This is a genomic window from Bradyrhizobium sp. WSM3983 (assembly GCF_000473045.1).
GTDB lineage: Bacteria > Pseudomonadota > Alphaproteobacteria > Rhizobiales > Xanthobacteraceae > Bradyrhizobium.
Genome location: NZ_AXAY01000047.1, coordinates 1 through 47,642 on the forward strand (window position 1 = coordinate 1; position 47,642 = coordinate 47,642).

At 63.8% G+C, this 47,642-nt stretch carries 45 protein-coding genes; 25 read left to right on the plus strand and 20 right to left on the minus strand.

From position 1 onward, the window contains the following. Positions 1 to 375: 375 nt before the first annotated feature. Positions 376 to 1,365 carry a zinc-dependent alcohol dehydrogenase family protein gene (locus YUA_RS0138185; RefSeq protein WP_027535370.1) on the minus strand — a complete coding sequence of 330 codons (990 nt, stop codon included), beginning with the start codon at positions 1,363 to 1,365 and terminating at the stop codon, positions 376 to 378. Between the two features lie 103 nt (positions 1,366 to 1,468). On the opposite strand from YUA_RS0138185, the gene YUA_RS0138190 reads away from it, so the two are divergent. Together YUA_RS0138190 and rnd are read left to right on the plus strand one after the other, a co-directional pair. Beyond that, positions 1,469 to 2,368 (plus strand): LysR family transcriptional regulator, encoded by a 900-nt coding sequence (locus tag YUA_RS0138190; protein ID WP_027535371.1) that lies wholly within the window; start codon positions 1,469 to 1,471, stop codon positions 2,366 to 2,368. 353 nt (positions 2,369 to 2,721) lie between these two features. Beyond that, entirely contained in the window at positions 2,722 to 3,891 is a 1,170-nt protein-coding gene (gene rnd / locus YUA_RS0138200) for a ribonuclease D (RefSeq protein WP_027535372.1), read from the plus strand. A 159-nt stretch (positions 3,892 to 4,050) separates the two neighbouring features. Here rnd and YUA_RS0138205 read toward each other — a convergent pair whose 3' ends face one another. The 5 genes from YUA_RS0138205 to YUA_RS0138225 all read right to left on the minus strand — a co-directional run bounded on the left by YUA_RS0138205 (position 4,051) and on the right by YUA_RS0138225 (position 7,616). Then, positions 4,051 to 5,433: an aspartate aminotransferase family protein gene (locus YUA_RS0138205; protein WP_027535373.1), complete on the minus strand. Its 1,383-nt coding sequence runs from the start codon at positions 5,431 to 5,433 to the stop codon at positions 4,051 to 4,053. A gap of 168 nt (positions 5,434 to 5,601) precedes the next feature. Next, positions 5,602 to 5,781 carry a hypothetical protein gene (locus YUA_RS50655; protein WP_156947574.1) on the minus strand — a complete coding sequence of 60 codons (180 nt, stop codon included), beginning with the start codon at positions 5,779 to 5,781 and terminating at the stop codon, positions 5,602 to 5,604. 21 nt (positions 5,782 to 5,802) lie between these two features. Then, positions 5,803 to 6,366, minus strand: a complete 564-nt coding sequence (locus YUA_RS0138215) for an isochorismatase family protein (protein ID WP_027535374.1) — start codon at positions 6,364 to 6,366, stop codon at positions 5,803 to 5,805. A 25-nt stretch (positions 6,367 to 6,391) separates the two neighbouring features. Then, positions 6,392 to 7,012: a GNAT family N-acetyltransferase gene (locus tag YUA_RS0138220; RefSeq protein ID WP_027535375.1), complete on the minus strand. Its 621-nt coding sequence runs from the start codon at positions 7,010 to 7,012 to the stop codon at positions 6,392 to 6,394. Continuing rightward, positions 6,999 to 7,616 (minus strand): hypothetical protein, encoded by a 618-nt coding sequence (locus tag YUA_RS0138225; RefSeq protein ID WP_027535376.1) that lies wholly within the window; start codon positions 7,614 to 7,616, stop codon positions 6,999 to 7,001. The genes YUA_RS0138220 and YUA_RS0138225 overlap by 14 nt, the downstream gene beginning before the upstream one ends. A gap of 71 nt (positions 7,617 to 7,687) precedes the next feature. On the opposite strand from YUA_RS0138225, the gene YUA_RS0138230 reads away from it, so the two are divergent. Then, positions 7,688 to 8,728, plus strand: a complete 1,041-nt coding sequence (locus tag YUA_RS0138230) for a LysR family transcriptional regulator (RefSeq protein WP_027535377.1) — start codon at positions 7,688 to 7,690, stop codon at positions 8,726 to 8,728. A 7-nt stretch (positions 8,729 to 8,735) separates the two neighbouring features. Here the strand turns inward: YUA_RS0138230 and YUA_RS0138235 are convergent, their stop codons facing one another. Further along, the gene (locus tag YUA_RS0138235; RefSeq protein ID WP_027535378.1) at positions 8,736 to 9,902 is read right to left on the minus strand and encodes an autotransporter outer membrane beta-barrel domain-containing protein; all 1,167 of its coding nucleotides are present in this window, start codon (positions 9,900 to 9,902) and stop codon (positions 8,736 to 8,738) included. Between the two features lie 377 nt (positions 9,903 to 10,279). Here YUA_RS0138235 and YUA_RS0138240 point away from each other — a divergent pair, with 377 nt between their 5' ends. From YUA_RS0138240 to YUA_RS0138250, 3 genes are all read left to right on the plus strand, one after another. Beyond that, complete coding sequence (locus tag YUA_RS0138240; RefSeq protein WP_007591938.1) at positions 10,280 to 10,486, plus strand: cold-shock protein; 207 nt, start codon at positions 10,280 to 10,282, stop codon at positions 10,484 to 10,486. A gap of 136 nt (positions 10,487 to 10,622) precedes the next feature. After that, positions 10,623 to 10,925: a hypothetical protein gene (locus YUA_RS0138245; protein ID WP_156947576.1), complete on the plus strand. Its 303-nt coding sequence runs from the start codon at positions 10,623 to 10,625 to the stop codon at positions 10,923 to 10,925. Beyond that, positions 10,922 to 11,338 carry a type II toxin-antitoxin system VapC family toxin gene (locus tag YUA_RS0138250; protein ID WP_027535380.1) on the plus strand — a complete coding sequence of 139 codons (417 nt, stop codon included), beginning with the start codon at positions 10,922 to 10,924 and terminating at the stop codon, positions 11,336 to 11,338. Before YUA_RS0138245 ends, YUA_RS0138250 begins: the two co-directional genes overlap by 4 nt. On the opposite strand, the gene YUA_RS49335 is transcribed toward YUA_RS0138250, so the two are convergent. Genes YUA_RS49335 through purM form a run of 3 tightly spaced genes read right to left on the minus strand, consistent with a single transcriptional unit; the run spans position 11,327 to position 13,388 of the window. Then, the gene (locus tag YUA_RS49335) at positions 11,327 to 11,659 is read right to left on the minus strand and encodes a YrhB domain-containing protein (RefSeq protein WP_084293133.1); all 333 of its coding nucleotides are present in this window, start codon (positions 11,657 to 11,659) and stop codon (positions 11,327 to 11,329) included. The two genes, YUA_RS0138250 and YUA_RS49335, sit on opposite strands and share 12 nt — an antisense overlap. Continuing rightward, entirely contained in the window at positions 11,659 to 12,315 is a 657-nt protein-coding gene (gene purN, locus YUA_RS0138255; RefSeq protein WP_027535381.1) for a phosphoribosylglycinamide formyltransferase, read from the minus strand. The genes YUA_RS49335 and purN overlap by 1 nt, the downstream gene beginning before the upstream one ends. After that, complete coding sequence (gene purM / locus YUA_RS0138260; protein WP_027535382.1) at positions 12,315 to 13,388, minus strand: phosphoribosylformylglycinamidine cyclo-ligase; 1,074 nt, start codon at positions 13,386 to 13,388, stop codon at positions 12,315 to 12,317. The genes purN and purM overlap by 1 nt, the downstream gene beginning before the upstream one ends. Positions 13,389 to 13,541: 153 nt before the next feature. Between purM and YUA_RS0138265 the strand changes: the two genes are divergently transcribed. The 4 genes from YUA_RS0138265 to ppx all read left to right on the plus strand — a co-directional run bounded on the left by YUA_RS0138265 (position 13,542) and on the right by ppx (position 18,695). Then, positions 13,542 to 14,084 (plus strand): CDP-alcohol phosphatidyltransferase family protein, encoded by a 543-nt coding sequence (locus YUA_RS0138265; protein ID WP_027535383.1) that lies wholly within the window; start codon positions 13,542 to 13,544, stop codon positions 14,082 to 14,084. A 93-nt stretch (positions 14,085 to 14,177) separates the two neighbouring features. Next, positions 14,178 to 14,855 (plus strand): DnaA ATPase domain-containing protein, encoded by a 678-nt coding sequence (locus YUA_RS0138270; protein WP_027535384.1) that lies wholly within the window; start codon positions 14,178 to 14,180, stop codon positions 14,853 to 14,855. 132 nt (positions 14,856 to 14,987) lie between these two features. Beyond that, entirely contained in the window at positions 14,988 to 17,177 is a 2,190-nt protein-coding gene (locus tag YUA_RS0138275) for an RNA degradosome polyphosphate kinase (protein ID WP_027535385.1), read from the plus strand. 15 nt (positions 17,178 to 17,192) lie between these two features. Further along, positions 17,193 to 18,695: an exopolyphosphatase gene (gene ppx / locus YUA_RS0138280; protein WP_027535386.1), complete on the plus strand. Its 1,503-nt coding sequence runs from the start codon at positions 17,193 to 17,195 to the stop codon at positions 18,693 to 18,695. A 50-nt stretch (positions 18,696 to 18,745) separates the two neighbouring features. Here ppx and YUA_RS0138285 read toward each other — a convergent pair whose 3' ends face one another. Beyond that, positions 18,746 to 19,606: a TerC family protein gene (locus YUA_RS0138285; protein WP_027535387.1), complete on the minus strand. Its 861-nt coding sequence runs from the start codon at positions 19,604 to 19,606 to the stop codon at positions 18,746 to 18,748. Between the two features lie 44 nt (positions 19,607 to 19,650). Then, on the minus strand, positions 19,651 to 20,073 hold the full coding sequence (gene ndk, locus YUA_RS0138290) for a nucleoside-diphosphate kinase (protein WP_027535388.1): 423 nt from the start codon (positions 20,071 to 20,073) through the stop codon (positions 19,651 to 19,653). 309 nt (positions 20,074 to 20,382) lie between these two features. Here ndk and YUA_RS0138295 point away from each other — a divergent pair, with 309 nt between their 5' ends. From YUA_RS0138295 to YUA_RS0138305, 3 genes are all read left to right on the plus strand, one after another. Continuing rightward, a complete protein-coding gene (locus YUA_RS0138295) occupies positions 20,383 to 20,643 on the plus strand; it encodes a hypothetical protein (protein WP_027535389.1) in 261 nt (86 codons plus the stop codon). Positions 20,644 to 20,869: 226 nt separating this feature from the next. Then, a complete protein-coding gene (locus YUA_RS51370; protein WP_198029578.1) occupies positions 20,870 to 21,043 on the plus strand; it encodes a hypothetical protein in 174 nt (57 codons plus the stop codon). Positions 21,044 to 21,089: 46 nt separating this feature from the next. After that, positions 21,090 to 22,952: an ABC-F family ATP-binding cassette domain-containing protein gene (locus YUA_RS0138305; protein WP_027535390.1), complete on the plus strand. Its 1,863-nt coding sequence runs from the start codon at positions 21,090 to 21,092 to the stop codon at positions 22,950 to 22,952. Here YUA_RS0138305 and YUA_RS0138310 read toward each other — a convergent pair. The 3 genes from YUA_RS0138310 to YUA_RS0138320 are packed head-to-tail and all read right to left on the minus strand — an operon-like array spanning position 22,949 to position 29,398. Continuing rightward, positions 22,949 to 24,400: an HlyD family type I secretion periplasmic adaptor subunit gene (locus YUA_RS0138310; protein ID WP_027535391.1), complete on the minus strand. Its 1,452-nt coding sequence runs from the start codon at positions 24,398 to 24,400 to the stop codon at positions 22,949 to 22,951. The genes YUA_RS0138305 and YUA_RS0138310 overlap by 4 nt on opposite strands. Continuing rightward, positions 24,387 to 26,519, minus strand: coding sequence for a type I secretion system permease/ATPase (locus tag YUA_RS0138315; RefSeq protein WP_027535392.1), 2,133 nt, complete (start codon positions 26,517 to 26,519; stop codon positions 24,387 to 24,389). The genes YUA_RS0138310 and YUA_RS0138315 overlap by 14 nt, the downstream gene beginning before the upstream one ends. A 29-nt stretch (positions 26,520 to 26,548) precedes the next feature. Then, positions 26,549 to 29,398: a calcium-binding protein gene (locus YUA_RS0138320; protein ID WP_027535393.1), complete on the minus strand. Its 2,850-nt coding sequence runs from the start codon at positions 29,396 to 29,398 to the stop codon at positions 26,549 to 26,551. A 275-nt stretch (positions 29,399 to 29,673) separates the two neighbouring features. Here YUA_RS0138320 and YUA_RS0138325 point away from each other — a divergent pair, with 275 nt between their 5' ends. After that, positions 29,674 to 30,462 carry a class I SAM-dependent methyltransferase gene (locus YUA_RS0138325; protein ID WP_027535394.1) on the plus strand — a complete coding sequence of 263 codons (789 nt, stop codon included), beginning with the start codon at positions 29,674 to 29,676 and terminating at the stop codon, positions 30,460 to 30,462. 73 nt (positions 30,463 to 30,535) lie between these two features. Here the strand turns inward: YUA_RS0138325 and YUA_RS0138330 are convergent, their stop codons facing one another. The 3 genes from YUA_RS0138330 to YUA_RS0138340 all read right to left on the minus strand — a co-directional run bounded on the left by YUA_RS0138330 (position 30,536) and on the right by YUA_RS0138340 (position 33,154). Beyond that, positions 30,536 to 31,030 (minus strand): hypothetical protein, encoded by a 495-nt coding sequence (locus YUA_RS0138330; protein ID WP_027535395.1) that lies wholly within the window; start codon positions 31,028 to 31,030, stop codon positions 30,536 to 30,538. Positions 31,031 to 31,197: 167 nt separating this feature from the next. Further along, entirely contained in the window at positions 31,198 to 31,650 is a 453-nt protein-coding gene (locus tag YUA_RS0138335) for a DNA polymerase III subunit chi (RefSeq protein ID WP_027535396.1), read from the minus strand. A gap of 4 nt (positions 31,651 to 31,654) precedes the next feature. Beyond that, positions 31,655 to 33,154, minus strand: coding sequence for a leucyl aminopeptidase (locus YUA_RS0138340; protein WP_027535397.1), 1,500 nt, complete (start codon positions 33,152 to 33,154; stop codon positions 31,655 to 31,657). 339 nt (positions 33,155 to 33,493) lie between these two features. Between YUA_RS0138340 and lptF the strand changes: the two genes are divergently transcribed. The 11 genes from lptF (at position 33,494) to YUA_RS46370 (ending at position 44,391) form a co-directional block, all read left to right on the plus strand. Beyond that, complete coding sequence (lptF, locus tag YUA_RS0138345; protein ID WP_027535398.1) at positions 33,494 to 34,663, plus strand: LPS export ABC transporter permease LptF; 1,170 nt, start codon at positions 33,494 to 33,496, stop codon at positions 34,661 to 34,663. Further along, complete coding sequence (lptG, locus tag YUA_RS0138350; protein WP_027535399.1) at positions 34,660 to 35,757, plus strand: LPS export ABC transporter permease LptG; 1,098 nt, start codon at positions 34,660 to 34,662, stop codon at positions 35,755 to 35,757. The genes lptF and lptG overlap by 4 nt, the downstream gene beginning before the upstream one ends. Then, a complete protein-coding gene (locus YUA_RS0138355; protein ID WP_027535400.1) occupies positions 35,757 to 38,246 on the plus strand; it encodes an LPS-assembly protein LptD in 2,490 nt (829 codons plus the stop codon). Before lptG ends, YUA_RS0138355 begins: the two co-directional genes overlap by 1 nt. Positions 38,247 to 38,315: 69 nt before the next feature. Then, a complete protein-coding gene (locus tag YUA_RS0138360; RefSeq protein WP_027535401.1) occupies positions 38,316 to 39,248 on the plus strand; it encodes a SurA N-terminal domain-containing protein in 933 nt (310 codons plus the stop codon). Next, positions 39,248 to 40,258, plus strand: coding sequence for a 4-hydroxythreonine-4-phosphate dehydrogenase PdxA (pdxA, locus tag YUA_RS0138365; protein ID WP_035972834.1), 1,011 nt, complete (start codon positions 39,248 to 39,250; stop codon positions 40,256 to 40,258). The genes YUA_RS0138360 and pdxA overlap by 1 nt, the downstream gene beginning before the upstream one ends. Then, complete coding sequence (gene rsmA / locus YUA_RS0138370) at positions 40,258 to 41,112, plus strand: 16S rRNA (adenine(1518)-N(6)/adenine(1519)-N(6))-dimethyltransferase RsmA (protein WP_027535403.1); 855 nt, start codon at positions 40,258 to 40,260, stop codon at positions 41,110 to 41,112. Before pdxA ends, rsmA begins: the two co-directional genes overlap by 1 nt. A 25-nt stretch (positions 41,113 to 41,137) precedes the next feature. After that, positions 41,138 to 42,196: an alcohol dehydrogenase gene (locus YUA_RS0138375; RefSeq protein ID WP_027535404.1), complete on the plus strand. Its 1,059-nt coding sequence runs from the start codon at positions 41,138 to 41,140 to the stop codon at positions 42,194 to 42,196. Between the two features lie 298 nt (positions 42,197 to 42,494). Then, positions 42,495 to 42,731 (plus strand): hypothetical protein, encoded by a 237-nt coding sequence (locus YUA_RS0138380; RefSeq protein ID WP_027535405.1) that lies wholly within the window; start codon positions 42,495 to 42,497, stop codon positions 42,729 to 42,731. 502 nt (positions 42,732 to 43,233) lie between these two features. After that, positions 43,234 to 43,524 (plus strand): hypothetical protein, encoded by a 291-nt coding sequence (locus tag YUA_RS0138390; RefSeq protein ID WP_027535406.1) that lies wholly within the window; start codon positions 43,234 to 43,236, stop codon positions 43,522 to 43,524. 138 nt (positions 43,525 to 43,662) lie between these two features. Then, positions 43,663 to 43,854 (plus strand): hypothetical protein, encoded by a 192-nt coding sequence (locus YUA_RS0138395; protein ID WP_027535407.1) that lies wholly within the window; start codon positions 43,663 to 43,665, stop codon positions 43,852 to 43,854. Between the two features lie 273 nt (positions 43,855 to 44,127). Further along, positions 44,128 to 44,391, plus strand: coding sequence for a hypothetical protein (locus YUA_RS46370; RefSeq protein WP_051383614.1), 264 nt, complete (start codon positions 44,128 to 44,130; stop codon positions 44,389 to 44,391). Here YUA_RS46370 and YUA_RS0138410 read toward each other — a convergent pair. Both YUA_RS0138410 and YUA_RS0138415 read right to left on the minus strand, forming a co-directional pair. Beyond that, on the minus strand, positions 44,383 to 45,879 hold the full coding sequence (locus YUA_RS0138410; RefSeq protein WP_027535408.1) for a DUF535 family protein: 1,497 nt from the start codon (positions 45,877 to 45,879) through the stop codon (positions 44,383 to 44,385). The genes YUA_RS46370 and YUA_RS0138410 overlap by 9 nt on opposite strands. A gap of 108 nt (positions 45,880 to 45,987) precedes the next feature. Beyond that, a complete protein-coding gene (locus YUA_RS0138415; protein ID WP_027535409.1) occupies positions 45,988 to 46,728 on the minus strand; it encodes a trans-aconitate 2-methyltransferase in 741 nt (246 codons plus the stop codon). Positions 46,729 to 47,642: the final 914 nt, after the last annotated feature.

The window sequence follows — 47,642 nt, forward strand, 5'->3', positions numbered from 1 at the left end:
TCGCAGCCTATGGCTTTCTGATCGCCGAGCAGGCGACGATTCCCCCCTCAGGACCACGTTCCGCCCCGTCAGTCCCGGTACCTCGCTTACCCGACGATTATCGACCGAGAGGCTCCGCCCACGCGGCCTGAACGCCACGTCCCGAACTCGATCGCAACCATGCGCGCCCGATTGATCCGCATGCTCATTAAAACCTTGCCGCGATGTCCATGCTGTGGCATCGGCGCAGCATCCAATGGACGACGACGCCCATGACGCAGTAAGATTAGCCCGCGGCTGCGCAAAGCGCAGTCCGCGGGCGTAATCCACCTCTTCTGCTTCCGCGGATATGGACAGTGGTGGGTTACGCCTTCGGCCAACCCACCCTACGGCTCTTCAAATCGTCACCACGATTTTCCCGAACTGCGTATTCGACTCGAGGAAACGATGCGCCTCGACGATGTCCTCGAACCGAAACGTTCGGGCGATGATCGGCTTCAACGTGCCGTCCGCCAGCCCATCGAGGATGAAAGCCTTGGCCTTCGAAAGGCGCGCGGGATCGCGGATGATCTCGTGCACGAGATAGCCGCGCAAGACCAGGCTCTTGGTCAGCACGTTGAACAGCGGGAACGGCGTCGGCTCGGGACTCAGGCCGCCATATTCGATCAAAATGCCGCCCGGCGACATCGCCGCGGTCAGCGGCTCGAACGCGGGGCCGCCCACCGCGTCGAAGACCACACGTACACTGTTTGAACCGGCGATCTCCTCCAGCCGCGCTCGGATGTCCTCTTCGGTCGACGCGATGACGTGCGGTGCGCCGACATCGCACAACGCTCGTCGCTTGGCCGATGTCCGCGTCACGGCGACCGGGATAGCGCCGATCCGGTTCGCTATCTGAATGGCCGCAAGCCCGACGCTGCTCGATGCCGCCGTGATGGCGATGACGTCCCCTCGCCTGAGCCCGGCGATGTCGACCAGCGCGCCGTAGGCCGTGAGATACTGCATCCACATCGCAGCCGCCGTCTCGAAATCCAGCTCGGGCGGATGCTTGACGACGAGCCCGGCGGGAAACGTCGCGAGCTCGGCATAGGCCGGCCATCGCACCATCGACAGCGGCGGCACGATGCTGACGGCGTCACCCGGCGCGAAGCCGGGAACATCCTCTCCGACAGTCTCGACGATGCCCGCCGCCTCCAGCCCAAGGCCCGACGGAAAGCTCGCGGTCTCGATATAGGTCCCCGTCCGCAGCAGGGCTTCGGCACGATTGAGGCCGAGCGCCTTGACCCTGATCTGCACCTCGCCCTGTGCGGGTGGCGCGGCGTCGACGGTCTCGATGTGCAGCACTTCGGGACCGCCATGCTGATGAAAGCGAACGATTCGGGCCATTGAATCCACTCCAAAACAATTGAACTGAATGGAGCTATGCCGCGCCCGCGGAAGCGGATAAATCGCCTCAAGAAGCGAACAGTCGAAACCAGGAGTTTCAATGATGGACCGCCTGACCAGCATGGCCGTGTTCGTCAGGGCCGTCGATCTCGGCTCGTTCGCGGCCGCAGCCGACGCCTTCGAGATATCAGGGCCGATGGTCGGCAAGCATGTGCGCTTCCTCGAAGACCGCCTTGGCGTCCGCCTGCTCAACCGCACCACGCGCCGCCAGAGCCTGACTGACGCTGGGCAAGCCTATTACGAGCGCTGTCGTGCCGTGCTCCGCGAAGCCGAGGCCGCCGACGCCGTCGTCGCCGACGAACTCTCCGAGCCGCGCGGCAGGCTGCGCGTGACCATGCCAGCCCTGCTCGGACGGCACTGCATCGCTCCCTTGCTGATGAAGCTCGCGCGAAAGTACCCGCATCTCGAGCTCGACCTCGCCTTCGGCGACCCGATCGCTGACATCATCGAGGCCGGCTATGATCTCGCGATCCGGACCGGCGATCTCGACGACCAATCCGGCCTGATCACGCGGCGCATCGCGAGCCAGCGCATGGTGGTGTGCGGCGCACGGTCGTATCTGCGCGCCAATGGCAAGCCGAAGACGCTCGACAATCTCGCCGCGCACCAGGCGATCATCTACCGCCGCTCCGGGCGCGTCCGGCCTTGGCTGTTTCCGCGAGCGGACCAGCCTCCACGCGAGGTCATGCCGGTAGGCAGGCTGAGACTCGATGATCTCGAGGCCATTGCCGACGCCGCCGCGCAGGGCATGGGTCTGGCATGGCTGCCCTATTGGCTGGTCCGCGAGCGCCTCAGCACTGGAGCGCTGGTCGGCCTGTTCGGCGGACAGGGCGAATTTCTCTACGACTGCCACGCGCTGTGGCCGCGTTCACCCCGCATGCCGCCAAAGGTCCGCGCCGCCGTGGATATTCTGGCGGCAGCCCTGCCGAAGCTCATGACGTGACAGTCGCCCCCGCTCCATTAACCCCCCGTCCACCATCCGGCCCGCCCGGACGCCGGTAACCATTGGAATTAACAGACCCTCAACGTACCCCCGACAAATCTATCAATGTTTCTGGAGATTTCGCCGTGGATCTGTTGGTTTTCGAGTTCCTGGGATTGGCGCTGGTTGCCATGTGCCTGGTCGTGGTGGCACTGCCCTGCGCCCGCAAATCTTCGCACCCGATCCGTTACGAATAGGAATTTCGGCCCAGGGAAGCGATTCCGGTCCAAATGCAAGGCTCGAATTCGCTTAGAGCCCCTTGACATCACAGCGCTTTCGGCAGAACGGCTGATACCAAGTGTCATGGGCCGTTCATGGATTTGATTACCACCACCGCTGACCTCGCGGCTGCCTGCAGCCGGCTGGCCAAGCACCCCGTCATTACCGTCGATACCGAGTTCCTGCGCGAAACCACCTATTACCCGCTGTTGTGCGTGGTGCAGATGGCCAGCCCCGAGGAAGCGGTCGTCATCGACACCCTGGCCGAGGGCATCGACCTCAAGCCGTTCTTCGAGCTGATGGCCAACGAGAGCGTGCTGAAGGTTTTCCACGCCGCGCGCCAGGACATCGAGATCATCTGGCACCAGGCCAACATCATTCCGCATCCGGTGTTCGACACCCAGGTCGCGGCGATGGTGCTCGGCTATGGCGACAGCATCGCCTATGACGCCCTGGTCGAGAAGGTCACCGGCCATCGCCCGGACAAGACCCATCGCTTCACCGACTGGTCGCGTCGGCCGCTGACGAAGGAGCAGATGCATTACGCGGTCTCCGACGTCACGCATCTGCGCGACGTGTTTGCAGCACTCGACGCCGATCTGAAAAAGCGCCGCCGCAGCGAATGGGTCTCCATCGAGATGGAGGTCCTGACCTCGCCCAAGACCTACGACTTCCACCCCGAGCGCGCCTGGGAGCGGCTGAAGACGCGGGTGCGCAAGCCGAAGGACCTCGCGGTGCTGATGGAGGTTGCGGCCTGGCGTGAGCAGGAAGCGCAGAGCCGTGACGTGCCGCGCGGCCGCGTGCTGCGCGATGAGGCCGTCAGCGACATCGCGACCCACGCCCCGAATACGATCGAGAAACTCGCCCATCTGCGCTCGGTGCCGAAGGGTTTTGAGAAGTCCAAATGGGGCGCGGATATCGTCGCCGCCGTCGCGCGCGGGCTGGCGCGGGATCACTCGACGCTGCCGAAGCTCGAGAAGCCGCGCAACAACAACAATGGCGCCGCGACCGTCGAGCTGCTGAAGGTGCTGCTACGCATGACCGCCGAGCGCCATGCGGTGGCGAGCAAGGTGATCGCCACCGTCGACGATCTCGAGGAGATCGCGGCCGACGACGAGGCCGACGTGCCAGCGCTCCGCGGCTGGCGCCGCGAGCTGTTCGGCGACAACGCGCTGAAGCTGAAGCGCGGCGAGCTGGCGCTTGCGATCGAGAAGGGTCGCGTGATCGGGGTGACGCGGGCGGAATCGGTTAAACCGTCATCCTGAGGTGCGAGGCGTGCGGTGCAAAGCACCGCACGGGGAGCCTCGAAGGATGAGCGGCCCCGCTGCGGCCAGTCGGGCCGTCGCCCTTCGAGGCTCGCCGAAGAGGCGAGCACCTCAGGGTGACGGGGTTAGACTGACGCCCCCGACGAAGCGAGAGAACCTCTACGCCTGCGGCAGCTTCGCCACTTCGCTCTTCATGTCATCGAGCACCCCTGATATCGCAGCGATCAGCTCGTCGATCTGGGCCTTGGTGACGATCAGCGGCGGGCAGATGGCGATGGCGTCGAGCATGTTGCGCGAGATCACGCCGCGCTCCTGCAGCATGCGGCTCGCCATGCCGCCGACGGCGCCGGGCGTCGCCGCTGCGGTCTTGCGGCCCTTGTCGAGCACGAGCTCGATCGCTGCAATCATGCCGACGCCGCGGACCTCGCCGACCAGCGGATGGCTGGTGAGCTCGCGCAGCTTGCCCTGCATGTAGCCACCGAGCTCGGCGGCATGCGCGACCAGGCCACGCTCCTCGATGATCTTGAGGTTTTCCAGCGCAATCGCCGAGCCGACCGGATGGCCGCCCGCGGTGAAGCCGTGGCCAAGCACGCCGATCTTGTTGCTCTCGTCCGCGATCGGCTCGAACATGCGGTCGTTCATGATGATCGCCGACAGCGGGAAGTAGCTCGAGGTGATCTGCTTGGAGACCACAATCGCGTCCGGCTTGATACCATAGGTCTCGCAGCCGAACATCTTGCCGGTGCGGCCGAAACCGCAGATCACCTCGTCGGCGATCAGCAGGATGTCGTACTTGTTCAGGACCTTCTGGATCTTGTCCCAATAGGTCGCCGGCGGCACGACGACGCCGCCCGCTCCCATCACCGGCTCGCCGAAGAACGCCGCGATCGTGTCAGGCCCTTCCTTCTGGATCAGCGCGTCGAGCTCCTCGGCCCGGCGCGTCGCGAACGCCTCCTCGCTCTCGCCCGGTGCGCCGTCCTTGTAGAAATGCGGCGAGCCCGTGTGCAGGATGTTCGGCAGCGGCAGGTCGAACGAGCGGTGATTGTTGGGCAGGCCCGTGAGGCTCGCCGACGCGATGGTGACGCCGTGATAGGCGCGCATGCGGCTGATGATCTTCTTGCGCTGCGGCTGGCCGAGCGCGTTGGAGCGGTAGGCGATCAGCTTGAGGACGGTGTCGTTCGCCTCGGAGCCGGAATTGGTGAAGAACACCTTGCTCATCGGCACCGGTGCGAGCGCGACCAGCTTCTCGGCGAGGTCGATCGAGGGCCCGTGCGATTTGGCCGAGAAGGTGTGATAGAACGGCAGCGCCTGCATCTGCTTGTGCGCGGCCTCGACCAGCCGCTTCTCGTTGAAGCCGAGCCCGACGCTCCACAGGCCCGCCATCGCCTCGAAATAGCGCTTGCCCGATGCGTCGAAAACGTAGGGTCCCTCGCCGCGCTCGATCACCAGCGGACCGGCCTGCTGATGGGCGCGCGCGTTGGTGTAGGCGTGGAGCTGGTAGGCCACATCCCGGGCTTCTTGCGAATTGGGCAGCATGGACATTGCAGGGATCCCTTGCGTCATCTCGTGGCCGGCGCGGCCAGCATCGCTCGATTATCGAGTTCCTTGTATCAAGTTACTTGGCTATTGCGATGACGCAGAACTTGCAACGCCAATTCGTCGGCAGCAAGCGCTCAGCAGCGATGCACAAAGCCGCACACACGACAGCGCTCAGGCCGCGCCATCGTCATTCCCCTCGTCGTCGGCTGCGGCTTCCCTCACCTCGACCAGCGCCATCGACAGCAGATAGACGGTCGTGGACAGACCAATCCGGCGCGCCGCCTCGACGGCACGCGACAGGTCGCTCGCCAGCTCCTTGAGCTCGTCCGCCCGAGACAATGTCCCACCCATCCATCCGCCGATCGCGTCTGTCTAGACTGCGACGGCGCCGCTGGTCCTGATCAGTTCGGCGCTGGACTGGAGTGTAGCAAAGCTGGCGATGACATTCACCACCGACTGCTTATAGGCGTCCGCCTCGCCTGTTCCCGGCTGCCTACAGGCCACCGCGTCGGCGACCACCTGATAGCGGTCGCTGCGGTGAAATCCCTCGACGACAGTGGCCAGGATGGTCTCGTCGAGGGAAAAACCTGTCACCACGCAGCGCAGATTGCGGATGCTGGACATGTAGTCCACGAAACGCGACGAGCTGTAGGCCGACGGCAACGGGTGCTCGAACGTCATCTCACCCGGACGCGGCTTCGCCTCGGCGATCCAATCGGTCAGGCTGGATGACGGATTGAACCACGCCGCCTGCGCGATGCGCTTCAGATGCATCACCGGCCAGAGGTTGCCGCGCCACAGTGTCAGCAATTCCAGGCAGCGCAAAGTCGCTGCGTCGCCATCGAGAATGAGGTGGCGACGCCCAGGGGTCAGATATTCGACCTGGAGATCCGCGCAGACCAGGACCAGCGGATCGTCGTGAACGGAGACCGGCATCATCTTGCGCAGAGCTGCACCAGTTTCAGTTGTCGGCGAGCGCGAGGTCCCGCAGCGGCGATGTCACCGCGCGCCCCGCCGAGGCATCGAGCACGCCCGGACGATCCCAATCGCCTTCGGGCCGAATGATCACGTAGGGATCGCTGTCCAGCGTGATGGCGTCCGGCCCCGGCTCGATCTCCAGCAGCATTTCCGTGTAGGAGAAATCCGAGAAGGTGATCTTGCGATTGTGGCCGAGCGGCTTGGCGCCGAAATGAGCCCAGAAACCCACCAGCCGGTCCTGGGCCTGGCCGTAGATCTTGCGGAACCCCTTGCGCTTCACATAGTCGACGCTGGCCTGCACCAGCTTGAACGAGATGCGCGAGCGCCGATATTGGTGACGCACGGCTAGCCGCTCAACCTTGGCGAAGTCGCCGAAGAAGCGCACCCGCAAACAGCCTGCCGGCTCGTTGCCGATGTAGCCGATGAAATGTGCGGCAACCATGTCATTGCCGTCGAACTCCTCATCAAAGGGGCAATCCTGCTCGGCGAGATAGACCGCGGAGCGAATGGCCGTGACCAGCATGAGGTCGCTCGGATCGCGCGCAAGGCGAACGGTGATGGCGCGGGAGTCGGGCTTGGCGAGAGGAATCCTAGTGCCGTGCATCTGAAAAACTCCTTGCTTGGATGATCGCGCCCGGCATGAGCATCGGCTGCCGATGCCAGGGGCGCTCGTAACACCAGAGATCGGGCTGGAAGCTGGCAATGGGCGCGAAGCCCGTTGCCTTCATGATTTCGCGTCCGGCCACGGTTGACGGCTGCGCATAGCAGTCCGCGCCGCGAAACCTTATCTGACGGAGATGAGCCGCGGCCTTGCCGAGACCGGCGATGCCGCGGCCGGTCGCCGCAATCGCCCAGATGTAGATCGCCGAAACATCCTCCTTCGCCGCGGCGAGATGGTGCGTGTCGGGCGCGGTCAGGCAGATATCGTCGAGCAGCAATGCATCATGTCCGCGATCGCTGAGAAACAGGAAGGCCATGCCGCCGAGCAGATTGCCGTTCCGACTGAACGTCAGGATGCTCTGGGGATCGAGGGCGAAATATTTCGCAAGCTCCATCGCCCCGATCTGCACGCCCGGCACCAGCCGATGCGCCATTTCCGAAAGCACTGCGATTTCCTCAAATTGCGCGCAACGGACATCCACGTCGGGGCTCAGCGGCAAGGCATCGAAATCATGCCTTGCGGCAAACGAGCCCCTTTCAATACTCATGTCGTCCCTCTATCGTTCATGGGTTTTGTACGCCGCTATGAGGAGAAGCTTAGCGGCTGGAGATCAGGAGTATGCAGCAAGTATTGCACCGGGGTGCTGCAATGATGCAGCACCATGAAGAGGCGCTAAATGCGTCCTGGGACGATTTGAAACTTTTTTTAGCGTGCGCAAAATTTAAAAGTTTCCGAAATGCAGCCGAAGAGCTCGGGCTCACCTCGACCACATTGATGCGCCGGATCGACCGGCTCGAAGAGAGCATCGGCTGCAAGCTTTTCCTGCGCGACCAGAGCGGGCTCACGCTCAGCGACGAAGGCACCGCGATGATTGCCGACGTCGCGCATATGGAGCGTCACGCCTTCAACGTCTTCCGCCGCGCCTCGCGATCATCCAGCGATACGTCGGGCACGGTGCGCGTCGCGGTGACGGAGGGCCCCGGCAATTTCTGGATCCTGCCGCGGCTGATCGACTTCCAGAAGACCTATCGCAAGATCACCGTCGACCTGCGTTGTGCGATGGAGCAGGCCGACGTCGCGCGGCTGGAGTCGGACATTGCGATCCAGCTCGAGCCGCCGACCAATCCCGATCTCATCGTCGCCAAGCTCGGCCGGCTGCACATCTATCCCTTCGTCTCCAGGGACTATGCGGACCTCTACGGCGTGCCGGCGACGCTCGCCGAATTGCCGAGCCACCGCATCATCAAGCAGAGTGCGCCGCAGGTCGACGACGGCGCCTATGCCCGCGTGCTCGGGTTGAAATCGCTGGAAGGCATCGTCGGGATCAAGACCAATTCTTCCGTCGGCGTGCTCTATGCGGTCGAACGCGGCGCCGGCATCGGCTTCCTGCCGACGGTGTCGATCGCGCTCGGTGCGCCCATCGTCGCCGTCGACCTCGGCGTCAGCCACCACGCCGACCTCTGGCTGACCTATCACAAGGAGTTCCGCGCCTCCGAGCGGCACAAGATCGTGGTCGACTGGCTGAAGAAGATCTTCGATCCCAAAACCCATCCCTGCTTCCGCGACGAGTTCATCCATCCGAACGCGCTGGTGCCGATGATGACGGCCGCACGCGATGGCTTTGGATTGTCTGGATACGTTGCAGCGACGCCGAAGTAAGCGCGTCCTACCACCGATATTCGAAGCCGACCGCGCCCTGGTGCGACCTCAGTTCGTTGCGGAACTTGCCGTCGTAATTGACGTAGAGCCGCGCGGTGTTGGTCAGGCTGAGTGACGCCGAGGCGCCGGCGTCCATGCCGTAACGGCTCTCGCCGATGCCGGGGACGATGATGTTCTGGGTGCCGAGGCTGACCTGGACCGAGCCCAAATCCTGATAGAAATTGTCGACGAACTTGCCGTAGGCCGAGAGGTCCAGGATCTTCTGGTCGAAGATGAAGTAGCGCCCGATCTCGGCGCCGATCATGACGCGCGCGCGAGAGAGCGCGCTCGAGCCGACGCTGAGCGGATCTAGCCCGCCGGCCTCCTGGAACGCTGCGCCGGTGGCCCGCACATATTCGAGCGCACCCTTGGGCACGATGCGCATCTGGTCCTTGGTCCAGTAATAGCTGATCTCGGTCAGCGCGCCGTCGACCGTGGCGCGGTAGCCCGCCGTCGCAAAGCCAAAGCCGGTGTCCCGGCTGGAATGGACCTTGCCGAAACCGTGCACCACCGCAAAGGCCCAGGTCCACGGTCCCTTGTCGACGGAGCCGTTGAAGCCGATCTGGGTCAGGTCGAGCGTCGCCGACTGCAGCGCGAGCGGGACGTCGATGTCGGTATGACTCTGGTCGACGGAGAAGCCGAGATTGACGCCCGGCGCGATCCGCGCACCGAAGCCGGCGACGCCGCCGAACGTCTTGCGCTTGTCGCCGACGAAATCGCCCTGCGGATCGGTGCGGACCGAAACGCCGTAGCCTTCGTACCAGGTGCGGTAGCGCGGATCCTCGGTGCTCACCGAGGCCCCGCCACCGCCGGGGTTGGCGCGGGACGCCCGGTTGACGCCGCCGGAGGCCTGGTTACCGAGGCGCGACAAAAATCCCGAGCCGAGATTGAGCGTGCTGTTGCCGGCCGACTGGTCGTAATTTGTATCGGTAGCTGTCGGGACCGGCACCGGGGTCGGCGACGGCGTGGGCGTGGGCGTCGGAGACGCAGTCGGCGTCGGAGACTGCGCAAAGCCTGATGTCGCCGGCATCATCACGATGACTGCAAAGACCACGGCGATCGCCGTCACAATCCGGCGGACACGGTCCAGCCCGATCGTCTGCCGTGGCCCGAAGGGCTGCAAGGCGCAGCGCATGACGACAATTCCCAAAGCAAAAGGCGGCTCGCAAAAATGCAACACCAACGGCGAGCAGGTGGGGCGATTTGTGCTGAACTGCCACGACGGGTCAACCGTTTGCCGGGCGATCGCGGAGGCTATTGCCCTCGGTTGTGGTTCCGCTGCCACAGGTCGCAAATAGCGGATTGCGATACCCGCCACGGCCTTGAAATCCGCGTACGGCTTGCTAACGCGCGATTTTCATGTTGCAATATCGGACACAATCGGAATTGGCGCTCGGCTGTGCGTTTCGCGACATTGAGACTCAAGACTCGAACAGACTTCCGGAAGCCCGTTTGTGGCGTGGCACGCGAAAAGCGGCCGCGTCTTTTTTGTATCTAGCGGAGGAGACTACGATGCCACAAAAGGGCACCGTCAAATGGTTCAACCCGACCAAGGGCTATGGGTTCATCAAGCCGAACGGCAGCGATAAGGACGTGTTCGTCCACATCTCGGCCGTCGAACGGGCCGGACTCTCGACCTTGAATGAGAACCAGGTGGTTGAATACGACCTCGTGGAGAACCGCGGCAAAGCGTCCGCGGAGAACCTCAAGGTCTCCTGATTTCTCTCAAAGCCAAAGCGCGAGAGATCATGACGTTGCCCCCGGCTCTGCCGGGGGATTTTGTTTGTGCGCCATCTCTCCATTGTAACCTCTGAATTTCCGGTTATATTGCCGGACATTCGGATGGAGGTGAGCCGTGGCAACCAAATCCCAGCGAAAGGCAACCCGAAGCCATCGGCGCCGCGCTGCGGCGCGGGGTCTTGTGCGGGTGGAAGTCCAGGCCGCAAAGAAGGACGCAAGCCTTATCCGTGCTTTGGCCGAAACCCTGCGCGACAAACCAGCGAGAGCCGCGGCACTTCGATCGACACTTGCCAGCGCCCTCCTCAATCCCGGCATCAGGACGGCGTTTGACGTCTTTGGTTCCGAGCTTCCGGACGAAGCCTTCGACGGGGTGTTCGATCAGCCACCGCGCGACAGCTGGCGAGAGGTCGACTTGTGAAGTTTCTGATCGATACGAACGTCATTTCAGAAATTCGCAAGCGCGAACGCGCCGACGCCAATGTCATTCGATGGGTTAACCAGACCTCAGCGGAAGACATCGGGACCAGTGTCCTGGTTCTAGCCGAAATTCGTCGGGGCATCGAACTGAAAAGGCGAAACGATCCGCTCCAGGCGAAGTCTCTCGACCGATGGTTTTCGCAGATGAGGATCCGGCTTGCCGATCGGGTTCTCCCAATCGATGAGACCGTCGCCGAGACCTGGGCTCTCCTTGGAATTCCCAATCCGCTGCCGCTCATTGACAGCCTTCTCGCAGCCACGGCCAAGGTGCATCGCCTGACATTGGTGACGCGCAACATTGTCGATATCGCAGCGACGGGCGTATCGTTGCTCGATCCGTTTTCAACGCAGTAAGAGTTCGAGGGAGCCTTGTTTTGCAAGGAGTTCGCGAGGTCTAGATCGAGGACTTTCGAAATCGCGCAAGCGCGTCTTCCCAGGGAGTAGCGTCGGAAGATGATGAACACACCCGGCCCGATCGACAAGTATGGGACCGTTTCCGGCAAGTCGGGAACCAGAGTTGCCGGTTTCGATATATTCTCGGGTATTGTAGAACAATACCCACCCTTCTGTGACCTCAAGCGTCTGCTCGGAAACAAGCGCAAGATCATTGCCGCAGGCAATGCCGACTTTCATCACTTCGGCTTCGGCAAGTGCCATAGCCTGGTCGGGCGACATCAGGTGATGACCACAGGCGCGACCAGAAAATTCTCCGACGCCGAGCTGCCCGCCGTCTTGCAGACATCGCCTTCGATCCGGACCTTGCCGGTCGCAAGCAGGCTCAGTGCCGCAGGATAGATGCGGTGCTCGACTTCGAGGATGCGCTCCGACAGCGTCTCGGCCGTGTCGTGATCGCTGACGGGGACCGCGCCCTGCATCACGATCGGGCCCGCGTCGGTCTCGGGGATCACGAAGTGCACCGTCGCGCCAGACAGTTTGACGCCGGCGCGCAAAGCCTGGCCGTGCGGGTCGAGGCCCGGGAACGACGGCAATAGCGAGGGATGGATGTTGAGCATCCGCCCGTACCACGCCTTGGTGAACTCGGCGGTGAACAGGCGCATGAAACCGCCGAGGCAAATCAGCTCGATGCCGTGCTGGTCGAGCGCGGCCTGCAGCACCGCCTCGAAGCCGGCGCGATTCTTGCCGAACGGCCTGCTCTCGATCACCAGCGTTTTCACGCCCGCCGCCTTGGCCCGTTCGAGGCCGGGCGCGTCGGCCTTGTTCGAGATCACGAGGGAGATCTCGGCCGGAAAATCCGCCACAGCGGCTGCCTTGATCAGCGCGGACATGTTGGAGCCGCGGCCGGAGATCAGGATGGCGACGCGGCGCTTCATCATAGCGCCAGGTCGAGATGGCCGTTATAGACGACGCGATGCTCGCCCTCGGCCGGGATCACGGTGCCGAGCTGCGCCACGGCCTCGCCGGCATCGGTGAAGACCCGCACGACCTCGTCAACCTTCTCAGGCTCGACGATCGCAATCATGCCGATGCCGCAGTTGAAGGTCCTGAGCATTTCGAGCTCGGCGATGCCGGCTTGCGCCGCCAGCCATTTGAACACCGGCAGCACCGGCAGGCGCGCCAGATCGATGCCGACGCCGAGATGGCTCGGCAGCACGCGCGGAATGTTGTCGGTGAAACCGCCGCCGGTGATGTGGGCGAGGCCCTTCACCGCAGCCGTCTCGCGGATCGCGCGCAGGCAGGATTTGACATAGAGCCGCGTCGGCGTCAGGAGCGCGCCGCCAAGCGTCATCACGGGCGCGAACGGCGCCTGCGCCTCGAAGCCGAGACCGGACTGTTCCACGATCTTGCGCACCAGCGAGAAGCCGTTGGAGTGCACGCCCGAGGAGGCGAGGCCGATCACGACGTCGTCCGCGGCGATATCCTTGCGCGGCAACAACGTGCCGCGCTCTGCGGCGCCGACGGCAAAGCCGCCGAGGTCATAATCGCCATCCTTGTAGAGGCCGGGCATTTCGGCGGTCTCGCCGCCGATCAGGGCGCAGCCGGATTCGCGGCAGCCTTCGGCAACGCCGGCGACGATCGAAGCGGTGGCCTCGGGGTCGAGCTTGCCGCAGGCGAAATAGTCGAGGAAGAACAGCGGCTCGGCGCCCTGAACCACGAGGTCGTTGACGCTCATGGCGACGAGGTCGATGCCAATCCCGCCATGCAGGCCGGTCTCGATCGCGATCTTGACCTTGGTGCCGACGCCGTCGGTGGCCGCGACCAGGACGGGGTCGTTGAAACCGGCCGCCTTGAGGTCGAACAGGCCGCCGAATCCGCCGATCTCGGCGTCGGCGCCGGGCCGTGCGGTGGCGCGCACCATCGGCTTGATCAGGTCGACGAGGCGGTTGCCCGCGTCGATATCGACGCCTGAATCGGCGTAAGTGAGGCCGTTTTTGCGGTCGGTCATGCCCGATTTCCAGTGGGTTTGCGGCTGGTTACGTCGAATTCCGGGGACGCGCAATGGCAAGCGTGGCGCCCCGCCCTATACTATGTAGATATCAACCGGTTCAGCCTCCAAGGGGCCGGATTCGAGGTCAGGCCGGGTGCCGGGAAGCGCCGCGTGAGTATTCCGAACATCATTACACTGGGCCGCATCGTGCTGGTCCCGATCATCGTCTGGGCCATCGTGTCGAGCCAAATGGAGGTGGCATTTGCCGTCTTCCTGATCGCGGGCATCAGCGACGCCGTGGACGGTTTCCTCGCCAAGCGCTTCAACATGACGAGCGAACTCGGCGCCTTGCTCGATCCGCTGGCCGACAAGGCGCTGCTGGTGTCGATCTACCTGTCCCTCGGGATTTGGGGCGACATCCCGCGCTGGATCGTGATCCTGGTGGTGTCGCGCGACATCATGATCGTCACCGCGGTGATCGTGTCCTGGCTGTTCGACAAGCCGGTCGAGATGAGGCCCTCGAAGGTATCCAAGCTCAACACCGCGGCCCAGGTCGCGTACGCGGCACTGGTGCTGGCCGCCCTCGCCTTCGGCTTCAAACCGGGGCCCTATGATATAATCCTGATGGGCCTCGTCACGGTGTTCACGCTGTCTTCCATTTCGCTCTATCTCGTCGAGTGGCTGCGGCACATGAGCACGATCGAGGCCAAATGAGCCGGGAGGCGGCCCCGCAAAAGGCCAACTCCGATCGAATAAGGTCGAATCTCTTCAGACAAAGCCGGCGCGCCGGCACGGAGCAAAGCAAGCGTGGCAGGCCGCGTTCATCCCCGACAATTGGCGTTTTCGCTTCCGCACGCGGAGAGCCTCAGCCGGGACAATTTTCTCGAGGGCCCCGCCAATGCCGCCGGCCTTGCTCTGATCGACGGCTGGCCGGAATGGCCGAACCGGGTCATGTGGCTCGCAGGTCCCGAAGGCTCAGGCAAGAGCCACCTCGCCGCGATCTGGGCTGAGGAGGCCGGCGCCCGCTCGACCACAGCCAATGCGCTGACCGCAGCCAGCGTCCCCGGAGCGCTCGCGACAGGCGCGCTGGTGGTCGAGGATCTCAAGGCCAGGAAATTTGACGAGCGCGCTCTCTTCCATCTGATGAACCTCGCCCGCGAGGACGGCGCCTACGTGCTGTTCACCGGACGCGAGGCGCCGGCGGCGGTCGAGGTCGAGCTCCGCGACCTCCGCTCCCGGCTCCGGACGATTCCGGTGATTTCGCTGGCGCCTCCGGACGACCAGCTGTTCCGCGGCCTGATCATCAAGTTCTGCGCCGACCGCCAGCTCTCCGTGGACGAAAGCGTGGTGAGCTACCTCGCGACCCGGCTGGAGCGGTCGTCGGCCGCGGCCCGCCGCGCGGTGGAACTGCTCGACGGCGAGGCCCTGCGGCTCGGTCGCCCCGTCACCAGGGTGCTCGCCGCAGAACTGCTTCGGGACGCCTGACCGCCAGCCGCCGCTTGACGCGGTGCCGCGGCGGAACATCAATGTCATCGAAACGTCATCGCACTAACACATGCTCCGGCCGGTTTTGCGCATAAGTCGCAAATTGGGGCGAACTGGATGGACCGACTTCTCATGGATTCCGCGCAAGCTGTTGAAACGAAAGAGAAAGCAACGGAAGCCGAGGGCCTGCCGGCGATCGCCACAAGCCCGGAGCGATTCATCAATCGCGAGCTCTCCTGGCTGCACTTCAACCGCCGCGTCCTGGAGGAATCGGTCAATCCCAGCCACCCCGTGCTGGAGCGGGTGCGATTCCTGTCGATTTCGGCGAATAACCTCGATGAATTCTTCATGGTTCGCGTCGCCGGCATCAAGGCGCAGGTGCGCGAGGGCATTGCCGAGCGCGCCCCCGATGGCCTCACGCCATCCGAGCAGCTCGCGCTGATCAACCGCACCGTCTCGCAGCTCGCCGGCGATCAGCATGCGATCTGGGCCGGTTTGCGCGGCACGCTCGCCGGCGTCGGCATCGTGCTGGTCGACGGCAAGGACGTCACCAAGGCGGAGCGGACCTGGCTCGAGGACTATTTCCTCAACAACGTGTTCCCGCTGCTGACGCCGCTGGCGATCGACCCGGCCCACCCCTTCCCGTTCATCCCGAGCCTCGGCTTCACCATCGCACTCCAGCTCACGCGCGAAGCCGACGGCAAGCCAATGAACGCGCTGATCCGCATGCCCGGCAAGATCGACCGCTTCATCCGCCTGCCGGCCGAGGGCAAGGTCCGCCTGATCTCGCTGGAGCAGGCGACGAGCCTGTTCATCAACCGCCTGTTCCCCGGCTACAGTCTCCACGGCCAGGGAGCCTTCCGCATCATCCGCGACTCCGAGCTCGAAATCGAAGAAGAGGCCGAAGATCTCGTCCGCCTGTTCGAGACCGCGCTGAAGCGCCGCCGCCGCGGATCGGTGATCCGGCTTGAGATCGACGCCAAGATGCCGGAGGAGCTGCGCAGCTTCGTGCAGCACGCGCTATCGGCAGCCGACGACGAGGTGTTCCTGGTCGACGGCGTGCTCGCCATGAACGAGCTGTCGCAGCTCACCCGTCTCGACCGGCCCGACCTCGAATTCACTCCTTACGTGCCGCGCCATCCCGAGCGCGTACGCGAGCATGGCGGCGACATCTTCGCCGCCATTCGTCAGAAGGACCTGATCGTCCATCACCCCTACGAATCCTTCGACGTGGTGGTGCAGTTCCTGCAACAGGCCGCGCGCGATCCTGACGTCGTCGCGATCAAGCAGACGCTCTACCGCACCTCCAACAACTCACCGATCGTGCGTGCGCTGGCGGAAGCGGCCGAAGCCGGCAAATCCGTCACCGCGCTGATCGAATTGAAGGCGCGCTTCGACGAGGAGGCCAACATCCGCTGGGCACGCGACCTCGAACGCGCGGGCGTGCAGGTCGTCTACGGCTTCCTCGAACTGAAGACGCACGCGAAACTCTCGATGGTGGTGCGCCGCGAGGGCGGCAGTCTCACCACTTACGTCCATACCGGCACCGGCAACTATCATCCGGTCACCGCGCGTATTTATACGGACCTCTCCTACTTCACCTCGGATCCGACCATCGGCCGCGACGCCGCGCGCGTGTTCAACTTCATCACGGGCTACGCCGCACCGAGCGATCTGGAAAAGATGGCGGTGTCGCCGCTGACCCTGCGCAAGCGCATCATCGAACACATCCAGGGCGAGACCGAACACGCGCGTCACGGCAAGCCCGGCGCGGTCTGGATGAAGATGAATGCGCTGGTCGACCCCGATATCATCGACGCGCTCTATGAGGCGTCACAGGCTGGTGTCCAGGTCGAGCTCGTGGTGCGCGGTATCTGCTGCCTGCGTCCCGGCATTCCCGGCCTGTCCGAGAACATCCGCGTCAAGTCGATCATCGGACGCTTCCTGGAACACGGCCGAATCTACTGCTTCGGCATGGGCCAGGGCCTGCCGAGCGCGAAAGCGGCTGTGTATATCTCGTCCGCCGATATGATGCCGCGCAACCTCGACCGCCGCGTCGAGGTGCTGTGCCCGCTGCAAAATCCCACGGTGCATCAGCAGGTTCTCGAACAGATCATGGTCGCGAACCTGAAGGACAATGAGCAGAGCTGGCAATTGTTGCCGGACGGGTCCTCAACGCGTATGAAGACCGCGAAAGGCGAGGAGCCTTTCAACGTGCACAACTACTTCATGACAAATCCGAGTCTGTCTGGCCGTGGAAAGTCGCTCAAGGAATCCTCGCCGCGCCGTCTCACGCGCCGGAACGAACGCCATCAGTCCTGACCGGAGAACTTTGTCGTGAAACGGCCGCGCAAGCGTGGCGCTAGCGTCGCGGTCATCGACATCGGCTCCAACTCTGTTCGTCTCGTCGTCTACGAGGGACTGACACGGAGCCTGATTCCGATCTTCAACGAGAAGACGCTATGCGGCCTCGGACGCGAGGTGCAGAGCACGGGCCTGCTTGCACCCGATGCCGTCGACAAGGCGCTGACCTCGCTCAGGCGCTTCCGCGCGTTGTGCCGCGTAATGCAGGTCGGCCGCGTGTTCGCGATCGCGACCGCCGCCTGCCGCGACGCTTCCAACGGCCCCGACTTCATCGCGAAAGCCGAGCGCATCTGCGCCGTGAAGATCGAGATCCTGTCGGGACCGCGCGAAGCGAAGCTGTCGGCGCTCGGCGTGATCTCGGGCATTCATCATCCCGACGGCATCGTCGGCGATCTCGGCGGCGGTTCTCTCGAACTGATCGACGTTCGCAGGAACAGCGTGCGCAGCGGGGTGACGCTGCCGCTTGGTGGCCTCGCGCTGCAGGACCTCGCCCACAAATCGCTCAAGCGCGCCGACCGCATCGTACGCGAGGCAATCGACGAGGTGCCGCAGCTTGCCGCCGGTCGCGGCCGCACCTTCTACGCCGTCGGCGGCACCTGGCGCGCGCTCGCGCGCATCCACATCATCCAGAGCGGCTATCCGCTCCAGGTGATGCACGGTTATTCCATTTCTGCTGCTGAAGCGCTCGATTTTTCACGCCGGCTGCGGCGCCTCGCCGCCGTCGACATGCTCGCCGACATCGAGGTCGTCGCGGATGCGCGGCGCCCTCTCCTCACCTACGCAGCGCTGGTGCTCGAGCACATTATCCGGGTCGCAAAACCCAAGACGATCGTGTTCTCGACGTTCGGCGTGCGCGAGGGCCTGCTGCACGAGAAGCTGCCCGACTCCGAGCGCAACAAGGACGGGCTGATCTGCGCCGCCGAAGAGCTGAACCAGCTCTTGTCACGCTCGGCTAAGCACGCCCGCGAACTGATTGCCTGGACCGATCGTCTGGCGCGTGTGGTGAAGCTGCGCGAGACCGAGGAAGACCGCCGCCTCCGTCACACCGCCTGTCTGCTTTCCGACATCGGCTGGCGTGTCCACCCCGACCATCGCGGCGAGCAGACGCTGAGCCTCGTGGTCAACGCCAATTTCGGCGCGATCGACCATCGTGAGCGCGCCTTCGTCGGCCTGTCGGTGTTCTATCGCTATGCCGGCTTGAGCCAAGAGAACCAGCCGCCGCTGACCGTGCAGGAACTGCTGACGCCGGCGCAGCTCGAACGCGCCCGCCTCCTTGGCGCGGCGTTCCGTGTCGCGCATCTGATCTCGGCGGCGCGCCCGGGCGTGCTGCCGGCCACGCATTTCCGCAGCCAGACGCGCAATCTGATGCTGGTGTTCGAGCACAGGCTCGGCGATCTCGTCGCCGACCGCGTCGGCAGCCGTTTCAAGCAGCTCGCCCGCCTGATCGGGCGATCCGGTTCGATCGTTCGGCGTTAGTTCACCTCTCCCCAGCGGGGAGAGGTGAAGCACCTCTTCCTCGCAGGAGATTATTCCGCCGAGACCTTGGCATGCTGTTCGGGGGCCTCGAGCGCGGCCTGGCTCAGGCTGCGCCGGCGCCAGATCGAGCCGACCAGCAGCACGACGACGACACCAAGCGCGGCGCAGAGATATTCGGCGCCTCCGCCGCCATGGGCGAATTGTGGCGGGATGTGCAAGCTGCCGAGCATCCTGTCCAGCGAGGCGCCGAGCGGACCTTCGGATAGCGTGTGCAGCTTCGGCGCGATGCCGGGATCGGTCGCGATCACCTCGCCCGCGATCCAGCCGAGCAGCGCCGCACCGGCCCAGACCAGGATCGGCAGTTTCGAGAGCAGCGCCATGATCAGCGCCGCACCAGCGACGATCAGGGGCACGCTGATGGCAAGGCCGAGCACCAGCAGCGGCACGCTGCCGTTGGCGGCCGCGGCAACCGCAATGACGTTGTCGAGGCTCATGACGATGTCGGCGACGACGACGATCTGCACCGCCTGCCACAGATGCGAGGCCGACTCGACGCCGTCCTCGTCCTCGTTTTCCGGCACCAGCAGCTTGGCCGCGATCACGATCAGCGCGAGCCCGCCGACCAGCTTGAGGTACGGCAGCGCCATCAGGCTCGCGACGATGCCGGTAAAGATGATCCGCAGCAGCACCGCCGCGCCCGCGCCGAGCACCATGCCCCACAGCCGGTGCCGCGGCTTGAGGCCGCGGCAGGCGAGCGCGATCACCAGCGCGTTGTCGCCGGACAAAAGGATGTTGATCCAGATGATCTTGCCGACCGCAATCCAGAAGGTCGGCTCGGCCATCTCATTGCGGAACTGGGTGAAGAATGCCCCGATCGTGGCGGGATCGAAGATCTGCCAGAGCCAGTTCACAATCAGTCCTTTCGCCCCGTCGACTTAACTTATCGGCTGACAGCTCAGCCGACGATCTCGTTGCCCGAGAAGAACTGCGCGATCTCGATCGCGGCGGTCTCCGGGGCGTCCGAGCCGTGGGCGGAGTTCTCGCCGATCGACTTTGCGTAGAGCTTGCGGATGGTGCCGTCGGCCGCCTTGGACGGATCGGTCGCGCCCATGGCGTCGCGGTACTTGGCGATCGCGCCCTCGGCTTCCAGCACCTGGACCACGACCGGGCCGGAGGTCATGAACTCGACGAGCTCGCCGAAGAACGGGCGGGCCTTGTGGACGGCGTAGAACGTCTCGGCCTGTTCCTTGGTCATGCGGATGCGCTTCTGCGCGACGATGCGCAGGCCCGCCTTCTCGATCACGGCGTTCACGGCGCCGGTCAGGTTACGCGCGGTCGCGTCGGGCTTGATGATCGAGAAAGTGCGTTCGATGGCCATGATCTTGTCCTTGAAGAGAAAAAGGTGGTTCGGAGTTGCGGGGCTTATATCGGCGCCTTCGCGATCCGGCAAGCGACCGCCGGAACGGCCTCACGGGCGCTTCGCCGCAGGTCAGGAGCCGGATTCCAACATGGATTACAACGATTTCACGCAGATGAACTCAATCTGAAGGCTCTGTCAGGGTTTGGTTCAGCCTCGCTGGCCTAACGTCAGGTCCATCGAGACCAAAGCCTTCCCCTGAGGTGGAGCGTTTCGGCGGCCTTTCCATCGACGCGATTGCCCCGCGCCGGCAGTTTTGAGGAGATCACCATGTTGAGGAAACTTTCGCTCGCTGCAGTCGCCGCGGTCGCGCTGGGCGCCGCGCTGGCCCCCACCTCCGCCTCCGCTCACTGGCATGGCGGTGGCTGGGGCTGGCACGGCGGTGGCGGCTGGCATCACGGCGGCTGGGGCTGGGGCAGACCGCGATTCTACGCCGCCCCCGTCTCCTATGGTTATGGCGGCTGCTATGTGCGCCGGCTGGTCCCGACCCCTTGGGGACCCCGCTGGCGGCTGATCAACCGCTGCTACTGAGCCCGGCAGCACCTTCCTAAATAACCTTCCAGAGGTACCGTTCCCCCTGCGGTACCTTCCAAGAGAGGCCCCGGCGTTCCCCCCCGCCGGGGCCTTGCCTTTGAGCAGATACGGCGAATTCATACAATCTTTACTAGAATGTCGGGCATCCCCAACTCCGGACGAAACATTTTGGGGACCAATGACTTGGTACCGTGTCGTTACTTCAAAAACACGGAACCCCGCGATGGCTGGCCCTTTTGCCAATGACAGCGAACAGATCGACCGGCGCACCTGCCGCTCGATTTGCGATGCCGTGGGCGAACGGCTTCAGCAGAGCCTTCGTCCCGAACCCCGGCTCCCGACGCATCTCGAGCAGCTGATGGACGAGTTGAGGAAGCGCGAGCGCGAGTCCCACTAACGAAAAATCGGGTTGCGTTTGATCTCGCCTGCGGTGACAAGGCCGCATGCTCTCCATCACCGACCTCTCCATCCGCCTCGCCGGACGCCTTCTGATCGACAGCAGCTCCGTGCAGATCACGCCCGGCTCGCGCGTCGGCATGGTCGGACGCAATGGCACTGGCAAATCGACGCTGTTCAAGGTGATCCGCGGCGAGCTTGCGGCCGAGCACGGCTCGGTGACGCTGCCGCCGCGCTGGCGGGTTGGCAGCCTGGCGCAGGAAGCGCCGAACGGTCCCGAAAGCCTGATCTCGGTCGTGCTCAAGGCCGATCTCGAGCGCGACGCGCTGCTTCACGAAGCCGAGAGCGCCACCGACCCGCACCGGATCGCCGAGATCCAGACCCGGCTCGTCGACATCGACGCGCATTCGGCCCCGAGCCGCGCCGCTGCGATCCTGTCCGGCCTCGGTTTTTCCGCCGCCGACCAGCTGCGTCCCTGTGCCGAATTCTCCGGCGGCTGGCGCATGCGCGTCGCGCTGGCAGCGACGCTGTTCGCGGCGCCCGATCTGTTGCTCCTCGACGAGCCAACCAACTATCTCGACCTCGAAGGCACGCTATGGCTCGAGGACCATCTCGCGCATTATCCGCGCACGGTGATCGTAATCAGCCACGACCGCGATCTCCTTGAAAGCTCGGTGGACCAGATCCTGCATCTGGAGCGCGGCAAGCTCACGCTCTACAAGGGTGCCTATTCCTCCTTCGAGGAGCAGCGCGCCGCGCGTGAGCTACTCGACGCCAAGCAGGTCAAGCGCCAGGAAGCCGAACGCGCGCACCTGCAAGCCTTCGTCGACCGCTTCAAGGCCAAGGCCTCCAAGGCGCGGCAGGCCCAATCACGCGTCAAGATGCTGGAACGGCTGAAGCCGATCCGGGCGCTGGTGACGGAGGACGTGCGCGAGATCACGTTCCCGGCGCCGGAAAAAATTCTGTCGCCGCCGATCATCGCCGTCGACAACGCCTCCGTCGGCTACGATCCGGCAACGCCGGTGCTCAGCCGCGTGACGCTGCGCATCGACAATGATGACCGCATTGCTCTGCTGGGCGCCAACGGCAACGGCAAGTCGACACTCGTCAAACTGCTCGCTGCGCGTCTCGCCCCGTTCTCCGGCAAGGTGACGCGCGCGGACAAGCTGTCGATCGCCTATTTCGCGCAACATCAGCTTGACGAACTGAACGAGGACGCCTCGGCCTACGACCATATCCGCAAGCTGATGGGCGATGCGCCCGAGGCGAAAGTGCGGGCACGCGCCGGCGCGATCGGCTTCTCCGGCAAGGCGGCCGATACCAAGGCGGGCAAACTCTCGGGCGGCGAGAAGGCGCGGCTGCTGTTGGGGCTTGCCACCTTCTTCGGCCCCAACATGATCATCCTGGACGAGCCGACCAACCATCTCGACATCGACAGCCGCGCAGCCCTGGCAGAGGCGATCAACGAATTTCCCGGCGCGATCATCATGGTCTCGCACGACCGCTATCTGATCGAGGCCTGCGCCGACCAGCTCTGGATCGTCGCCGACCGCACCGTGACCAATTACGACGGCGACCTCGACGAGTACCGCCGTCTGGTGCTGTCCTCGCGCAACGGCGAGCCCGCGCCGCGCGAACGCAGCGCCGCGAGCGAGAAGCCGCAGCGCCCGAAATCGGACAATCGCGGCTCGCTGAAGAAGCGCATCGCGGAAGCCGAATCCGAGATCGCCCGCGTCACCGACATCATTGCCAAGATCGACACCGCTCTCGCCCTGCCCGACATTTTCACACGCGACCCCAAGCAGGCCGCGCAACTGTCGAAGGCGCGTGCCAATGCGGCCGACGCGCTGGCCCGCGCGGAAGAGCAGTGGCTCGAGGCAAGCGCGCAGTTCGACGAGGCGGCGACCTAGCGTTCCCGCATGATGTCGTGCCGGTAGCGCTGCAGCGGCGATAGCAGATAACTCAAAATGGTGCGCGAGCCGGTCCTGATCTCCACCGTTACCGCCATTCCCGGCGACAGGTTGACGAGGCGGTCGTCGACCTGCATTTGCGTGCGATCGAGCGAGATACGTGCGCTGTAGCTGAGCTCCTGCCCGTTGGGCTCGCTACTATCGTGCTGCGTACCTGGCGCGCGGTCGCCTCGCTCCGGCGGACGGTCGCGAATGATGGCATCCTGCGAGACGCTCACAACCTGGCCTTCCAGCAGGCCGTAGCGGGTGAAGTTGAAGGTGTCGATTTTGATCGCGGCGCCCTGCCCGGCCTCGACAAAGCCGATGTCGCGGTTGGAGATCATCGCCTCGATCTCGAGCCGTGTGTCTGATGGCACGATCACGAGCAGCGACTGCGCCGGTGTGACCACGCCGCCGACGGTGTGGACCGCGAGCTGCTGGACAACGCCGTCAACCGGTGACGTCAGCTGCTGAAGCCTCGTCCGCTGCTGCGCCTTGATCAGATCGCGCGCGAGGCCGTTGGCTTTCTGCTCGCTCTTGGCGAGCTCGTCGGAGAGACTCTTCCTGTACTCGGCCACCGCCTGGATGCGGGTCTCCCGGATCGCGGCGACGGCCGAATCGGCTTCCTTCAGGCGGCTGCGCTGGACACCGAGCTCCTCCTGCTGCTCGATCTGGAGCTGGAGCGTCTCGTAATAGGTCAGCTTCGAGCCGATTTCCTTCTCCATCAGCGTCCTGCGGATATCGACGCGCTGCTCGGTCACGGGGAGCAATGCATCCAGCTTGTGGATCGTCGCCGCGATGGTCTGATGCTCGGCCTCCTTCTGCGCCTCCTGGCGTTCAAGGGACGCGAGCTTGGCGCGGTGCTCGCCGACCTGGCTGGTCAGAAGCTGCCGTTGCGTCGCGACCAGCACGGGATCGGCGTCCACGGGTGGCACGAGATCGGCGGAGCCATTTTCGCCGGCGACCAGCGCGGCGCGAATGCGCGCGCTATTGAGCCGTTCGGCCACGAGATCGTCCTGCAGGTGATCGCGCTCCGCGGCATTCACGGTCGGATCGAGCTCGATCAGCACATCGCCCGATTTGACCGCCTGTCCGTCCTGCACATGGATGGCGCGCACCACGCCGGTCTCGAACGGCTGCACCACCTTGCTTCGGCCGCTCGACACCACCTTGCCGGTCGCGGACGCCACGATGTCGATCGTGCCCCATGCCGACCATGCGAGCGCCGCGCAGACAAGGGCCATCAGCGCAAACGCGATGGTGCGGCCGATCGGCGACGGCGGGCTTTCCGTGATCTCCAGTGCCGCCGGCAGGAATGCGATTTCCTCGGCACTCCGGTTCTTCGTATTCCGGAAGGGAACGACGGTTGGCGCCGGCTTCCGTGCCGGCGCGGTGCTAGCCGACCTCATAGATTCCTCCCTGAAGCCGATGCAGCGCCGCATAGCGGCCGCCGTTCCTGATCAAGGCGTCATGCGTGCCGTCCTCGACCAGACGTCCCCGTTCCAGCGTGAAGATGCGATCGGCGCCGCGGACGGTGGAGAGACGATGCGCAATGATTAGCACCGTGCGGCCCTTCGCAATCTCCTTCATGTTGTCATGGATGATCCGCTCGCTTTCGTAGTCGAGCGCGCTGGTGGCTTCGTCGAAGATCAGGATGCGCGGATTGGTCACGAGCGCGCGGGCGATCGCGACCCGCTGGCGCTGCCCGCCCGAGAGCGTCGAGCCACGCTCGCCGACCACCGTGTCGTAGCCCTCGGGCAGCTCCAGAATGAAATCATGCGCGCCCGCAAGCCTGGCCGCCTCCATGACGCGGTCCATCGACAGGGTCGGATCGGCGAGCGCGATGTTGTCGCGCACCGAACGGTTGAACAGCATGTTCTCCTGCAGCACGATTCCGATCTGCCGCCGCAGCCAGGCCGGGTCGGTCATCACGAGATCCATGCCGTCGATCAGCACGCGGCCGCCCTGCGGCACGTAGAGCCGCTGCACCAGTTTTGCGAAGGTGCTCTTGCCCGAACCCGACGAGCCGACGATGCCGACGGTCTGACCTGCCGGAATATCGAACGAGACGTCCTGCAAAATCTCCGGCCCGTCCAGCCGATAGCGGAAGGCGACGTGCTCGAAGCGGACGTTGCCCTTGAGCGACGGCAGCCCCGCGCGGCCAGCAGAGTAAGCCGGCTCTGCGGCGCTGTTGAGGATGTCGCCAAGCCGGGCGATCGAGAGCCGGGCCTGATGAAAATCCTGCCAGACCTGCGCCAATCGGAGCACTGGCGCCGAGACGCGCCCTGCAAAGATGTTGAACGCGACGAGCTCGCCGACAGTCAGGGCGTCCCCGATCACGAGCCGCGCGCCGACATAGAGGATGGCGGCGGTGACGATCTTGCTGACGAACTGCACCAGCTGGCTCGCGGTGTTGCCGAGGCTGGTGACGCCAAAGCTCGCCGAGACATAGCCGGCGAGCTGCTCTTCCCAGCGGCGTTGCATTTGCGGCTCGACCGCCATCGCCTTCAACGTCTCGATGCCGCTGACGCTCTCGACCAGAAACGCCTGGTTCTCGGCGCCGCGGCGGAATTTCTCCTCCAGCCTGCGGCGAAACAGCGGCGTCGCCACTGCCGAGATCGCGATGTAGAGCGGGAACGATCCGAGCACGATGCAAGTCATCAGCGGCGAATAGGCGAACATCACCGCCAAAAACACCGAGGTGAAGACCAGGTCGATCAGAAGCGTCAGCGACGAGCTGGTGATGAAATTGCGGATGTTCTCGAGCTCGCGGACCCGGGCCACGGAATCGCCGACGCGCCGGGCCTGAAACCAGGCCATCGGCAGCGCCAGCAGATGATGGAACAGGCGTGCCCCCAGCTCGACGTCGATGCGGTTGGTTGTGTGCGAAAACAGGTAGTTGCGCAGGATTCCGAGCAACGTGTCGAACAGCGAGACGACGACGAGGCCAATCACGAGCACGTCGAGCGTCGACAGCGAGCGGTGAACCAGCACCTTGTCGATCACGACCTGGAAGAACAGCGGCGACACCAGCGCAAAGAGCTGGAGGAAGAACGAGGCAGCCAGCACTTCGCCGAACAAGCGCCGGTATTTGCCGATTGCACCGATGAACCAGGTGATATCGAATTGGCGTCCGAGGTCGGATAGCCCGGCGCGCCGGGTCATCAGGATCAATCCGCCGTCCCAGATCGCGCACAGCTCGTCGCGCTCCATGAACACTGGCCGCTGCGCCACCGGCGACTGCACCAGCACCTTGTCGGAAGAGGCCTTTGCGATGACCATGAAGCTGCCGTCACGCAGCATCGCGATCGCCGGCAGCGGGCACTCCGACAGACGGCTCCACTGCGTTCGATAGGTTCGTGCTTTCAGGCCGAGAGATCTGGCGCAGCGGATGATGTCCGCTGCGCCAAAGTTTGCCGTTCCCGTCCGGTGCCTGAGCTGATCGCGGTCGGCCGCCACGCCTTGCAGGTGAAGCAAGGTCAGGAGCGCGTCGAGCCCCGTATCGGGCGACACCGCATTCGTCGTCATGAGCATTCTCCAGGCCGGAGCAGCTTGTGTCAGGCGTGCTGCGGCGGAGCGAGCGTCTGGGTCTGCGCCGTGTGCGGATCGGCCAACGGCATCGCGCCATGGCCGTCGCCTGCGGGCGCGAAGCTCGCCGCCATGGCCTGGTTGAGCAGCATCGCAGCCGCCATCGCTGCTCCATCCTGGATGAGGACGTTGTTGCCGGTGCCGCCATCGAGGACATCCTGGCCACCGCCGCCGATCAGCACGTCGTCACCTGCGCCGCCCGTCAACGTATCGCTGCCGGAGCCGCCGATGAGGACGTCGTCGCCGTTGCCGCCGTTGGCGACGAGCTGGATGCCGCCATGCAGGCCCGAAGCCGTGATGACATCGTCGCCATCGAGGCCGTTGATGACGATCCTGTCGCCTGCGCCGGCATTGGTGATGTTGATGTCCTGGCCAAGCCCGGACACCGTGATGATGCCGTCGTGCTCGGTCACCGTGATGACGTCGCTGCCGCCGGCGCCGTTGATGGTCACGGTATCAGCGGCGCCGTCATTGGCGCCGAGGTCAAGATTGACCTGGTTCACGCCGGTGCCGGAGAGGTCATTGACGGTGATGTTGTCGGCGCCGCCGAGGGCCTTGAAGTCGATATGCTCGACCCCGTTCAGGTCCATCGCGATGGCGGCGACGTCGCGGGTGAACAGCACCCGGCCGCCATTGGCCGAGATGTTGATGTTCTCGTTGATGTTGGCACCGTTGAACGCCAGCGTATCGGTGCCCTTGCCGCCTTCGACGGTGTCGCTGCCGTCGCCGGGGTTCCAGACGAAGGTGTCGTCACCGGCGCCGAGATTGGCGACATCGTTGCCGCGTCCGCCGTTGACGACGTCGTTGCCGGCGCTGCCGGTGATGGAGTCGTTGCCGTCACCGCCGTTGATGTTGAGGCTGACGAGCAGGCCGGCCTTGATCGCGGATGCATCGATGACATCGTTACCGGCTTGGCCGTTGACGGCGAGCACATCGCCGGCGTCGGCATGCGCGATCGTGACCTGCGCGGCCAAGCCGTTGACCACGATCGATCCGCCTGAGGTGACGACCTTGATGTTGTCGTCACCTGCAGTGCCGTTCACCGTCACGCGGTCCGCTGCGCCGTCGCCCTCCTGGCTGCCCGGGCCGGCGCTGAGGTCGATGGCGACCTGCGTGACGCCGGTGCCGGTCAGATCGTTGACGGTGATATTGTCGGCGCCGCCGGCCGCAGCGATCTGGACGTGCTCGATGCCGTTGAGGTCCATGGTGATGGCGCCGACGTCGCGGGCCAGAAGCGCACGGCTTCCGTTTGCCGAGATCGACATGTTCTCGGCCACATTCGCGCCGTTGAACACCAGCGTATCCGTTCCCGTGCCGCCTTCGACAGTGTCGCTGCCGTCGCCGGGATTCCAGATGAAGGTGTCATCGCCGGCGCCGAGAAACGCCACGTCGTTGCCGCGGCCGCCGGTGACCTTGTCGTTGCCGTCACCGCCGATCAGGGTGTCGGCACCCTGGCTGCCGGTGATGGTGTCATTCCCTGCACCGCCGTCGATGGTCAGTCCGATCACCGCAGCGAGGGCCGATGCATCGATGACGTCATTGCCGCCAAGCGCCTGGATGACCAGCCGGTCGTTGGCGGCCTCCGCATTTGCGATTGTCACGACTTCCGGCAGGCCGGTCACCGTGACCGTGGTGCCCTCGGCCGTGACCTGGATTTTCTGATTGCCGCCCGTCGCGTTGACGGTCACCGTATCGGCCGCGCCGTCGCCTTGCGTTCCGCCGGGAACGGCTCCGAGATCGACAAGAACCTGCTTGACGCCCGTGCCGCTGAGATCGCCGACGGTGATGTTGTCCGCACCGCCGCGCGCATCGAACTCGATCTGCTCGATGCTGTCGAGGTCCATGGTAATGTTGGCGACATCGCGGGTGAAGCGCACCCTGCCGCCATTGGCCGAGATGTTGATGGTCTCGTTGATGTTGGCACCGTTGAACAAAAGCTTGTCGTTGCCCGATCCGCCTTCCACGGTGTCGCTGCCGTCGCCGGGATTCCAGATGAAGGTGTCGTCACCCGATCCAAGCTGGGCGACGTCGTTGCCGCGGCCACCATTGACGATGTCGTTGCCGGAGCCTCCAATGATGGTGTCGTTGCCGTCGCCGCCGGTGATCGTGTCGTTGCCGGCGCCACCATCGAGCGTCAGTGAGATCAGGCTGCCGAGACCGTTGCCCGCGGTGATGACGTCATCGCCGTCGCCGGCGTGCAGCACGAGATTCTCCGTCGTGCCGATATCGAGCGAAAATGGCGCGACGCCCGTCCCGTCGAACCGCACGCGCGTGCCATTCGCGGTGATGGTGAATGTCTCGGAGGCATTGCTTCCGTTGATTTGCGCCGTGTCGTTGCCGTCGCCGCCCTCGAACAGGTTGGTGCCACCGCCGGGGTTCCAGATCATGAGGTCGTTGCCGGCTTCGCCGAAGAGCTGGTTGTCGCCGCTGCCGCCATCCAGCGTGTCGTTACCAGTTCCGCCGAACAGCAGATCATTGCCGCCACCGCCCTTGATCACATCGTCGCCGGCCTGACCGAACAGCAAGTCGGCACCCGAGCCACCTGTGATCCTGTCATTGCCGTCGCCGCCAAAAATGTGCACCGCGGGCATCGGGCCGTTGCATTCGTCGACGGTGATCGTGTCGTCCCCGCTCTGACCGAAGATGTCGATCTCGTTGGTGTTGGCGACAGTGGGATCGCCGCCGAGCGGCTTCACGTGCCCGTTATTGATCAGAATGCGGCCGGACTTGTCGCGACCGATCACGACGCTGTTATTGGCGCTGTCGCCGAAAATCGTGAGCTGCCCCGTAACCGGGGAAAAAACAGAAGTAATAGACATCCAAATTATCCTTCGATCGATCTAGCCCCTCCTCTCGATGCGTAGCAGCCGCCAGCATGACATTCTTGAAGCGTTGCTTGAGACGCGCATGATTATTCTGGAGATTTCCTCCAGATTTGCGGCGGATGTGATGGATCGCACATTGCGAGGCGCGGCGGGTTGGCTTCTGACGGGCGTACCGGCTGAACCAAATTGCCGGTGTGGTCTTGATGCATTTGGTAATATGCTCGGCGGCCAAGGGATTCTAAACAAGCAATATTTGAGGAAGATTTCAGATGTCATCACCCGAACCAATCAAGTTCACCGACGGCGCAGCTTACGAGCGCTTCATGGCACCCTGGAGCCGATCGGCCGGGACTCTGTTCCTCGACTGGCTGGCGCCACGCCCTGGACTGACCTGGGCGGATGTCGGTGCGGGCAACGGCGCGTTCACCGAGCTCCTTCTTGCGAAGTCAGCCCCTTCGTCCGTATGCGCGATCGATCCCTCCGATGCGCAGATTGCGACTGCGCGCCAAAAAATATCGGCAAAGCAGGTCGAGCTTTCGATTGGCGATGCGATGGCGCTTCCCTACGACGCCAACCGCTTCGACGTCGCGGTGATGGCGCTGGTGCTGTTTTTCGTCCCCGACCCTCGCAAAGGCGCCTCGGAAATGGTCCGCGTTACCAAGCCCGGCGGCATGGTCGCATCCTACACCTGGGACATCCTGCGCGGCGGCACGCCCACCCAGCCCCTTTGGGAAGAGATGGACGCTATGGGCAAACCGGCTGCGCGCCCGCCGAGTGCGGACGTCTCGCGTTTCGAGGCGCTGAAGGCGCTTTGGGCAGAGCTCGGTCTCCGCGACGTCGAAACCCGCGAGTTGGTCGTCGATCGAACATTTGCTGACTTCGACGACTACTGGCTCTCCATGGTCGTCAGCAGCCCGAGCGGCGTGCTGGGAAAGCTGTCAGACGCGGAGAGCGCGGAGCTGAAGCGCCGATTACAGGCGCGACTGCCGGCGAGCGCGACCGGTGAGATCACCGTTCATGCCTCGGCCACCGCGATCAAGGGGCGCAGGGCCGCTTGATGGTCGGGACGAACATGCGCGGCTGATCGCGTTGACAGCCGCAACTGGCTTCAGGTCGGAAGGCGACGATATATTACGTCGCCGCCTTCTTCTTCGCCTTCGGCTTCACCGGCTTCGCAACAACCGGCGGCTCGGGATTGCCCTCGATCGCGGACAGGCGTCCGGAGGTGAAGGTGTAGATGCCCGCGCGCGGACCCGTGGTCCAGGTGACCACAGCGACACGACGGCCGGCGGCATCGCTGGAGAGATTGACGGTCGAGGGCGCGCCAATGCCGCGCACCACGTCGCATTCTGTGTGGCCGAGCGCGACCGTGCCGCCCATCGGCGCCGTGGTCGAGGCATTGGCGTCGGCAGGTCCAGGCGGCGGCGCCATGCCGGGGCAAGCGCCGTCGGCGCTGACGAGATCCTCAGCGCCAACCGGCTTGTCGGGGGTCAGCGGCGGCGATTCGATCGAGATGTTCTTGATGAACAGGCGACTCGGCTTGTTGAACCATTCGGCGTCTTTAGCAGACGCCAGCAGATCGGTCCCGCCCGAGCAGCCCGCGATCAGCGGCGCGACAGCGGCCAACGCAACTATGAGCGACTTTGGAAGCTTTTGATGTCGCACGATAAACTAAATTCCCCCACGTCAAGGAGCAGCCCTAAGCGATTGTTCCAACACCACTTTACGGCACGAAGGTGGCCGAAACCAGTTTGGCTACGAAACACCAAATTATCATTAATTACGAACGGCCGCTAATTCCGTCGCTGCCACCGACCCCGTTCGTCCGCCTGCCAATAGGTGACCTCAAATCCGCGCGTCTTGCAATCCGTCCAGATGCTGCGGGCCGCCGCAAGCGCGTCCGGATCGTCGCCATTGAACAGCAGCACCATGCGCTCATAGCCCTCCGTATCCTGCGGCAACGCGGCATTGTCGACCAGGAAGCGGACGTTGGCGCCGTTCGGATTGCCCTCCTCGATCGCCAGCACGATCGGCTGCTCGGCCACATCGTTCACCCGCCATGTCGCGTGCGGCAGGAAGGAATCGTCGCGATAGGTCCATAGATGCGCGTCAAGTGCATCGGCGCGCTCCGGCGAGGTCGACTGCACCACGACGCGCCAGCCGCGCTCGAGCGATTTCTCGAGAAGTGGCGGCAAGACGTTCTCAACCGTCATGTTTTGCAGATGGTAGAACAGTACTTCGGTCATCTTGTCATTTGCGCTCGTAATGATCCGCCACCAGGCGATCGAGCAGCCTGACACCGTAGCCCGAACCCCAGCTCTGGTTGATGTCGGTCTTCGGCGCCCCCATCGCCGTGCCGGCGATGTCGAGATGCGCCCAGGGCGTCCCGTCGACGAAGCGGTGGAGGAACTGCGCTGCGGTGATCGAGCCGCCGTGACGGCCGCCGGTGTTCTTCATGTCGGCGAACTGGGAATCGATCAGCTTGTCGTATTCGGGGCCGAGCGGCAGGCGCCAGACTTTCTCGCCGCTCTCGATGCCGGCCGCGAGCAGGCGCTCGGCGAGTTCGTCATTGTTGGAGAACATGCCGGCATGATCGGTGCCGAGCGCGACCACGATCGCGCCGGTCAGCGTCGCCAGATCCACCATGAATTTCGGCTTGGTCTTCTTGGCCACGTACCAGAGCACGTCGGCCAGCACCAAACGGCCTTCCGCGTCGGTGTTGATGATCTCAATGGTCTGGCCCGACATCGAGGTGACGATGTCGCCCGGCCGCTGCGCGTTGCCGTCGGGCATGTTCTCGACGAGGCCGATGGCGCCGACCACGTTGGCCTTGGCTTTACGCGCCGCGAGCGCGTGCATCAGGCCGACGACGCAGGCAGCCCCACCCATGTCGCCCTTCATATCCTCCATGCTGCCGGCCGGCTTGATCGAAATGCCGCCGGTGTCGAAGCAGACGCCCTTGCCGACGAAGGCGACCGGCGCCTCGCCCTTCTTGCCGCCGTCCCAGCGCATGATCACGGTGCGGCTCGGCCGCGCCGAACCCTGGCCGACGCCGAGCAGCGCGCCCATGCCGAGCTTCTGCATCGCCTTGACGTCGAGCACCTCGATCTTGACGCCGAGCTTGCGCAGCAGGCCTGCACGGCGCGCGAACTCCTCGGGGAACAGCACGTTCGGCGGCTCGTTGACGAGATCGCGCGCGATGTTGACGCCGTCAACGACCGCGCCGGCCGACGCAAAGGCCTTCTTCGCCCCGGCCGCATCGCCGACCGCGAGCGAGATGTCGGCGCGCAGGGCGCCCTCCTCGTCGTCCTTCTTTCTGGTCTTGTAGCGGTCGAACTTGTAGGCGCGCAGCCGCAGGCCTGAGGCGATCGCAACCGCCTGCTCGCTGGTCATGGCGCCATCAGCCAGTTCCGCCATGATGGTCATGGCCGCGGACCCCGCTTTGAGCTTGCTGGCCGCCATGCCGCCGAATTTGAGGAAGTCGTTGCCCTTCAGGCTTGACGCCTTGCCGGTCCCGATCACGATCAGGCGCTCGGCCTTCAGACCCTCGGGCGCCAGGATGTCCAGGGCGGCGCCGCTTTTACCTTTGAATGAGGCGGCAACCGCCGCCCGCTTCACGAGTTCGCTCGCCCCGCCGAGCGCCTTCGCCGTCGCCGGACCGAGCTTCAGGGCGTCGTCACAGAACACGACCAGGATGCCACGGGCGGCGGGCGCCAACGGGACGAAGCCGACCTTAATGGCATCAGACATGGGTAACTCCTCGAAAACATGGGGCTCTTGCCGATCCATGGGCCCGGCCGGAAGCCGAATCTGAACGGCGATTCACTTGTCTCGCCGCACTATGGGCGAGAAGCACGGTCGATGCCAAGCACCGCCCGTGGCAGTCATGCCACAACGAGGGAAATATTAACCATATATTGACGGTGCCACGGGGCAGCCATTTTGTTGACGGATCAAAGGGATGGTAGTGAGAACGTAAGCTGCAGGAAGAGGTGACTGGCCGACCTTGGGGATCCCTGTCAGGGGATTGGTCGGACAGAAGGAATTCCGGTGCGCATTGGGGCTTTGGTGGGATTCGTGCGGTAGCGCATGGGGTCAATCGACAGGTATATTTTCCGCACGACGCTGGCGTCGTTTGCGCTCGTCCTGGTCAGCCTCACCGGCGTGATCTGGATAACGCAGGCGTTGCGCGGCATCGACCTGATGACGAGCCAGGGTCAGACCATCATGACCTTCCTCGGCATCACCAGCCTCGTCATTCCGGCGCTGGTGCTGATCATCTCGCCGATCGCGCTGATGATCGCGATCTCGCACACGCTGAACAAGCTCGCGACCGATTCCGAGATCATCGTGATGAATGCCGCCGGCTTCTCGCCGTTCCGGCTGTTCTATCCGTTCTTTTACGCCACCTGCGTGGTGGCGCTGCTGGTCGCCTTCATCGCCGCCTATCTCGCTCCCGACGGCATGAGGCGGATCAAGCAGTGGGACGCCGAGATCACCGCCGACGTGCTCACCAACATCCTGCAGCCGGGCCGCTTCGCCCAGCTCGACAAGAATCTCACGATCCGGATTCGCGAGCGTCTGCCCGGTGGCATCCTCGCCGGCATCTTCATCGACGACCGTCGCGATCCGAACGAGCGCGTCTCGATCGTCGCGGAGCACGGCGAGGTCGTGAAGAACGAGAACGGATCGTTCCTGGTGCTCAAGGACGGCAATCTGCAGCGCTTCGAGGCCGGCAAGCGCGACCCTGCGCTGGTGGCGTTCGGCCGCTACGGCTTCGACATGTCGAAGTTCGGCAACCAGGGCCACGACGTCACCCTCGGCATCCGCGAACGCTATCTGTGGGAGCTGTTCTCGCCGTCCGAGGACGATCCGGTCTACAAGCAGATTCCCGGGCAGTTCCGCGCGGCCCTGCACGACAGCCTGCTCGCGCCGATCTATCCCTTCGCGTTTGCCGTGCTGACCTTCGCTTTCCTCGGCGCGCCGCGCACCACTCGCCAGAGCCGCAACTTCTCGATCGGCGGCTCGGTGCTCGCCGTGTTCGGCCTGCGCATGGCGGGATTTGCCTGCTCGGTGATGGCCGTGAAGTCGCCCGGTCCGGCGCTGGTCCAGTACGCGATGGTCTTGGGTGCAATCGGCATCGGGCTGTGGATGATCATCGGCGGCATCGTGGTCGAGCCGCCGGCCGGCCTGATGGAGGCCATCAACAGATCGAACGCGCGTATCGCGCGGCTGTTCGGACGGCCGGCCGCCGCATGAGCATGCTCACCAACACGCTCGGGCGCTATTTCGCCGGCCGCTTCGTGGTCGCCGCACTCGGCGTGTTCGCGGGCATCTTCCTGCTGCTGGTGCTGGTCGATTACATCGAGATGGTGCGCAAGACCTCAGGGCTTGCGTCGGCGTCAGCGATCATGGTGGCTGAGACCTCGCTGTTCCGGGTGCCGCAATTGCTGGAGAAGCTGACGCCGTTCTGCATGCTGATCGGCGCCATGACCTGCTATCTCGCCCTCTCCCGCCGGCTCGAGCTCGTGGTGGCGCGCGCCGCCGGCATCTCGGCCTGGCAGTTCATCTCGCCGGCACTCGGCAGCGCGCTCCTGATCGGCGTGATCGCGACCGTCGCCTACAATCCGATGTCGGCGAATCTGCGCGAGCTCTCCAAGCGCATGGAAGCCGAGCTGTTCGGCTCGGCGCCCGGCGGCGGCATCCAGGACGCCTCGGGCTTCTGGCTCAACCAGGTGACCAGCGACGGCCAGACCATCATCAATGCGGCGCGCAGCGAGCAGCAGGGCGTCCGCCTGACGGGGCTCACGCTGTTCCGGTTTGACACAGAGCAGCATTTCAGGGAGCGGGTCGAGGCGCGCGAGGCGACGCTCGAGGCCAGCCATTGGCTGTTCAAGGGCGTGCGTCGCTTCGCGCTCGATGCCCCGCCGGTCGATCAGGCCAGCCTGGAGATTCCGACGACGTTGACCGAAGCGCAGGTCCGCAACAGCTTTTCCACACCCGAGACTGTGTCCTTTTGGCAACTACCGAGCTACATCCGCTCATCGGAGAGCTCGGGGTTCGCGACAGCCGGATATCGACTCCAGTATCACAAGCTGCTGGCACAGCCGTTTTTGCTCGCCGCCATGGTGATGCTCGCGGCTTCCGTGTCGCTGCGCTTCTTCCGGATGGGCGGCGTACAGAAGATGGTTTTGAGTGGCGTGGGCGCAGGCTTTCTGCTCTACGTTCTGTCGAAAGTGACTGAAGACTTGAGCAAGGCTGAGTTGATGCATCCGATCGCTGCGGCGTGGTTGCCCGCAGTGGTGGGCGGCCTCACCGGCTTTTTGGCCTTGCTGTATCAGGAGGACGGATAGTGACGGCCGTCCGCCGAGGACACGTATCTGGTTTGGCGTTGCGCACCCCCGTGCGTGCGAACGGATACGGCTTGTCTGTCCGCAGGCTCCTGCTCGCTTTGATCGCGACTGTATCGCTCGCCGGCATGATCGATCTTGCCGCGGTGTCGCCGGCCGCCGCCCAGAGCTACACCTACAATCCGCGGCCACCACGCCCGACGCCGCCGAAGGCGGCCAATGACGGGCAGATGCTGGTGCAGGCGACCGAGGTCGATTACGATTACAACAATTCGCGCGTCTCCGCGGTCGGCAACGTCCAGCTGTTCTACAACGGCACCAGCGTCGAGGCCGACCGGGTCATCTACGACCAGAAGACCAAGCGGCTGCATGCCGAAGGCAACATCCGCATGACGGATGCCGACGGCAAGATCACCTATGCCGAGATACTCGATCTCTCCGACGACTACCGCGACGGTTTCGTCGATTCGCTGCGCGTGGACACCGCCGACCAGACCCGCATGGCCGCAACCCGCGCCGACCGCTCAAGCGGCAACTACACGGTGTTCGAGAACGGCGTCTACACAGCCTGCGCGCCGTGTAAGGACGATCCGAAGAAGCCGCCGCTCTGGCAGGTCAAGGGTGCCCGCATCATCCACGACCAGCAGGAGAAGATGCTGTATTTCGAGACGGCGCAGCTCGAATTCTTTGGCGTGCCGATCGCCTACATGCCCTATTTCTCGACGCCCGACCCGACCGTGAAGCGCAAGACCGGCTTCCTGATGCCGGGCTTCACCTCGAACACGCCGTTCGGCTACGGCGTCGAAATTCCGTTCTACTGGGCGATCGCACCTGACATGGATGCGACCTTCAGCCCACGCATCACCTCCAAGCAGGGGGTGCTGTTCCAGGCCGAGTTCCGCCAGCGCCTGATGGACGGCGCCTACCAGGTCCGCGTCTACGGCATCGATCAGCTCGATCCGGGCGCGCTTGCCGGCCAGCCAGGCGACCGCCAGTTCCGCGGCGCCGTCGACACCAAGGGTCAGTTCGCGCTGAACGACAAATGGGTCTGGGGCTGGGACGGTGTCGTCATGTCCGACTACTACTTCTTCTCGGACTATCGGTTGTCGCAGTACCGCGATCCGCTGGGGTCGTTCCTGTACCTGCCGACCGATGCGCTCTCGCAGCTCTATCTGACCGGCGTCGGCAATCGCAGCTTCTTCGACGCGCGCACGATGTACTGGCTGAGCTACTCGGGCAACCAGCAGCAGGTGCCCGTCGTCTATCCTGTGATCGACTACTCGAACGTGATCAACTATCCGATCTTCGGCGGCGAGGTCTCCTACAAGACCAATTTCGTCAACCTGACCCGCAACGACGCGGCGTTCGATCCGATCACGACGGCGGCCAACACCAGCGGCCTGTGCACGACGACCTCGGCCGATCCGCTCGCGCGCACGCCGTCGCAGTGCCTGCTGCGCGGCTTTCCCGGCACCTACACCCGCCTGACGGCGGAAGCGCAGTGGCGCAAGTCCTTCACCGATCCGCTCGGCGAGATCTGGACGCCGTTCGCCATCCTGCGTGCCGACGCGATCAACTCCGACGTCTCCAACCAGCCGGGCGTATCGAACTACCTGCCCGTCGGCAACACCCAGGCGTTCCGCCTGATGCCGACCGTCGGCCTCGAATACCGCTATCCCTTCATCAACGTTCAGCCTTGGGGCTCGACCACCATCGAGCCAATCGCGCAGATCATCATCCGCCCGAACGAGACCTATGCCGGCAAACTCCCGAACGAGGATGCACAGAGCATGGTGTTCGACGCCTCCAACCTGTTCAGCGTCGACAAGTTCTCCGGCTACGACCGCGTCGAGGGCGGCGGCCGCGCCAATGTCGGCGTGCAGTCCACTACGCAGTTCGACAAGGGCGGCGCCGTCAAGGTGCTGTTCGGCCAGTCCTACCAGCTGTTCGGCATGAACTCCTACGCGGTGCAGGACTCCATCAATACCGGCCTCGATTCCGGCCTCGACAAGCCGCGTTCGGATTACGTGGCGAGCGCCGCCTATTCGCCGAACAGTACCTATACGTTCAGCGTTCGCTCCCGCATGGACGAGCAGACCTGGAACGTGCAGCGCTTCGAGGCGGAAGGCCGCGCCAACTTCAATCGCTGGTCGGTCAGCGTGCTGTACGGCAATTACGCGGCCCAGCCGGAACTCGGCTACCTGACCCGCCGCGAGGGCATCCTGACCTCAGGCTCGATCAAGGTCGCGACCAATTGGGTGGTGACGGGCTCGGCGCGCTGGGACCTCGAGGCCAACAAGATCAACCAATATGTGCTCGGCGCGGGCTATGTCGACGATTGCTTTGTGCTCGGCGTGAACTACGTAACTTCGTATAGTTATTCTGCGGGCTCGACGCCGCCCGTGCTGAACCACGCGTTCATGTTCCAGATCGGTCTGCGCACGCTGGCGACCACGTCGACGACCAGCAGTTCCGGCGGCGGCCTCCAGTGATCGGTCTGAAGGTGCCGGCCGCCTGTTCCCGATCGCAGGTTCATCGCGGCTGACATGCGAGCGACAACCATGAAAATCCGATTGCCTGTCTTCCGTCTTCCCCTCCTCGTGCTGGCCTCCGTACTGGTCTTAGCCGGCGCACCTGCGCGTGCGCAGAACATCGTCGTGATGGTCAACGGTGATCCCATCACCGATTTCGACATCGAGCAGCGCTCCAAGCTCGACACGCTGACGACGCAGAAGACCCCGAGCCGGCAGGACGTCATCAACACGCTGATCGACGACAAGATCAAGATGAAGGAAGGCAAGAAATACGGCGTCGATCCCACCGTTTCCGACATCAACCAGTCTTACGAGGGCATGGCGCAGCGCATGCGCATCTCGATCGATCAGCTCACCAAGTCGCTCGAGAGCAAGGGCGTGCGTCCTGAAACTCTCAAGAGCCGCATGAAGTCCGAGATGGTCTGGACCAGCCTCGTGCGCGGCCGCTTCAAGGAGAAGCTGATGATCGGCGAGAAGGACGTCGCCGACAAGGTGCGCGAGGGCGGCGACGAGAAGCTTCAGATCGAGGGCACCGAATACAAGATGCAGCCGATCGTGCTGATCGTGCCACGCGGCTCGTCTCCCGCTTTCCAGGAGACGCGGATGAAGGAAGCCGAGCAATATCGCTCGCGTGTCGGAAGCTGCGAGGAAGCCAATTCGCTGTTCCGTTCAACGCCGAACGCCACCATCCGCGACAGCGTCACCAAGACCACGGCCGACCTGCCGGAGGCGCTGCGCAAAGTGCTCGACGACACCCCGATCGGCCACCTCACAGCACCTGAAGTGACCAAGTCCGGCATCGAGATGGTCGTGCTGTGCTCGCGCAAGCCTACCACGATCGACACGCCGAAGAAGCGCGAGATCCGCGAGAAGATGTATACGGAGAAGTACGAGAAGACTCAGAAGGCCTATCTCGACGAGCTCCGCAAAGCGGCGATGATCGAATATCGCAACCATTGATGGCCGTTCCCGCAAAACCCCTCGCGCTGACGCTCGGAGAGCCCGCCGGGATCGGCCCCGACATCACCATCGCAGCCTGGCTCCGGCGCCGCGAGCTCGGCCTTCCCGCCTTCTATTTGCTCGGCGACGAGGCGCTGATCGCGCAGCGCGCCAAGGCACTCGGTGCTGATATCCGCATCGCCGCGGTGAGCCCGGGCGAAGCCGAGACCGCCTTTGCCGAGGCCCTGCCCGTGGTTGCGACCGGCGAGCGCGCGACCGCTGCGCCTGGCAAGCCAGACGCATCGAGCGCACCGGCCGCGCTCGCCTCGATCCGCCAGGCGGTCGGCGATGTCCGCACAGGCCGCGCCAGCGCCGTCGTCACCAACCCGATCGCCAAGAGCGTGCTCTACCGCGCGGGCTTCCGCCATCCCGGCCACACCGAATTCCTCGCCGAGCTCGCGACCACCGATGCCAGCGTTCCGCAGCCGGTGATGATGCTGTGGTCACCGCGGCTCGCCGTCGTGCCGGTGACGATCCACGTCTCGCTGCGCGAAGCGCTGAGCCAGCTCACGAGCAAGCTCATCGTCTCGACCGTGCGCATCGTCGCGGCCGAGCTCACATCCCGCTTCGGCATTGCGCGGCCGCGAATCGCGATCTCGGGCCTCAATCCGCATGCCGGCGAGGACGGCTCGCTCGGGCATGAGGAGCAGACCGTGATCGCACCGGCGTTGAAAGTTCTGCGCAATGACGGCATCGACGCCAGGGGACCGCTGCCCGCCGACACCATGTTCCACGAGGCCGCGCGAAACACCTATGACTGCGCGGTCTGCATGTATCACGACCAGGCGCTGATCCCGATCAAGACGGTGGCCTTCGACGACGCGGTCAACGTCACGCTCGGCCTGCCCTTCATCCGCACCTCGCCCGATCACGGCACCGCCTTCGACATCGCCGGCACCGGCAAAGCCAATCCGGCCAGCCTGATCGCGGCGTTGAAGCTTGCGAGCCGCATGGCGGCTGCAAACAGCTGATGAGCGCGATCGACGACCTCCCGCCGCTTCGCGAGGTCATTCGCCAGCACGCCCTGTCGGCCCGCAAATCGCTGGGCCAGAATTTTCTGCTCGATCTCAATCTCACCGCGCGGATCGCGCGCGCGGCAGCGCCGCTCGAAGAGAGCACGATCGTTGAGATCGGCCCGGGCCCGGGTGGGCTGACACGCGCGCTGCTCGCGCTCGGCGCCAAACGGGTCATCGCGATCGAGCATGACGAGCGTGCCATCCCGGCGCTGAACGATATTACCGCGCGCTATCCCGGCCGGCTCGAGATCGTACACGGCGATGCCATGACCTTCGATCCGCGCCCAATGCTCGCGGGCGAGCGCGCGAAGATCGTCGCCAATCTGCCCTACAACATCGCGACCCAGCTTCTGATCGGCTGGCTGACCGCCGAGCCCTGGCCGCCCTGGTACGACATGATGGTGCTGATGTTTCAGCGCGAGGTCGGCGAGCGCATCGTCGCGCGCGAAGACGAGGAGGCCTATGGCCGGCTCGGCGTGCTCGCCAACTGGCGCTGTGAGACAAAAATCCTGTTCGACATCTCACCATCCGCCTTCGTGCCGCCGCCGAAAGTTACCTCCTCCGTCGTGCGCCTGGTGCCCCGCGCGGAGCCTCTGCCCTGCGATCGCAAGATGCTCGAACAGGTTGCGGCCGCGGCCTTCGGCCAGCGCCGGAAAATGCTGCGCCAAAGCCTGAAATCGCTCGGTGTCGATCCCGCGCGACTGGCGGCAGCCGCCGGCGTCGATGCGACGCGGCGTGCCGAGACCATTCCCATCTCCGGCTTTGTTGCCATGGCGCGTGAATTGGCGAATATACGCAGCCAAGCCTGACAATCTATATTCCGGAGGAAAGAAAATGGCGTTGATGCGTCGGCAGTCGCTGGTCAAGTTCGATGCGCCCTTGTGCGAGACCATCGTCGATACGCCCAAGCCGCAAGGCGCCGAGGTGCTGGTGCGCATCGAACGCTGCGGCCTCTGCCATTCCGATCTGCACATCCAGGACGGCTATGCCGATCTCGGCGGCGGCAAGAAGCTCGACACCACGCGCGGCATGACGTTGCCCTTCACGCTCGGCCATGAGATCGCCGGCGTCGTCGACGAGGTTGGGGCTGACGCGCCGGGGAGCCTCGTCGGTGGCAAGAAGGCGGTGTTTCCCTGGATCGGCTGCGGGCAGTGCCGCGACTGCAAGAACGGCGACGAGAACCTCTGCGCCAAGCAGCGCTTCCTCGGCGTCTCCATCGACGGCGGCTTCGCTACCCATGTGCTGGTGCCCGACGCGAAGTATCTGCTCGATTACGATCCGCTGCCGGTCAACCAGGCCGCTACCTTGATGTGCTCCGGCGTCACCGCTTACGGCGCGCTCAAGCGCCTGGTCGACCGTCCGCGCCAGCGCAATCTGCTGCTGATCGGCCTCGGCGGCGTCGGCATGATGGGCCTGTCGTTTGCGCAAGCGATGTTCAAGCAGCCGATCACGGTCGCCGATCTCTCTCCGGCCGCGCGCGAGACCGCGCTGAAGAACGGCGCGGCCAACGCCTACGATCCGTCCGAGCCCGACGTGATCAAGCGCATCCTGAAGGAGACCGACGGCGGCTTCGACGAGGTCGTCGATTTCGCCGGCAACGAAAAGTCGATGGCCTTTGCGGTCGCGGTTGCCGCGCGCGGCGGCAAGGTCGTGGTCTCAGGCCTGATGGGCGGCCAGTTCACGCTGCCGATGGTGCAATGGGTCTACAAGCGCCTCACCATCGAGGGCTTCATGGTCGGCACGCTTGCCGAGGCGCACGAATTGATGACGCTCGCCCGCGCCGGCAAGATCAAGCCGACCCCGATGCGCGAAGAGCCGATGGGCGATATCCAGAAATGGATCGACGAACTGCGCGCCGGCAAGGTGGTCGGCCGCATCGTGCTGAAGAACTAGGGCAGATGATTTCGGCTCGCTCGGGTTCACCTCTCCCCAGCGGGGAGTGAGGGGGCCGCAGCATCGGTGAGGCTGTAACCCCTCGCCCGGATCGCATCTGTCGATGCGATTGAGCAACCGCCGACATAGGTAACCTCCGGTTAGAACCCGATCCGACCTCTCCCTTTCGGGAGAGGTGTGGCACCTCGGTTCGCATCGCCGCTTTCGTTTGCGCAATTGACTCGGAATTCAAGCAAGGCCCGGTTCCGCACGAAGCTGGGCGCACGGAACGGCTGCGGCTGCACCGCGTTGGCAGCGCATGTCCATTCGTTGCACAGTCGAGAGCGCATTCTTCATCGCCTGGAGCTTCCTCGAGAAGAGTGGAGAACTCGGCCCGCCGGATGAGTCGGCGAACGTCATTCTCGATGCGATCGAGGCGCAGCTCAAGACCGGCGAGCGCCGGCCGCTGATGCTCGCCAACAGGGCGATCGACGCATACAGGGACCACGCCGCGCTGGTCCGCTCGTCGGCCGGGCGCGTAGCACGCCTCGGATAACTGCCTCAGCGATGCCCTCGGACCTGGCGGCGGGTCCGTCGGGCAGAGCGCACGCCGCGCGCACTCGGCAGCGGTCACATTAAGCCAATCAGCGCCCGCCCTATGTCCACTCGTGAACAGAGCGCGCTCCAATTCGAAATCCGTAGTTCTCCGTCCGTGAACAGAGTTCGAGGCGTGGCCCGAGTGCAACGCGGGACGCTCCTCCGCGTTCGACGTTAATCTTCTTCGATTTCCCGTGAGCCCTTATGTGTGCACTTTGGAACCGTCGGTTCCTGCGCGGAAACTTGGGGATCAGCAGCGCGCGGCGAAATGGATCATCGCGGCGCAGGAGCACATCGGCGGGGACGAGATCCCCCTCACCATGAGACTCGCCGAGTTTCGATAGCCGCTTGTTCCCCGAAACTTGCGTCAGACCAAAGCACAACTTGCATCGGGATGCGAATGGCCGTTCAATGCCTGCATAAGTCGACAGCACATTGCATCACCTATGGTTTTGAGTGGAATGCGGATCTTTCTTGTCATTCTGGGCATCTGGCTCCTGATCAACGTCCTCTTCGTCGTGATCACAATCCCGCCGCGCAAGCCGCGGAAATCGGATCAACCGCGATCATCGAGCGGTCTCGCGCCTGTCCCGATCGGCCAAAATGCCTACGCATGCGATGAGGACGAAAAGGTCTCGCTGCGCCACACGATCATCGCGATTGCGATGGGCACGCTGTTCTCCCTGACACCGCCTCTGCTGGAAGCCGTCGACGGCATCAAGCGGTTGATCGCCAAATACATCGACCGATAGATCGTCATCCGGCGAACAGGACGCCCCGCAGGCACCAGCGCTGCGCGTTGCCCCCTATCACTTCCCGCCAAAAGTTGGAACGCGGCGAACCACCTGCGCGTTGGCCTCTCGTCAAGGCAACGACGGAGTCTGAACTGCATGACGAAGCCGCTGACAAAAACGGTGCAGCCAGTTCCCGACGAGAACCAGAGCCACAAGGGCGCCGGCAGCACGCCGACAGTTCCCGTCGATACCACCAAGGGCCATCGCGACGACGAGAAGCAGAACATCCGTGAACAGGCCGCGCACGGCAACCTCACCCAGAACACCAGCAAGCGGCGCATGGGATAGGTGCAGAAACCAGGGGGATCAAACAGGAGAGACGAACTTGGTCAATCCAGGCAAATGGTACGATCCGATCTCTGAACGCTGGATCGCGCCGCGCGAATTCCACTTCGCAGAACCATCCCACCACACCAGCGAGAACCATGTGCTTGAGATGCAGAGGTCAGTCGAGATCCAGCGCATCTGGCGCCTACTCGTCGATTGCTGCGCAAGCAAGTGATGCTTTAGCGCATCCGTCGCGACGGCGGAACGCGCCGTCCCGGAAGGTAGTCGTCCTGCATGAACGATTCCGCATCCCCCGTCAGGCCCGTCGCCGTCGCGATCCGCTTTATCGCGATCATCGCCGGCTCCGCCAGCCTGCTGCTCGCCGCAATCTGCTTCGCCATCGCGTGCCAGGTCTTCATCCAGACCGGCGTCTTCGCGGAGTCCTACGCGATGGTGGGATTGATCAGCGGCGTGCTCGGGATTCTGACGCTGAAGCTGGCTAGTGTGTGGAAATCGGTTGTCGCAGCGCCCTCTCGGTCTCCGCCGCCATCATCTTGAGCCATGCGGCTGCGGCTCGTTACGCGACGGCTCTCCCCTCCTCCGGATTGCGGACAACTCGACCGAGACCAAAAGGAGTCGAGGAATGATGATGACGATCGCGGCCATGGCACTGAACACCAGCATCTCCAGCACATCGCCCCAGTCGTGGACCTCGAAACTGAATCTCGGTGCAAGGTGCAGATAATTGAGCGCAAGGAGACATACCGCGCACACGATGAGCGTGACACGCGTGCCGAGACAAAGCGAACTCAGGAACACCAGGATAAAGTAGAGCTTGAATATTCTACCGAGCGATCGACCTGCATCCAGCTGAAGATCCAACGCGAACCCAATGGAGAGGATAACCATCGCAACAAATATGCGCACAGCTACGGGACTCTGCCTCAACCTTGCCAATGCCCGAATGCGCTTGCCGGCACGCTCTGGGATATTTCCCTTCAATATCCAGTAAGTGGCATGAACAAAGGCCAATCCCACCGCGAACCCGATCCAGGTCCCTCCGAAGAAATTGGTCGCGGCCAGAACAAAGATCGCACTTGCATAGGCAAGCATCCGCAACAGCGTATCCAGACCACTTGTTTCGGCCTGGACATGAATCTCGCCAACCGCCGAACGCAGCTTCTCCGGCTGACGCGTCGCAAGACATTCGGACAGCCGCTGCTCGATGTCCGCGAACATCGCGCCTCGTTTCTTGTATAGACTTCTTTTCTTTGCCGGAATCTCGTCTTCCGACTTCATCGAGACGCCGACCGGCAACGCGTAGAAGCCATGGCCATCATAGGTACCGCCGCGTTCCTGCCAGATTTCATCATAGGCAAGAGAAAACTCTCCGCTCGCTCCCGTAAGAGGATGGTTGTCCTGCGAAACGGCAAGTATCCGATTGACCCCTATGACTTTGCAGAAGACCTTGAAGACTTCTAGCGTGAAATCGCGCGGGCGCGCGCCGTGCGCGTTCTTCGTGAATCGCCTGTAACGTTCGAGGACGTCCTCTTCTCCTTCGACCTGGCGCCGACCCTGGATGCCGCCGACAAACGCTGTCCGTATTCCTTCGTCGGTCCGCAAGGAGAAGCTTACGCTGAAGATTCGATCCTCTCGCTCCCAAATGCTGAGCGCGAGTTGACCTTCGCGCAGAAGCCACCTTGGCTGATCGAGACTGACCCGATATTCCGGTGAAAACGGCAACTCGATAAGATCGGCAACTGCTTCAGGCTCAACGTCGACGATCCCACCGATAGCGACCACTGTTTCGACATGACTTTGAGCAGTACGCGTCTTCGCCGCAGCATCCCAATTGGCGGCAATGAAGCGACCATAGACGATCTCGATGATCTCCGGGCGAGCACGAAGATAGCGCGCCAAACCACTCGCTCGCGGTGCAAAGATCCATGGCAACAGAAGATGTGCGTGCTTTAGCAGGGCAAAAGCGAGCGCCAAGCTCGTTGCGAATTTTGCGCCGGCCAGTCGCGACAAATAATGGGAAAGCATAGCCTTACAAAACCAGAAGAGAGTGCAAAAGCCTCACCGCGTAATCCGCACGCAGAACTTCAAACATCCGACGATTCAAACCCCGCAAAAGGCGCGAGATATCTGGTGTCAGGACTGGCGGGTCAACGCGACCCAACCGCTACCTTTGGTCATGAATTGCCAACCGCAGCTTGTAAATTCGCTCAGGTGGACAGGGTTCGCGTAGACCACGACAAGCGGACGGCGATCCTCCTGGTGCGACTCCCGTAGGTGACGGGCTACCTTCCCTACCACGCGCGAGTCGAACGGGTTATAGAGGTAGATTAGCAACGCGCCAGACGGGAGGATAAACTGCGTGGCGTCGCCCACCACAACCTCGATGTCGCCGCGAATGCCTTGCGATGCAGCAATGTTAACGTTGGTGCGTGCGGCCTCGACGAACGACGGCACGAAATCGACTCCGATGATCGACTTGAATGGGAATTGAGCGGCAAGCAGCAGTGCTCTTCCTTTCCCACATCCGAGGTCGACGAAGGTATACTCGGAAACAGGCAAATTCAGAGTATCCATGATCAGCCTGAACTGGAGCGGATCGGACGCTATGTGTGCAAGGCCGTGCTTTGCGTTCTCGCCGACAATGCCGTGCTCATCAGCGAGATTTTGCACACCTCCCGTATCAGTGCCGAACTTCCGATCAAATTCGGCGTCCGCTTCCATCTTCCGCTTTTGCCACGCCGCCAGTTCACGTCCGCCAAGACCAAGACGCCTGAGCAGCCGCACCATCAGTTCGCGCAGTCCGAACTCCGAGCGTACCACCAGCGCGCGCTGTAGATGGAATGACAGAGACCCTACGAGGCTTTGCTTATTCATAAACTATCTCGGGTCGGTATGAATGCTGAACAGTGACTGAGATCATCGATCGCCGCAAGACAGGCAGTGCAACCGTTTACAACCCTAGTTAATCTCCATTGATTTACGTGTCTCGGCGACGGGCCTGATGTCATGTTGGTGTAAGGTTCCAGGAATGGGTCACCTTCCAGGCGAGACTACCGGCGCCGGCACGATCGGCTGCCCTCGTTGTGCAATGGCGAATGACGGCTGGAGGTCGAATTGCGCTGACCCGTCGGGCAAAACAGCAGACACCCCGTCAATCCCTTCCTGCAAAAATATTCTACTTTCCGGAATTTCGGATTTGTGGCAAAGTCCCCTCATCCCGGCCCTGCCAAAGGGGCGCTTCGCGATCGTCACGAGATGCGGGCCGGGTTGCGGTGGACGCGGTAGCGCCGGCGCGGGTCTGCTGATGACAGAGCGGGCAACCGTGAGTCATCCGCGACGCGGCACGACACGGTGCAGTCACAGCGGGTTCGTCGGCTGTCCGGGGTGAGCACACGCGAGCCCAAGGCAATCAGGCGAAGCCGTCCGCGGACGGAGAAGTCGTGTGGTCCTGACGCCCGGAGCCTGTGCGTCAAGTCTTGCGGTGATGTGGCAGCCCGACCGGGTCCGCGCGTCAGTCATCTGCTAGGCGACGGGGGCAATAGTGCATCGCTCCCCGAGGAGCAACTGTGAAGTAGACCAGTGATCGGTCGACCTCAAGGCTGGCGCGTGCGCGCCACCGCCTCCGGCGGCTACGGCCTTGACGTCGTCCGCTCACCGGTCTTTAGGCCGGGCATGCGCTCGGCGGAAGCCGAGCGGGATCGCTCGCTTCGTACCGCCTGACGTCCCATTTTTCGCCGCGCGCTATCATGATGTTGAGGATCACGATCAGCTTGCGCATACAGGCGGTG

Excerpts from the sequence above, each read along its gene's own strand:
- YUA_RS0138375 (WP_027535404.1), top strand. The coding sequence starts at position 41,138 with ATGGCGTTGATGCGTCGGCAGTCGCTGGTCAAGTTCGATGCGCCCTTG.
- YUA_RS0138275 (WP_027535385.1), top strand. The coding sequence starts at position 14,988 with ATGGATTCCGCGCAAGCTGTTGAAACGAAAGAGAAAGCAACGGAAGCC.
- YUA_RS49335 (WP_084293133.1), bottom strand. The coding sequence starts at position 11,659 with ATGTCGCCCGACCAGGCTATGGCACTTGCCGAAGCCGAAGTGATGAAA.
- YUA_RS0138225 (WP_027535376.1), bottom strand. The coding sequence starts at position 7,616 with ATGAGTATTGAAAGGGGCTCGTTTGCCGCAAGGCATGATTTCGATGCC.
- YUA_RS0138390 (WP_027535406.1), top strand. The coding sequence starts at position 43,234 with ATGCGGATCTTTCTTGTCATTCTGGGCATCTGGCTCCTGATCAACGTC.
- YUA_RS0138360 (WP_027535401.1), top strand. The coding sequence starts at position 38,316 with ATGAAAATCCGATTGCCTGTCTTCCGTCTTCCCCTCCTCGTGCTGGCC.
- YUA_RS46370 (WP_051383614.1), top strand. The coding sequence starts at position 44,128 with ATGAACGATTCCGCATCCCCCGTCAGGCCCGTCGCCGTCGCGATCCGC.
- YUA_RS0138205 (WP_027535373.1), bottom strand. The coding sequence starts at position 5,433 with ATGTCCATGCTGCCCAATTCGCAAGAAGCCCGGGATGTGGCCTACCAG.
- YUA_RS0138305 (WP_027535390.1), top strand. The coding sequence starts at position 21,090 with ATGCTCTCCATCACCGACCTCTCCATCCGCCTCGCCGGACGCCTTCTG.
- YUA_RS0138395 (WP_027535407.1), top strand. The coding sequence starts at position 43,663 with ATGACGAAGCCGCTGACAAAAACGGTGCAGCCAGTTCCCGACGAGAAC.
- ndk (WP_027535388.1), bottom strand. The coding sequence starts at position 20,073 with ATGGCCATCGAACGCACTTTCTCGATCATCAAGCCCGACGCGACCGCG.
- YUA_RS0138310 (WP_027535391.1), bottom strand. The coding sequence starts at position 24,400 with ATGAGGTCGGCTAGCACCGCGCCGGCACGGAAGCCGGCGCCAACCGTC.
- YUA_RS0138380 (WP_027535405.1), top strand. The coding sequence starts at position 42,495 with ATGTCCATTCGTTGCACAGTCGAGAGCGCATTCTTCATCGCCTGGAGC.
- YUA_RS0138325 (WP_027535394.1), top strand. The coding sequence starts at position 29,674 with ATGTCATCACCCGAACCAATCAAGTTCACCGACGGCGCAGCTTACGAG.
- rsmA (WP_027535403.1), top strand. The coding sequence starts at position 40,258 with ATGAGCGCGATCGACGACCTCCCGCCGCTTCGCGAGGTCATTCGCCAG.
- lptG (WP_027535399.1), top strand. The coding sequence starts at position 34,660 with ATGAGCATGCTCACCAACACGCTCGGGCGCTATTTCGCCGGCCGCTTC.
- purM (WP_027535382.1), bottom strand. The coding sequence starts at position 13,388 with ATGACCGACCGCAAAAACGGCCTCACTTACGCCGATTCAGGCGTCGAT.
- YUA_RS0138215 (WP_027535374.1), bottom strand. The coding sequence starts at position 6,366 with ATGCCGGTCTCCGTTCACGACGATCCGCTGGTCCTGGTCTGCGCGGAT.
- YUA_RS0138185 (WP_027535370.1), bottom strand. The coding sequence starts at position 1,365 with ATGGCCCGAATCGTTCGCTTTCATCAGCATGGCGGTCCCGAAGTGCTG.
- YUA_RS0138340 (WP_027535397.1), bottom strand. The coding sequence starts at position 33,154 with ATGTCTGATGCCATTAAGGTCGGCTTCGTCCCGTTGGCGCCCGCCGCC.
- YUA_RS0138240 (WP_007591938.1), top strand. The coding sequence starts at position 10,280 with ATGCCACAAAAGGGCACCGTCAAATGGTTCAACCCGACCAAGGGCTAT.
- YUA_RS50655 (WP_156947574.1), bottom strand. The coding sequence starts at position 5,781 with ATGGGTGGGACATTGTCTCGGGCGGACGAGCTCAAGGAGCTGGCGAGC.
- YUA_RS0138295 (WP_027535389.1), top strand. The coding sequence starts at position 20,383 with ATGTTGAGGAAACTTTCGCTCGCTGCAGTCGCCGCGGTCGCGCTGGGC.
- YUA_RS0138335 (WP_027535396.1), bottom strand. The coding sequence starts at position 31,650 with ATGACCGAAGTACTGTTCTACCATCTGCAAAACATGACGGTTGAGAAC.
- YUA_RS0138315 (WP_027535392.1), bottom strand. The coding sequence starts at position 26,519 with ATGACGACGAATGCGGTGTCGCCCGATACGGGGCTCGACGCGCTCCTG.
- YUA_RS0138410 (WP_027535408.1), bottom strand. The coding sequence starts at position 45,879 with ATGCTTTCCCATTATTTGTCGCGACTGGCCGGCGCAAAATTCGCAACG.
- YUA_RS0138220 (WP_027535375.1), bottom strand. The coding sequence starts at position 7,012 with ATGCACGGCACTAGGATTCCTCTCGCCAAGCCCGACTCCCGCGCCATC.
- YUA_RS51370 (WP_198029578.1), top strand. The coding sequence starts at position 20,870 with ATGGCTGGCCCTTTTGCCAATGACAGCGAACAGATCGACCGGCGCACC.
- YUA_RS0138235 (WP_027535378.1), bottom strand. The coding sequence starts at position 9,902 with ATGCGCTGCGCCTTGCAGCCCTTCGGGCCACGGCAGACGATCGGGCTG.
- YUA_RS0138415 (WP_027535409.1), bottom strand. The coding sequence starts at position 46,728 with ATGAATAAGCAAAGCCTCGTAGGGTCTCTGTCATTCCATCTACAGCGC.
- rnd (WP_027535372.1), top strand. The coding sequence starts at position 2,722 with ATGGATTTGATTACCACCACCGCTGACCTCGCGGCTGCCTGCAGCCGG.
- lptF (WP_027535398.1), top strand. The coding sequence starts at position 33,494 with ATGGGGTCAATCGACAGGTATATTTTCCGCACGACGCTGGCGTCGTTT.
- YUA_RS0138230 (WP_027535377.1), top strand. The coding sequence starts at position 7,688 with ATGCAGCAAGTATTGCACCGGGGTGCTGCAATGATGCAGCACCATGAA.
- pdxA (WP_035972834.1), top strand. The coding sequence starts at position 39,248 with ATGGCCGTTCCCGCAAAACCCCTCGCGCTGACGCTCGGAGAGCCCGCC.
- purN (WP_027535381.1), bottom strand. The coding sequence starts at position 12,315 with ATGAAGCGCCGCGTCGCCATCCTGATCTCCGGCCGCGGCTCCAACATG.
- YUA_RS0138190 (WP_027535371.1), top strand. The coding sequence starts at position 1,469 with ATGGACCGCCTGACCAGCATGGCCGTGTTCGTCAGGGCCGTCGATCTC.
- YUA_RS0138320 (WP_027535393.1), bottom strand. The coding sequence starts at position 29,398 with ATGTCTATTACTTCTGTTTTTTCCCCGGTTACGGGGCAGCTCACGATT.